The following is a 57671-nucleotide window of genomic DNA, read 5'->3' on the forward strand; positions in this document are numbered from 1 at the left end:
TGTCGTCGCCTTTCTTTATTTGAACCCCAGTCTGAAAAGACTGGGGTTCTTTTGTTTATAGATACCACGTGTTCGCCATGCGGGCTCGGTTCGTCGCCTTTCTTTGTTAATGTCCATTTCTATTATTATGGTGCAGTTTTTTTAACGAGATTTTTTTAATTAAATTAGTTTTTTAATAGTTTGAGAATTTTATTGACTTGTTTTCATGCTACTAGGATTGTAATGGTTATGTTACCGTTAAATTTATCTGTAGATTTTCCATAGTTAAGTTTTTTCGAAATCAAAAATGTACTTTTGTAACATTAAAATTTTTATTATGAAAAAAATATTTTTGTTTTGTGTCTTTATTCTTATGTCAAATTTGCAAGCGCAACAAAGACCCAAATTAGTAGTTGGTATCGTTGTGGATCAAATGAAAATGGAATATTTATATCGTTTTTCGGATGATTTTTCATCAAATGGATTTAAAAGATTAATGGATAAGGGGTACACTTTTCATAACATGCATTATAATTTTGTACCCACCTATACTGCCCCTGGTCATGCCAGTATTTTTACTGGAGCTACACCATCTACTCATGGCATTGTAGGGAATGATTGGTTTAATAAAGCGACAGGAAAGGATTTGTATTGCACTGACGATGCCTCTGTGAAAACAGTTGGGGATGGTTTAGAAAATGAGGGGGCTATGTCTCCAAAAAACCTTTTAAGCACTACTATCACTGATGAATTAAGAATGGCAACAAATTTTGAAGGCAAAGTAATCGGGTTGAGTATCAAAGATCGTGGTGCCATTTTACCAGCAGGTCACTTTGCCAATTGGGCTTTTTGGTACAGTAAAACAGGAGCCTTTATTTCAAGTACTTTTTATGGTTTAGCATTACCGGATTGGGTTACAGAATTCAATGAAGAAAAACGATATATGAATTATATCAATAGAGGCTGGGATTTATTTAAGCCGGTTGCTACTTATAATGAAAGTCTTGCAGATGATAATCCATATGAAGGAAAATTGGATAAAACTAAAAGACCTGTTTTTCCTTATGATTTGAAAGAAATTTATAAAGAAAAAGGGGCTGATATTTTACGTTCTACTCCTTTTGGCAATGATATTTTAGCTGACTTGGCGATGAAAGCTATAGAAAATGAATCCCTCGGAAAAGATGATATAACAGATTTTTTGACTGTTAGTTTCTCTTCTACTGATTATGTTGGTCACACTTTTGGGCCTCGTTCTATGGAGTTGCAAGATACTTATTTACGTTTAGATGAGACTATTGCTCAGTTTTTAACCTACTTAGATAAAACGGTTGGAAAAGACAATTATTTGCTTTTTTTGACTGCTGATCATGCAGGCGCCGAAAATCCAAATTATTTAAAAGATAATAAATACAATGTAAAAAATATACCTTCTAAAGATATTGTTGCAGCATTGAAAAAGTTTTCTAACGAAAGTTTCGGTGCTGATTTAGTTTTGGATTATTCTAATTTTAATCTGTTTTTTAATACAGAAATTATTAAGAATAAAGGATTGGATATGAATGTTGTAAAACAAAGTTTTAAGACGTTTTTGATGACACAGGAGCAAGTTAAAAGAGTGTATACTGAGGAAGAAATTTTAGCTTCTTCCGGAGATGATTATTTTTTGAGTTTTATTTCTAAGGGATATGATCCGAGACAAAATGGTGAAATTGTGGTGTTAGATAAGGCGGGTTACATGCAGTATCAAGCTACCGGAACTACGCACGGAACACTTAATAGCTATGATACTCATGTACCGTTGCTTTTTTATGGTTGGAAAGTTCCTAAAGGGGAGTTGCATGCTAAAAAGTATATTACGCAAATTGCTCCTACACTTTCACAAATGCTAAAAATTCCTTTTCCAAATGGTACGGAGTCTGAAGTGTTAGACACACTTTTAGATGACGATAAATAAACCTAAGTCGAGTTTAATAATAAAACGCCCGTCTTTACGATAAAGACGGGCGTTTTTTATTTTACAGGATTTTCAGAGTCTTGTTTAGGCTAAAATTTATTTTGTGCATTGCCTTCAAAAGGATTTAGTACAGTTGCGCCAATTGCAAATAAAGAACCATTCTTGAAAAATTTCCGTCTATTCATTGTTTCTTTTTTTTGTAAGAATTCCAAATGTAAAGAAACTACTTCACGCAGTATGTTAAGGATTGATTATTTTTTTTGGAATGAAACAGGTTTCAAATTGCTATGGGTTAATAATAAAAAAATCCCATTTGCATGGACAAATGGGATTCCTGTTTTAGACTGTCGCTGCTATGGGTAACGGAATCTGGTTTTTAAGTAAATCTTCAAAACTCTCGCGGGCACGGATTAAATGGCCTTCCCCATTTAGCCATAAAACCTCTGCTGGCTTGTATCTGGAGTTGTAATTTGATGCCATTGAGAAGCAGTAGGCTCCGGCGTTTCTAAAACATAAAATATCCCCTTCTTTGATTTCTGAAATCCTTCTGTTGTTTGCAAAAGTATCCGTTTCACAAATGTATCCTACTACGGAGTAAAAACGTTCTTTTCCTTTGGGGTTAGAGATGTTTTCGATATGATGTTGCGATCCGTACAACATTGGTCTGATAAGGTGATTAAAACCACTGTCTATTCCAGCAAAAACAGTCGAAGTGGTTTGTTTTACTACATTAACTTTAGCTAAAAAGAAGCCAGCCTCGCTAACTAAAAATTTGCCGGGCTCAAATATCAAGGTTAATTCTTTTCCATATTCAGTACAAAACGCATTGAATCTTTTGGATAGTTTTTTGCCTAATTCTTCGATGTCCGTTTCGATATCGTCTTTTTTATATGGCACTTTAAATCCACTTCCAAAGTCTAGGAATTCAAGATTTTTGAAGTTTTTAGCCGCATCAAATAATATTTCGGCAGCATATAAAAAGACTTCGATGTCTAAAATATCAGAACCAGTGTGCATGTGAATGCCTACAATATTCATTTTGGTGTTTTCTACAATACGAACAAGGTGTGGCAATTGATGAATCGAGATTCCAAATTTACTATCGATATGTCCTACAGAAATATTCGTATTTCCACCAGCCATTACGTGTGGATTGATTCGAATGCAAACAGGTACGTTAGGATGTTTAGTCCCAAATTGTTCTAATATTGATAAATTATCAATATTTATTTGAACTCCCATCGCGTTTACTTCTTCAATTTCTTCGAGAGAAACTCCGTTTGGAGTATAAAATATTTTTTCGGGTGCATAACCGGCATGAAGGCCTAATAGTACTTCTTGAATAGAAACGGTATCTAGACCAGCTCCCATATCCTTTAATAATTGGAGTATTGCAACATTTGACAATGCTTTCATGGCATAATTGATGCGTAACGTATCTACTTTAGAAAAAGCTTTAGTTAATCTATTGTATTGAGATTGTATTTTTTCGGCATCATAAACGTATATTGGACTGCCAAATTGTTCTGCTAATTGTAGTAAGTCTTTTGATTGCATGGTTATTAATTTTCAGCAAATTTATTACTCTTTATTTAGTCCTACAAGCTAATAACTGAATTCTAACAAATTACAACAAAAAGTTATAATTTGAACATCTATTGTTGATTTAAAAAAAAATAACCCTTGACAAATTTTTCTGTCAAGGGTTACAAAATGGTAGCAAGAATTATAAGTTGGGTAAATCACCATTTCCTTTGGTAGGTAAATTGGTATACCCCATCAAGTATTTATCAACTTCTCTGGCTGCCTCTCGACCTTCAGATATTGCCCATACAATTAAAGATTGTCCTCTTCGCATGTCACCTGCAGTAAATATATGAGGAACATTCGTTTGATAATTTGTTGCTTTATAATTGCTTCTCATATCAGTTTCTAATCCTAATTGATCACTTAATGTTTTTTCAGGACCCGTAAATCCCAGTGCCAATAAAGCTAAATCACATGGCCAAATTTTTTCTGAACCTTCTTTTTCTATCAATTCAGGTCTTTGTCCCGGTGTCATTTCCCAAGCCACTTCAACGGTTTTTAAACCTACAAGTTGGCCGCTTTCATTAGAAATGAATTCTTTGGTATTGATCAACCAGTTTCTATTACACCCTTCTTCATGTGAAGAGGACGTTTTTAATTGCAATGGCCAAAACGGCCAAGGGGTAGTTTCACTTCTTCCAACGGGTGGTTTAGGTAAAATCTCAAAATTAGTCACTGATTTAGCTCCGTGTCTGTTTGATGTTCCCACACAATCAGAACCAGTATCTCCGCCACCTATAACGATCACATCCTTACCGGTAGCCATTATTTGACCTGGAATTACTTCACCATATAGTGATTTAGTTTGTTGTGTCAAGAAAGTCATTGCCTGCACCACTCCTTGACTTTCTATTCCTTTGGTAGGTAAACTTCTTCTTTCTGTGGCGCCACCGCATAATACGATTGAATCAAAAGCATTCAATTCTTCAACACTATAGTTTACGCCAACATTTATATTCGTTTTAAAAGTGATTCCTTCAGCTTCTAAAACAGTAACACGTCTGTCGATAATTCCTTTTTCTAATTTGAAATTTGGAATTCCGTAACGTAGTAATCCACCAATGGCGTTGTCTCTTTCAAAAACGGTAACGGTGTGTCCTGCACGATTTAACTGTTGTGCTGCTGCTAATCCAGCAGGACCGGAGCCAATAACGGCGACTGTTTTTCCTGTTCTAACTTCTGGAGGTTGTGGTTTGATCCAACCTTCAGCAAAACCTCTTTCGATAATATTTTTTTCAATATTTTCAATTGCTACTGGCTCACTTATAATTCCTAAAACACATGACTTTTCACATGGAGCGGGGCATAAACGACCCGTAAATTCAGGAAAATTATTGGTTGATTGTAATATTTTCAAGGCACTTTCCCATTCTTCCTGATGCACCATATCGTTAAAATCAGGAATTAAATTTCCCAACGGACAGGCGCTGTGACAAAATGGAATCCCACAATCCATACACCTGGATCCTTGTTCTTTAATTTTATCTTTTTCTAACTGAATTGTAAACTCATTGTAATTTGATACACGCTCTTTAACTAGTATAGTGCTTTCATCCGTTCTAGTATATTCTTTAAATCCTCCTATCTTTCCCATAACTATAGTGCTAGTAGTTCTTCAATTTGTTTTTCTTCGGCTAATCTTTCTAATGCCTTTTTGTAATCAGTAGGCATCACTTTGACAAAATGGTTACGTTGGTTTTCCCAATCTTCTAAAATTCTTTTTGCAAGTGGACTATTGGTGTATAATGAATGATTTTTTATTAAACGTCTCAGTTTAGTAAAGTCATCATCTTCTAATGTTTCAAAAGCGACCATTTCCATATTACAAAGAGTAGCGTCAAATTTTCTATTTGGATCAAAAACATACGCAATGCCACCGCTCATTCCTGCTGCAAAATTTCTTCCTGTTTTGCCAAGGATCACCACTGTTCCACCTGTCATATACTCACATCCATGATCTCCAATTCCTTCAACAACAGCTGTTGCTCCCGAGTTTCGAACACAAAAACGTTCTCCCGCCATACCGTTAATATAGGCTTCGCCACTAATAGCGCCATACAGTGCTACATTACCAATAATGATGTTTTCTTCTGGTTTAAAAGTAGCAGTAGGAGGAACTTTAATAATTAATTTTGCACCAGAAAGTCCTTTTCCTAAATAATCATTACAGTTTCCATGTATTTTAAAGGACAAGCCATTAGTTGCAAAAGCACCAAAACTTTGACCTGCTGAACCTGTGAAATCTACCAATATGGTATCATCTGGTAATCCTTGTGCACCATATATTTTTGAAATTTCATTACTCAATATAGCTCCAACGGAACGATCTGTATTTTTAATATCAAATGTAACTCTCGTTTTCTCTTTCCTGTAAATGGATGGAATAGCGGCTTTTATGATGTCAAAGTCAAGCACGTGTTCTAGTGCGTGATCTTGTGTTGTAGTATTGTGGTTTGGAACCTCTTTTGCTTTTTCAGGTTTATACAAAATAGCCGATAAATCTAATCCGCTGGCTTTATAATGCTTGATGGCTTTATTGACATTTAATTTCTGAGATTGTCCCACCATTTCCTTTAAGGTTCTGTATCCAAGTTGCGCCATGATTTCTCTTAACTCCTCAGCAATAAAATACATAAAGTTAATAATATGTTCCGGTGTTCCTTTGAAATTTTTTCTCAGTTCTGGATCTTGTGTCGCAATACCTACGGGGCAGGTGTTCAAGTGACAGGCTCTCATCATAATACAACCGGATGCGACTAAAGGAGCAGTCGCAAATCCAAATTCTTCAGCTCCAAGTAAAGCTGCAATAGCTACATCACGTCCTGTTTTCAATTGTCCGTCACATTCTAATACGACACGGCTTCTTAAATCATTCAAGATTAAGGTCTGTTGCGCTTCGGCAAGGCCAAGTTCCCATGGAATACCGGTGTGTTGTAGTGAAGTTAATGGTGCAGCTCCAGTTCCTCCATCGTATCCTGAAATCAAAATCACATCGGCTTTTGCTTTGGCAACACCGGCAGCGATCGTTCCAACGCCCACTTCTGAAACTAATTTTACATTAATTCTGGCTTCACGATTGGCATTTTTTAGATCAAAAATTAATTGGGATAAATCTTCAATAGAGTAAATGTCATGGTGGGGTGGAGGCGAAATTAATCCAACATAAGGCGTAGAATTTCGTACTTCGGCAATCCAAGGCACTACTTTTTCGCCGGGTAATTGTCCACCTTCTCCGGGTTTTGCACCTTGAGCCATTTTTATTTGAATCTCTTTGGCATTGGTCAGATAATTAATAGAAACTCCAAATCTTCCGGAAGCGACTTGCTTGATAGCACTATTTCTTGAATCTCCATTTAAGTCTTTTTGGAATCGTTTTGGATCTTCTCCACCTTCTCCAGAGTTGCTTTTTCCACCAATTCTATTCATAGCAATTGCTAGATTTTCATGGGCTTCCTGACTGATTGAACCATAGGACATGGCTCCAGTTTTGAATTTTTTTACAATTTCGGTCCAAGGTTCGACTTCATCAATTGAAATAGGATCCAGATTATTGAACTCAAACAAACCTCTAATTGTCATTAGATTTTCACTTTGGTCATTAACCATGTCAGAGTATTCCTTATAACTTTCAGGACTATTTAAACGTACCGCTTGTTGTAATTTAGAAATCGTTGTTGGATTAAACATGTGTTTTTCTCCTGATCTTCTCCATCTGTAAATTCCGCCAATTTCCAGAGGCAGTAAATTACTCACTTTCGAATTTGGAAAAGCTTTCTGGTATCTTTTTTTGATTTCTTTTTCGATTTCCATTAGACCAATTCCTTCAATTCTGGAAGGAGTGTAGGGAAAATATTTAGAAGTGAATGTTTTATTTAATCCCAAAATTTCAAATATCTGTGCTGCTCTGTACGAATGTAGCGTAGAGATACCAATTTTATTCATGATTTTCAGGATCCCTTTTGCAATCGCTTTATTATAGTTTTTAATGGCATAATCTGCTTTAATACCAGTAATAAAACCTTCATTTACCTGGTTGTGAATAATTTCATTCACCATATAAGGATTGATTGCACTGGCACCATAACCAAATAATAAGGCAAAATGATGCGGCTCTCGTGGTTCTGCAGATTCAATGATGATTCCAAACTTAGAACGAGATTTCAGGATGTTCATCGAATGATGAATATAGGAACAAGCCAATAGCATTGGGATTGGAGCCATTTTTTCGCTTACTCCTCTATCCGAAATGATTACAATATTACAGCCTTCAGAAACGGCTTTGAAAGTAGCTTGAACTGCTCTTTCTAAAGCGCGTTCTAAACCATTTACTCCTTTTTCGATGTCGTATAAAGTTGTAATTGTTACTGATTTGAAATCAGCATGATCAATATTTTTTACTTTATCCAAATCCTCATTTGAGATTACTGGATTTTGAATTTTTAGTTTCTTACAATGTTTTGGAACAATATCAAATATGTTATAATCTCCCCCAATAGCCAGGCTAATATCAGTAATGATTTCTTCGCGAATCCCATCTAATGGTGGATTGGTAACCTGAGCAAATAACTGTTTGAAATAGTTGTACAAAAGCTGTGGCTGATCTGACAAAACCGCTAAAGGAGTATCATTTCCCATAGAACTTAATGCCTCTGCCCCTTGGATTCCCATAGGATTTATGATGGTCTTTAAGTCTTCTAGTGTATATCCAAAGAGTCTTTGTCTGGTCTCAAAATCAATATTTTCTACAGGAATTTGATTATGAGTATACGGTATTTGAGATAATTGTACTAAATTTTCATCCAGCCATTGCTGATAAGGACGTTTGGTAACAATAGCATTTTTGATCTCGTCATCTTCAATAATTCGACCTTCGTTCATGTCAACCAAAAACATTTTTCCGGGTTCTAAACGACCATGTTGCACTACATCTTCGGGTTTAATATCAAGAACACCAATTTCTGAAGACATAATTACGAAACCACTTTTAGTCAATGTATAACGAGATGGACGCAATCCATTTCTATCTAACAAAGCACCAATAACATTACCATCAGTAAAAGGAATAGAGGCTGGGCCATCCCAAGGTTCCATGATGCAAGCATTGTATTCGTAAAAAGCTTTTTTATCGGCGGACATCGTCTGGTGTTTTTCCCACGCTTCAGGGACAACCATCATCATAGCTTCCGGCAAGGAGCGGCCTGTCATCAATAACAGTTCAATTACCATATCCATTGAAGCAGAATCTGATTTTCCTTCTAAAATGATTGGAAATAATTTTTTGATATCGTCACCAAAAACATCACTTTTCATCAATTCTTCACGAGCACGCATGCGACTAATATTTCCACGTAGTGTATTGATCTCACCATTGTGGCACATGTAACGGAACGGTTGCGCTAATTCCCAAGATGGGAATGTGTTGGTAGAAAAACGTTGATGAACCAAAGCTAATCGGGTTACCAAATCGTCATCTAATAAATCCGTATAATACCTACTGATGTCTTCCGGCATCAATAATCCTTTATAGATGATTGTGGTGGTGGAACAACTGGAAAAATAGAACATGTGGCTTTCTGAAATCCTTGAATTTTGGATCGCATGTTCTGCAATTTTTCTCGCTGCAAATAATTTAGCATTAAATTGTTGTTCCGTTAGGTCTAAGCCTTTTTTACCCACAAACACTTGTTTCACGGTTGGTTCTTTCTCACCGGCAATTCGTCCTAAATTAGTGGCATCAACCGGTACGTCTCTCCATCCTAATATTTCTAAATTTTGATCGCGTATCGAAGTTTCGAAAGTCGTTTTACAAAAAACAACTTGGTTTTTACTTTTGGGCATAAAGACCATTCCTACGGCATATTGTTTTGTCTCGGGGATTTCAAAATCACAAACTTTCTTAAAAAAATCATGAGGGATATCAAATAATATTCCCGCTCCATCTCCCGTTCTGCCATCTGAACTCACCGCACCTCGATGTTCTAATTTGATTAGAATATCCAATGCTTTGTGTATGATATCATTTGATTTGATTCCATTTAGATTACAAATGAATCCTGCTCCGCAATTGTCGTGTTCAAATTCGGGCAAATAAAGGCCTTGTTCTTTAACTTTCATGCTTAATATTTTTTATACAAAATTAAAGATTTAGTAACATATAATAGGTGTAAAAGTTAAAAACGGCTTGTTTTTACAGTTATAGTAGAAAAAGGTTAAATAAAACATAATAATAGGATTTTAACGCATTCGATTTGATTTTTCTACAACGAGAAAACCAAATAGAAGCCGATGGATTGATAGTTTTGAAAGAAATATTTTACTGATCATTTTGCTTTTGAATTTATAACAAATTTGGAGTTAATCTTTATATTTTTTTATTTTGAAAGGAGTTGTAGTTTCGTTTGGACTATTGAAATTTAGACACCATTTAAATCAAAAAAAAAATAACAGTTACGTTTAATTTTGCTATTTTTGTGGCACTTTTATTCTGGAATAAATTCAGAATCCAGACAAATTCTATATTATGAACATACACGAATATCAAGGAAAAGAGATTTTAGCTAGTTACGGGGTTCGCATTCAACGCGGAATCGTTGCTAATAGTCCAGTAGAAGCGGTTGCTGCTGCTAAACAATTAACTACCGAAACTGGTACAAGTTGGTATGTTGTAAAAGCCCAAGTTCATGCAGGTGGACGCGGAAAAGGTGGTGGAGTTAAACTAGCAAAAAACTTACAACAAGTAGAAGAAATTGCAGAACAAATCATCGGGATGCAATTGATTACACCTCAAACTTCTGCGGAAGGTAAGAAAGTACATAAAGTTTTAATCGCTGAAGATGTTTATTATCCTGGTGAAAGTGAAACTTCTGAGTTTTATGTTTCTGTTTTATTGAATAGAGCTACAGGTCGTAACATGATTATGTATTCTACTGAAGGTGGAATGGATATTGAAGAAGTTGCGGAGCACACCCCACATTTAATTTTTACCGAAGAAGTGGATCCTTCTGTTGGACTGCAAGGTTTTCAAGCCAGAAGAATTGCTTTTAACTTAGGTCTTTCTGGAAATGCTTTCAAAGAAATGGTTAAATTCATCGATTCTTTGTACAATGCGTACATAGGTTCTGATGCGTCGATGTTTGAAATCAATCCGGTTTTGAAAACATCTGACAATAAAATTATGGCTGTAGATGCTAAAGTAAATATCGATGATAATGCTTTATACAGACAAAAGAAATATGCTGATATGCGTGACGTTCGTGAGGAAAACCCAATCGAAGTGGAAGCAAAAGAAGTAGGTTTGAACTATGTAGATCTTGACGGTACTGTAGGATGTATGGTTAACGGAGCTGGATTAGCAATGGCAACTATGGATCTTATTAAATATGCTGGTTTTGAGCCTGCTAATTTCCTTGATGTAGGTGGTACAGCTGATGCAAAACGTGTTGAAACTGCATTCCGTATTATATTGAAAGATCCTAATGTAAAAGCAATTTTGATTAATATTTTTGGTGGTATCGTTCGTTGTGACCGTGTTGCCCAAGGAGTTGTTGATGCTTACAAAAACATGGGTGATGCTATAAAAGTACCAATCATTGTGCGTTTACAAGGTACAAATGCAGCTATTGCAAAAGAATTAATTGATAATTCAGGAATGCCAATTTTATCTGCTGTTGAATTTCAAGAAGCAGCTGATCAAGTAAAAGCGGCTCTTTCTTAATTATAAAAATAGTACATATTCAAAATCCTGTTTGCCAACGCAAACAGGATTTTTTTTCGCAATCTACTTTTTAAATTATTTTAAAACATCTTTTAACTCTACAATTTCAAAGTTTGAATCGTATTTTATAAACTCGCGCAGCATAGCTGTATGACTTGCTCCAAGCAATATCATTATTTTCTCGTCTCTATTTTCAGTTATTTTTTGAATTAAAGAATAGATATAAAGATTTCTTCTATACCATTCTGAAACTAAATATGCACCTACAAAATTGTCTTTTTTTCCTGCTTTGTTGGCTGTTTCAAGATACCAATTTAAATCTTTGGTGTTTGATTCTTTTGTATTCAAATCTATGAGTAGCTCGGTTAAGGAATATTTAGCAATTTTTTGATTTTGAGATCTTTCATAATCTGCCATAGCTTCTTTGTTTTTTTTAATCAAATCAAATTGATTGGCTTCTTGCATACCTTTCACTAAGCTATCATACGGAAAACCTGCTTGATTGTAATCAATTGCAAATAATTTTTTATGACCTAATTTTTTAGCTGATCTAAATGCCAATTGTACCCTTTCATCGGCATCTTTACTCAATAAACTGTCTACGTTTTTCGAATAGAATATATCTAATTTCTCTTGTTTTTCATAGTTCCATTCTATGAAAATTTTGTCTGGACCAAAATTTTTAATTTTGTCTGTGATGCCTTCCAATTCTTTTTGACTTTTAGGTGTCATCACATTAAACGTATTTACCTTAGCAATATCGAGTCCTGGATTTTCAAAATGGAAAGTTCCAATTAATAAAATTTGTTTCTTTTTCGATTGTCCAAAAACAGGATTGAATACAATAATAAAAAGTAATAAAAAGGCGATTTTCTTCATGATGATTTGTTTTAAATTTAGCACAAATATATAGGAGTTTTTATAGTGATTTTTTAATTTTTGATGAACACCAAATTTCAAGATGTGAATATTGAATATTGATTGCTAAATAATTTCATGTGCTGTTTTAGATAGTTCATCCCTAAAAATGGCAGTTTTACATAAATATCGTTTTCATTTAGAGGCATAGTTGTATTTTTGAAACAATAAAGTACCAATTATGAAGCTAAGAATTCCGTTTTATCACCATATCATCCTTTTTTCAGGATTGTTTCTAACTTTTTATCTGTGGGATATTGGAGTGAATAATCGAAAAATGGAATTCATTTTCAACAGACTTTATTTTTTGTTTAATGCGAGTTTTGTTCTGGCAATTTTCATCGTTTATCTTTTTAATTTTTATACTTTTTGCGATTGGTTTTTAAATAAGAAGAAAATCATGCTGTATTTATTAAGTATCCCAATTTCCTTAGTAATCTTTGCCGGAGTACGTTATTTTTTGCAAGAAATTATTGTTTTTGAAATTACGGAAATTCATAATTACGCTGAAAAAACTAGAGGAATGAAGTTTTATATTCGGGATAATTTTTTCTTTGGATTACCAGCTGTAATTTTAAGTGCTTTGAGTTATTTGTTTTGGCAGTTTCAAGAGACACAGCAGCAAATTCAGAAATTACTTTTAGAGAATAAAAAGGCCGAATTTCAGTTGTTAAAATCACAAGTCAGTCCGCACTTTTTGTTCAATACTTTAAATTCATTCTACAGCCAATTGATTTTGAAAGATGACGAAATGGCTTCCGATATTTTAGTGCTCTCGGATTTGCTTCGTTATGTCATTACAGAAACAGATAAAGAAGAAGTATTACTTTCGAAAGAAATTCAGTTTATCCAAAACTACATTCATTTGCAGAAAAAAAGGTTTGAAGATCAGCTTTGTTTAGATTTTTTGATTGAAGGAAATTATTCAACCGAAAAAATTCTATCGTCTGTTTTAATTCATTTTACGGAAAATGTTTTTAAACATGGAAGACTAAATAATGTGGATGAAAAAGCACTTATTGTAATAAAAATAAAAGACGGGTTTCTTGAAGTTTCAACCTATAATCATAATGTGGAAGGCGAAAATTATTCTTCAACTGGAATTGGTTTTGAGAATTTAACAAAACGCTTAGAATACACCTATAAAGATAAATTTATACTTGAAAAAATAACGAAAAATAATACCTTTAAAACACACTTGAAAATTCCTTTAAAAAAATAATTTATGAAATTTAAATGTATCATTATTGATGATGAACCACCAGCGATTCGTATTCTTGAAAATTTTATAACAAAGATATCTTTTTTGGAAAAAATAGGTGTTTTTAACGACTCATTAAAAGCATTGGAGTTTATGAATATTCAAAGTGTTGATGTGATTTTTTTGGATATTCAAATGCCTCAATTAACTGGATTGCAAATCTCCAAAATTATTTCTAAAGATATAAAAGTCATTTTTACAACAGCTTATCCTGATTATGCTTTAGAAGGCTTTGAGCTAAATGCGATTGATTATTTACTAAAACCGATTTCTTTTGAGCGGTTTTATCAAGCGGCTTCAAAAGTGAATATTGTTCCAAAACGGGAGATTAATAGCAACAAGGAACTTGAATTTACTTTTATTAAAACGGATGGTAAAAATAAATTTTCTAAAATATTTTTAAATGACGTTTTGTATGCAGAAAGTCTTCAGAATTATGTATGTATACATACTGCTTTTCAAAAAATCATCACGCATTCTTCGTTGAAAAACGTAATTGAATCATTGCCACAAAATGATTTTGTTCAGATTCATAAATCATATGTTATTGCTTTAAAACAAATTGAAGCAACCGATAGTTTTTCTGTTTTTATCAACAATAAGGAATTGCCAATTGGTGCCACTTTTAAAAATGCTTTTTTTGAACGAATTGACAAAAATAAGATATAAAAAAATCGGGAGCGAAAGCTCAATTTTTTAATGCATTTGTTACCAGGCAAATGGAATCTTTTGAGTTTGCCTTTTTATAAATAAAATGACTTTAGTTATATAATAAAGTTATCATAACAGTTCAATTATGTCCTAGCTATCGAATACCTTTGTATTAGACTGGATTATTCCTAGTTTATATAAATCTGTTGCCAAATGAAACTCCACATAAAAAATAATTTCACTTCTGAATTGCCTGCTGACCCCATTGAAATCAATACACCAAGACAGGTTCAGCAATCGGCATATTCGTATGTGTTGCCCAAAAAACCATCCAACCCATCACTAATTCATGCTTCTAATGAAGTGGCTCATGCCATTGGCATTTCTGATGAAGACCTACTTTCAGCTGATTTTTTGGACATTTTTTCAGGAAGCACCGTTTATCCGGAAACAAATCCTTTTGCCTTGTGTTATGCCGGACATCAATTTGGGAATTGGGCCGGACAATTGGGAGATGGTCGCGCCATCAATCTCACCGAAGTTATTCATGAAAATAAGATATATACTTTACAACTAAAAGGAGCAGGTCCAACTCCATATTCCAGAACTGCAGATGGTTTTGCGGTATTGCGTTCTTCCATACGGGAACATTTATGCGCTGAAGCCATGCATTATTTAGGTGTTCCCACAACACGTTCGCTATCGCTTATGCTTTCTGGTGATCAGGTATTGCGCGATGTAATGTATAATGGAAATCCTGCCTATGAAAAAGGCGCTATCGTTTGCAGAGTGGCTCCGTCATTTACCCGTTTTGGTAGTTTCGAAATGTTTGCTTCTCGAGAAGATTATGTTAATCTCAAATTACTGGCTGATTTTACGATCAAACATCATTTTCCTCACATTCAAGGAGAAGGTATCGAAAAATATCTCGCCTTTTTTCAGGAAGTAACCCGAACTACACTTAAAATGATTGTACACTGGCAACGCGTTGGTTTCGTTCATGGCGTTATGAATACTGATAATATGTCTATTCACGGGATCACGATTGATTATGGGCCTTACGGTTGGTTGGAAGATTATAATTCCGGCTGGACACCTAATACAACGGACAGTCAACATAAAAGATACCGTTTTGGCAATCAACCTGAAATTGCACTCTGGAATTTGTATCAATTGGCGAATGCGTTGTATCCTTTAATTCATGAGGCCAAACCACTTGAAACTATTTTGGACGCTTTTAGTACGGAATACGAAAAGGAGTATTTGGATATGATGCGAAATAAACTCGGTTTCCAAATTAAAAAAGAATCCGATATTGTTTTGATTCAGAGTTTGACCCAATTGCTGGAACGGGTAGAAACAGATATGACGATTTTCTTTAGAAATCTGAGTGATGTTACTAAAGCTGATCTTGCAATTACCGCTTTCGATTCAATAAAAGACGCTTTTTACAATGAAAAGGATTTGGATGAAACGGTGTTGAAAGATTGGTACGATTGGTTGGAGAAATACAGCATTCGAATCAATGAAGAAATACTTTTGGATACAGAAAGAAAAAATCAAATGAATGCCGTGAACCCAAAATATGTATTGCGGAATTATATGGCACAATTGTGTATTGATGACGCGGATAAAGGAGATTATTCGTTGCTAAACGAATTATTCGAAATGCTTAAAAAGCCGTATGATGAACAACCAAATTTTCAAAAGTGGTTTGCCAAAAGACCCGATTGGGCCAGAGATAAAGTGGGGTGTTCTATGTTAAGCTGTAGTTCTTAAAAAGGGATTTGAAAAATATTAAATAGGTGTCCGTTCGTTGCATCAAGCTACATTTTATGAATAAAATTAATTACATTGGTATTCACAAAGCACAGTCATTTAATATTTTTTTTTAAAATCTATTTAACACCAATTATCTCTTGACCTCTTATTAAAATATTATTTTTATTATCTAAATTTTCTTTGGTTTTTCCCAAAATGTTTATAATGTCAAATTTGGTGTCACTTTTTCTTAGATTGTAATGTGCTTCTGTATTGGTGACTTCAACTTCTAAAATATAGTTTCGGTCTAATTTGAAAGTATCAGTATTGTCTTTTATTAGTGTTCCGTTTACCATATAAATGACATCATTACTTTTGATTTTTGTGAATTCAGATTTAATTTGGTCTAAACCTATAAAATCATATTTCTTGGGGTTTTTAGAAGCAATATAAAGTTGGCCATGATACAAAACAGCATTTATTGTAGTGTCTTTTTTGATTACATTCACAGATTCAATTTCATTTGGGTCAAAATATTCCATCATATTTACAGGCATTAAAATTGAATCAAAAAACATAGCTGCATCTGAATTTTTAGTGTTTTGTCCAAAAAATAATGTTGTAATAAATAATATAGAAAAGGTTAGGAGCTGTTTCATTTTGATGACGTAAATTCATTAAGATGAACTAAATATACAAAAAATCCTGAATTCTCGTTCAGGATTTTATAATTTAATATAGTAGAGGATATAAATCTTTACTACTTATGATTTTTTATTTTTTCCGAAATTAAATTTCACTTTCTCCACTATTTGGACTTTTGAATTTCCTTTTGGATACTGTTTTTTAGAAGTATTTTTTGTAGCAGGTCTTGATTTTGATGGTGCTTCGTCGCCTCTTGATTTTTCTTCGTCTCTTGGTTTTGCCTTAAACTCGGGTCTATCTTTAGCTCCTTCTTTTGCAGGAATTTGAGCTTTGTGCTTGGCTAAAACATCATTTGGGTTTTTTGGATTTTCTTTGGTTCCACGCAAGTGAATAACCAATGCATTTAGAAAATTACGCAACACCTGATCACCACATTCTATGTAATTTTCATGTTTTTCATCGCGAAAAAATGCACCCAATTCGGATTTAGTGATTCTAAAATCTACCAATTCCAATATTTCAACTATTTGATCGTCACGCAGCATTAAAGCGACGCGAAGTTTTTTAAAGATATCGTTGTTTGTCATCATATTCTAATTTTTTACAAAGGTACGGTTTAAAAGCAATTGCAACACAATTTTAGATTTAGAATTGGTTGCAATTCAAAATCTGAATTAGAGTATCTAAATCTTCTTTCCTATGATTGGCAGTAATTACAATTCTATTTAAATTTTGAGTATCTGTTGAGTATTTAAAATTGGTTACTATGATCTTATTTGCGGTTAAAATTTCAGTAAGTCCAATGATTTTCGGATAAATAAGCGGATACTTGGGGTCAAAATGAATGGTTTTGTTTTTAATTAAATGAGCATCTATATACTGAATGTTTTCTTTTAGTTTTTGATGCTGTTGCAAATAAATTGCTGCTGCATCTGCCATAGTTTGTACAAATGCGGCATTCATTCCGGCACTGGAAATATAAGTATCGTAAGTTTTTATCTGATTAATAAATTCAGAATCACTGGCAATTACGCCACCCGTTAATCCAAAGGCTTTCCCTAAAGAGGCCACCATGATTTTTCTTTTGATGTTAGGAAGATTTATGGTCGAATAAATTCCGCAACCATTTGTTCCCAAAATTCCAAGCGAATGCGATTCGTCAATAACCAAAGTGATTTCTTTATTGGACGGAATCGAATTTAAAATCGAAAGATCGATTGGTCTTATCTGAAAGGATGGAACAGAATCCGTTAGAATCGTAATTTTTTCAGTTGCGGTATCCAGCAAACGAGGATTTAATTCATTTTCAATAAAAACCGGTAAGCTGTTAGGAGCTTTGATGGCGCTGTGTGTGCCTGGAAAATGAAAAAAACAATCGGTTTGCGACTCGAGTATTTCAACAACTATTTTCCCTGCCAGCATACCGGATGAAAGAGTAAGTGCAGCATCTGCTTTGATAAAATGGGCTATAAAGCGTTCTCCGTTTTCGTAGGCAGTCAGTTGAATATTGGCACTTCTAGAACTTCCGTACGCCGTTCCCCATTGCAAAATATTTTTGATAATTAAGTTTTGAAATTCGGAATGTGTAGGCAAACCCAAATAAGCTGTTCCGCCAAAATAAAGATATTCTTCATTTTCTACTTCAATTATTCGATCTGGAAATTGATTGACTTTCATTTAAAACTACATTAAAGTTACACCGGTTCCGTTCAAGTCAGAATAGCTTATTTTGCCGAAATCAATGGTAATACCTGTGGCAATATCCTCGGATAATAATAGTGCGCCATCCATATCTACATAATCCAGTTGCGGTAATAAATGCGCAATTGCGGATATTCCAACTGTTGATTCGGTCATGCAGCCCACCATGGTTTTTAACCCTAATTTCTTGGCTTCCTGAATCATTCGTCTTCCGGGAGTTAGTCCGCCACATTTTACTAATTTGACATTTATCCCATGAAAATGATTGTGACATTTGGCTACATCTTCTTCTATAATACAACTTTCGTCGGCTATAATTGGTAAAACAGAATGTTTGAAAACTTCCTTGTGTTCTTCCCAATTGTTTGCCTTCATGGGTTGTTCCAAAAACTCGACACCTAATTTTTTTAGTTCAACGGCATTGTTTATGGTTTCTGCTACACCCCAGCCGCAGTTGGCATCAATTCTAAAAACAGCGTCAGTATGTTTCCTAAGTTCAGTAACAATGGCAATATCTTCCTTTGTACCTAATTTTATTTTATAAATTGGCCAAGGTAATTCTTTCATTTTAGCCACCATTTTTTCTATCGATGCAATTCCTATTGTGTAATCTGTCAATGGATTTTTATCGGTAGTGTAATTCCACAATTGGTACAGTTTTTTTTCTTTTTTACGAGCATACAAATCCGTAAAGGCCATATCCAAAGCGCATAAGGCAAACATATTGTTTTTTAAATACGGATGAATCGCAGCCCAAAATTCTTCAGGGGTTTCATTTGTTGTAGTTTCAATTACAGATCGAATTTTTTCCAAGTCCTGCATCATCACCGGAACAGTTGTCTTGTAGTACGGATTAGAAGTTGCCTCGCCAAAACCTGAATAACCATCACTTTGTAATTCCACAATCAAAGAAGGCTGAAAGTCTATAGATTCTCTCGAAATCGTGAATGTATGTTTCAGTTTAAGGTTGTATGCTCTTAAGATTAGTTCCATAAGGAATGTGATTTTAATGTTTGTTGTGTTTACTTGCAGCAGAATAATTTAGTAACCAAGCCATAAAACAGCTTTTACAAAACCATCACGCCATAATTTTTCATTGTGTTGTCCGCCTTTTACAATTTTCTTTTCATTCAAATTAAGGCAGGAACATCTATTGGAATTCAGTAAATATTCCATTTTATTCAAATCGGTCACCATATCTTCACTTTCATTGTCTCCACATAGAAAATAGATTTTAGACTTTATTTTTTTAGACTTTTCAGTCAGATCATAAATATCTTTGGTAAACCAAAAGGAAGGGGAAAATACTCCCGCTTTTCCAAATATCTCTGGGTATTTTAAAACAGCGTAATACGAAGTAAGACCGCCAAGGGAACTTCCCATGATGATAGTGTTTTTCTTGTCGGTTTTGGTTCTGAACGTTTTATCGATGTGCGGTTTTAAGGTTTTTACGATAAATTCTAAATAACGGTCTGCTTTTCCTCCTCCATATTTCTCGTTTTTAAAAGGCGTCAGTTCATCAATGCGTTTTTCATTTCCATGTTCAACTCCTATAACAATAACGGGTGCTTTTAGGCTATCCAATTTTTCGTCTATATTCCATTCACCTGAATAAGAAGTTGTAGCGTCAAATAAATTTTGAGCATCATGGATGTAAATTACGGATAATTTTCTTTTGGATGTGGCATAATTTTGGGGTAAATACACCCAAATTTTCTTTGTCGATTGAAGCTGTGGAGCCTCGATAGTAAAAGTGGAAACTTGTTTTGATGCCGTACGCTGCTTCGAAGTTCTAACTGAAGGTCTTGGCTCTTGAGCGTTGATTTCTGGTATCAAAAAAAGGATAAACAGCAATAATAGGTATCGTTGAATCATTAGTTCGTTTTGTAATTCAATTTAAAAACAATATTTTAGCTAAAAATAATAATTTGATGGATACATTCGAAGAAAAGAGAAGTTTACTTTTGGAGATGATTGCTTTTTCTACAGTTGATGGTCATTTACACAAGAAAGAATATGATTTTTTGTTTATTATAGCCAATGAATTGAATATAGAAAAAGGAGGTTTCAATGATTTGTTTCATTTAGAATTGCCACAGTTGCCCATTAAATCCGAATTTCAGCGGATACAGCAATTTTATAGATTGGCTTTACTGATGCATAGCGACGGAATTTTGCACAAGAAAGAAGCTGTTAACATCCAACAAATAGCAATTGAAATGGGACTTAATCCTGCTGCAACAAAACGAATTCTGAAGCTGATGGATGAAGCGCCAAACGCAATTATTAATTCTGAAGTCTTATTGACTGTTTTTCAAGAGCAACATAATTAAGTTAATTGTTGCTGCAATCTCTTGATGTCATCCCGTAATTTTGCCGCCTGCATAAAGTCCAGATCTTTTGCGGCTTTTTCCATCGATTTCCGTTTTTCCCGGATAAGTTTCTCGATTTCCGTTTTTGATAGATATGTAGTTTCCGGTTCTGCTGCGGCATTCAAAGTGAGACCCAATTCATAGTCTACCAAAGGATTTTTGGTAAATGCACTTTCTATTTTTTTGTTTAATGCCTGTGGTGTCTGATTGTTTTCAGTGTTATAATTGATTTGTTTGGTTCTGCGATAATTTGTTTCATCAATGGTTTTTTGCATGCTGGCGGTTATTTTATCCGCATACATAATTGCTTTACCGTTCAGGTTTCTTGCTGCGCGACCAATTGTTTGCGTAAGTGAGCGGTGACTTCGTAAAAAACCTTCTTTGTCTGCATCTAAAATGGCCACCAAAGAAACTTCCGGTAAATCCAGACCTTCACGAAGTAAATTGACACCAATTAATACATCAAAAATTCCTTTTCGTAAATCTTGCATGATTTCTATTCGTTCCAAAGTGTCGACTTCAGAATGAATATAGCGACAGCGAATATTGACTTTCGTTAAATATTTTGCGAGTTCTTCTGCCATTCTTTTGGTTAAAGTTGTCACTAAAACGCGTTCGTCAATTTCTGCCCGAACCTGAATTTCTTCGATTAAATCATCAATCTGGTTTAAACTTGGTCGGATTTCGATAATGGGATCCAATAATCCTGTCGGACGAATTACCTGTTCCACAACGACACCTTCCGTTTTTTGCAATTCATAATCAGCAGGTGTTGCTGAAACATAAATTACCTGATTTTGCATGGCTTCAAATTCTTCAAACTTCAAAGGGCGATTGTCCATTGCTGCAGGAAGTCGGAAACCATATTCCACTAAGTTCTCTTTTCGGCTTCTATCCCCGCCATACATAGCACTGACTTGTGAAAGTGTTACGTGACTTTCATCAACAACCATTAAGAAGTCACTTGGAAAATAATCCAGCAGGCAAAAAGGTCTTGTTCCAGGTAAACGACCATCCAGATAACGAGAATAATTTTCAATTCCGGAGCAATAACCCAGTTCCCGAATCATTTCCAAATCAAAATTGGTACGTTCTTCCAGTCGTTTAGCTTCCAGATGTTTTCCAATTTCCTTAAAATAATCGACTTGTTTTACTAAATCCTGTTGGATTTCCCATATCGCACCTTGTAAAACATCCGGCGAAGTCACGAACATATTGGCCGGATAAATCGTCAGTTTATCAAATTTTTCAAGTACTTGAGAGTTCTTGGTGTCAAAACTTTCGATTTCCTCGATTTCATCACCAAAGAAATGGATTCGGTAGGCTTCGTCAGCATAACTAGGATACACATCAACGGTGTCTCCTTTTATTCTAAAACTTCCAGGATTAAAATCGGCTTCCGTTCTGGAATATAAACTTTGCACCAGTTGATGTAATAATTTGGTGCGGGAAATAATTTGTCCTTTCTCAATTGGTATCAAGTTTTTCTGAAATTCGACAGGATTTCCAATACCGTACAAACACGAAACGGAGGCCACAACTAAAATGTCTCTTCGTCCAGAAAGCAAGGATGCAGTGGTTGACATTCGCATTTTTTCCAGTTCTTCATTGATGGATAAATCCTTTTCGATGAAAACGCCGGTTACAGGCATAAAAGCTTCGGGTTGGTAATAATCGTAATAGGAAACGAAATATTCCACGGCATTGTTCGGGAAGAATTGCTTGAATTCCGAGTATAATTGTGCCGCCAACGTTTTGTTGTGTGCCAAAACCAAAGTGGGTCTTTGTACTTCCTGAATTACATTGGCTACCGTAAATGTTTTTCCGGATCCGGTAACACCTAATAAAGTTTGGAATTTATCACCATCAATAATCCCCTGAACTAATTTGTCAATCGCTTGTGGTTGGTCGCCTTTGGGCTGGTAATCGGATACTACTTGAAAATTCATTGGTGTTAAGTGGCAAAGTTTTAGAGCTGTAAAGATACAAGTTTGGATTCTTTTTTTTACCAAAGGGTGAGCCAAAAAAAAACCATTCGCGTGGGCGAATGGTTTTTAGTGTAAAACAGGGAGTTCTAGAAACTCAAGCTTAATCGAGCGAAAAGAAATCTTCCGTTTTGACCAAATTGAGAGGTGTTTCTTGAATATGCAAATTGATTTGCATTTGACAAGTCAATTGTTGTTGCATTGGCAGCATAAGTTACATTGCCATTTGTGTCAACACCATTTGCTCTTTTTGCAGTTTGTGTACCAAGATTTACATCAGGATAGATATCAAAAATATTGTTAGCCCCAATTACAACTTTTGCAGTTTCCGTAATTTTGAAACCAACAGATAAATCAGTGATTATTTTTGCGCCCCAGATTGGATGCTCAATTTCGACTGCTTGACCATTTATTATTGCTCCTTCAACTCTTCCATCTCCATTTACATCAGCCGTATTTGGATCAGTAACCTGGCCGAAGTAAACATTTCTCAAAAAGAAATCGAATTTTTTATAAGTAAATGAGTTGGTTAAATTTCCTTTAACTCTTGGAATGGCTTCTTCTAGATAGACTCTGCTCATTTCAGAAAAATAGCGGTTGATTTGACCATTAGCAACTAAAGTAGGTGAACCTTTAATCGCGCCCACTTGTCTTGTTTGAGAAAAAGTAGTAGCTAAATCAGATTTGATTACTATAGCTCCTAAATTTAGCTTATGTGTTATAATGATATCAATTCCTTTAGACTCTGTACTAATAGCATTGGCAAAAAAGGTTGCCGCATTTGCTCCAGCGAGATCAAATTGTAATTGAAGCTCTCTCTGTGGCGTTCCGTCAGCAAACGTTCCCGATGGACGAGAAAATTGATCCGTCAAAGTTACTCTGTCATCTATTCTTACAATATAAGCATCGGCAGTCAAAGTAATGTTTCCTTCTGGAATCTTAGCGGTAAAACCAATACTGGCACTTTTAGATTCTTCTTGTTTCAATTGTGGGATTCCAAGGGCTTGTGCTGCCGGGGAATTATTACTAAATGTGCTTACTTCAAATGGTACACCACCAACAAATTGAGTCGCTGTAGCATTAAAATTGATTTGATGTAAAGAAGGAGCGCGAAAACCTGTGGAAACAGCACCACGCAAATTAATGTTGTCTGTTAGTTTATAACGACTGGCAACTTTAAAATTAGTAGTGTTTCCGAAATCAGAATAGTTTTCAAAACGAACGGCTCCGTTCAATAACCATTTTTCTGTAACATCATATTCAAGATCTCCATAAATAGCGGTACTGTTACGACCTTTGTCAATAGCATTTGTTGGCCTGAAACCCGGAAATACTTGGGAGCCATTCCCTCTAATAGATCCAAAGAAATCAGTTACGATCAGATTAGCGGGGGTTACTCCTGGTAAAGCGACATCACCATTTATATCATATAAATTATATGATTCTGGTTGTCCTGCACTAATACTATAGTTTTCATTTCGGTATTCAGCTCCAAAAGCAACGTTCAAATCACCAAATTTTCGGTTCATGTCGAAATTGGTTGTGTTTTGGCTAAAGGCTAATCCACCAGCGTCAAATTCAGTAGGAGAGTTTTCTCTCATGGAAGAATTGACGGTATTTTCAACGCCATAATCAAATGCATTTCTTCCAAAAGTATTGCTTAAGTCAAAATTCCAATTTTCGAAAATTATACCTCTAAGACCCGCTGCTGCTGAGATATCGTTGATTGTTGAATGTATTTCTGGTAAAAAACCATTTGGATACAAACCGGTATACGATCTAGATTGATTTGGTCTTCTGTAAAAACCGGCGGCTTCACCAGTTCTGTTGCTGTTTCCTCCAAAAGCATACAATTCTAATTTATCAGTTAAAGGATAGGCAGCATTTACAAAGAATTGTGAGCTTTGAAGTGATGATTGACCTACTCGCATATTAAAATCATTTCGTACTAAACCTCTAGCACCAAGTTCCTCCGAAGTTACGTCAACTCCTAATAAAGCTCTCATCCCGGATAAATTTCCATTCGATGCGGCAGTTTGAATAGCAGTTTTTGTTGTTGCATCAAAATAACTTACTTGTTGCGCATACGTATTAATTGTGTTCAGCAAACCGTTATAAAAACCAGGGGTAGTGTTTAACGTATTCGCATACAAACTATTAATGTTAATACCTGCTATTCTAGCTCTTTCTTCAACAGCATTGTATCGGTTAAATAAATTTCCTTTAACTTCTTTAGCACGACTTGTTTGACCTCGCAATTGAGCACTTGCCGTAATATTAATGAAACTTTTTTCCTTTCCTAAATTTGTTCCGTAGTTCAAGTCAATTTGAATGTTGTTTCCATCATTTCCACCGGTATGGTCGTTAGCATTTTTAGAAAAATGACTTCCTCCAAAAAGGTTTATTTCTAATTTTTTAGTATCTTTTTTCATGTTGATGTTGATTACACCAGCAATAGCATCTGAGCCATATTGAGCTGAAGCTCCATCTCTTAATACCTCAATTTTTTCGATAGCAAAAGCGGGAATGGAATTCAAGTCGGTACCTACAGCTCCTCTACCAGGTGATCCATTAATATTTACCAAAGAAGAAGTGTGTCTTCTTTTTCCGTTTATTAAAACCAATACTTGGTCTGGTCCTAAACCTCTTAATTGTGCAGGGTCAATGTGATCCGTTCCATCAGCTACAGTGGTTGTATTTGAGGTAAATGATGGCGCAACCATATTTAAAATCTGATTCAAATTCGTTTGAGCACCTTGTGAAGCGATCTCTTTCATAGAAATAACATCAATAGGTACTGCAGATTCCGTTACGGTTCTTGTAGGATTACGGGAGCCCATTATAACTATATTTTGTAATGTTTCGCCACTTCCCGTTAAAGTAATGTTTAGTGTACTTCCTGTGATTTTAACTGATTTTGTTTCTAAACCTACATAGGAGAATTGTAAAATATCTCCAATTTTTGCAGTAATGGTGTATTTACCATCTATATCTGAAGTAGTGCCCTTTGCAATTCCTTTGATCATAATGGTTGTTCCAGGTAAGGTGGCGTTGGAGTCGTCAGTAACAACACCGGAGACTCTAATTTCTTGGGCAGTTATTACTGCTGAAAAAATTAAAGTTAGAATAAAGAAAAGTTTTTTCATTTTTGGTAATTTAATGTTAGAACCGTAAAAATACTACTTAAATGGCGTTAATTAGAATAAAAACAATCAAGATATTTGTTAAATGGCAAATAATTATTATTTACATTTTTTTTATGAAAAAACTAGTTTGAGTTCTTCTTATTGAACATGTACTATTTTTATTGATAAAGATCTTTCATTTCTAACCAGAATGAGGAGTAATTAGGCTGATTTTTTAAAATTTCCAAGCTTTTTGTTGTGCTTCACTGAGGAAAGTCCAAGCAATAATTCGGCTAGTTTTTTGGCCTTGAGCCATATCGATGGTTTTAATTTCGACCACACTTACTTTGTTTAATGTTTTGTAAAGACTGGAAAGATTCTCTTTTTTAGATACCAAAGTTGTAAACCACAAGCACTGCATCGGATATTTTGCACTTTCGTAAATCATCTGGGTTACAAAACCTAATTCACCGCCTTCACACCACAATTCTGCATTGTGACCACCAAAATTTAAAACAGGTTTAGCGTCACTTCGTTCGGCTGTACCTCGGGTTGTAGTTTTAGCATTTTCTAAATTGTTGATTTTTCGAATCGTGCTTTTCGTGGCTTCATCTTGCGAGGCATGAAAAGGTGGGTTACAAATGGTAAACGTAAATTTGTCTTCGGGAGTGATTATATTTTTAAAAATAAAGCGCGATTCCGTTTGTTGTTGTAAGCTGATAGCGTCAATCAATTTTGGATTTTCTTCAATAATGGCACTGCAATTTTCAATTGCTTTTAAATCGGTATCTGTACCTACAAAACTCCATCCGTACGCTGAATTACCAATTATAGGATAAATGCAATTCGCACCTACGCCTATATCTAAGCCTTGAACGGTTTCTCCTTCAGGAATGATTCCGTTGTTGCTTGAAGCTAATAAATCTGCTATATAATGGATGTAATCCGCTCTTCCGGGAATGGGCGGACAAAGATAATTTTTAGGAATATCCCAGTTTTGAATGTCGTAATGGGACAACAATAATGCTTTGTTAAGCGACTTTACCGCATCGGGATTACTAAAATCAATTGTTTCTTCCAAAGCGTCTGGATTGTGCTTATTGGCGGAAACAAAAGGCTTTAATTCAGGGGATTTTTGAATTAGTTCCTCAAAATCATATCCAAATCTATCCAGATTTCTGGGATGTAAATTAGTCTTTTCGGTAATCGTTTTCGCTTTCATTTTTTTTATTTCGATGCAAATATAGGCATAACTATTTTGTAAAAGTACAAAGACGACTTTGACTCATTAAACAGATGAAAAAATGAACCACATAGAAACATAGAATTTAATTTAATTTTTGATTTAAATCTGTTCCGAACAGTCAAAATTTAGGTGACATAGAAAAAAAGCCAATGCTTTTTTTTCTATTGTGAACTCTTATCACTGTCAAAATTTATTTTTACAGGAATAAACACTATGTTTCTATGTGGTTTAAACTTCAATTTGTTTTAATGCGTTTGATCTGACTATGACCCATTAAACAGATCGAAAATAAATCATAAAATTAGAATATTGCCGTTTTTTAGAACCATAAAAACGGTTACTTTTATAAAACACACAAATAGTATGACTTTTATACCCGCTACTTTTCATTTCAAAAAGAGATACATAGTTTACAGTTTAATTTTTTTGTATATCGTAATGTGTCAGTCTTGTATGACGATGCGATTTTCGAATAAAGAGACATCAAAATTTTTTGCTCCATCAAAAATAGAATTTCAGGATAAAACAATTGCTTTTGAAGGCTATAAAATACATTATGTAGAAACGGGTAATGCGCAAAATCCGACATTGTTTTTTGTACACGGTTCGCCCGGAAGCTGGAATGCCTTCAAAGAATATCTTAAAGATACTTTATTGCTGAAAAAATACCGAATGATTGCGATTGATCGACCGGGTTTTGGATACAGTGATTTTGGTGATGCTCAAAATTTAAGGGAGCAATCTCAAAGAATATCTGAGTTTATAAAAAAAACCGATAATAAAAAGCCGCTAATTTTGGTTGGGCATTCTGTAGGCGGACCAGTTGTGGCTCAATTGGCTGCGGATAATCCTTCTTGGTACAAAAGATTGGTGATACTGGCAGGATCATTGGACCCGAAAGCTGAAAACCCAGAGAAATGGAGAACGGTTATCAAGGCAAAGCCTTTGCGGTATTTGATTCCCGGAGCATTGCGTCCTTCTAATGATGAGTTGTGGTGGCTGAAACAGGATTTGGTAGCTTTAGAGCCAGAACTAAAAAAAATTACTTGTGCGGTTACGATTATTCATGGAACAAAAGATGTTTTGGTGCCGTACAGCAATGTTGCCTTTATGCAAAAAAAGTTTACCAATGCTAAATCAATCGATGCAATAACGATCAAAAAAGCGAATCATTTTATTCCTTGGAGTTACTATGAAATTATAAGAAATATATTGTTAAAAATGTAATAAAACTAATCCAGGCATTCCATCATTAATAGATCACCTTCATTATGTTCTATTGTTACGATTCCGTCTTTGAGGACGTGGTTGCTGCTGCCGGTTCTGTAACCAATAGTCAAACTATCATCTTTCAGCGGATAAAATAAATTATCAGAATGAATTCCAGTGACGTGACCTACAGGGATTAATGAAATAGGAGTGTTTGCCGTATACCATTTTTCGAATTTTTTAGGCAAAAGGAATACTTTTGAGTGATCGTCCAGAATGACAATTTTCAATAAATTTCTATATCTCGTAATGTTGGTAATATTGGTTATGGTATGATCAGCTCTTCGTCCGGTGGCCCAAACGACGTTTACAGCAGGAATTTTTCTTTCGATTAAATAGTCAAAAGCTTTTTCTAAATCGGTTTTATTCTGATCCGGAGTATGAATAATTTCGATGGGATATTGAGACGTTTTATAAATTTCTGGGTCAAATCCTCGGTCAAAATCTCCTAAAAGCACATCGACTTTGATGTCTAGTTCCATAACGCGAACCATAGCCGAATCTAATACGACCACGAGTGGTGACCATTCCAGTAATTGACCCAATAGTTCCGGGTTACAGGAAGCGCCATTGGCAATGATTAAAGCAGGTTCTTGGTCGTCGCGAACGATATGGTGTGAAGACATTGTGAATTATGAATTATGAATTATGGTGTAAAAGTAAATAAAAGTTCTCGTTTTATCTCTCACGTACTAGCCCGGATGGCAATGAAAACCAAAACAGGTTGTAAACTTTAGTTTTCCGGCAGTAGAAGAGCGACCAAAGGAAGCTCCTTATACGGTCTGGAAAACTGTTTAGAGCCTGTTTTTGGTTGTAATGAACAGCCGGATTAGCTCCTGATTATTCAATCGTGTAACTTCTAACATCAACTTCGCTAAGGGAGAAATAACCCAAAGGATAATTAACCGAATCCGTGGTGTTGATGATGTTTCCTCTTACGGTAGCAGGCGGAGATTGAAACGGTCCGCCACCATTATTTCCTGCAATACTCACTAATACACTCATGTAATTGTAGTATGCTTTTGAAATTCCGAAGTGGATTATTTCAATTTTATCGTCTTTTTTTAAATCATCATTTTGTGACATACTGAAAAATTCGTTTCCGTTGAAAAACTCATCTTGGTCAACATAAAAATTTGATTTTGCTTGGTTTGAATACACATATTTGTATAGGTAATAATTGGTTTCACCCGCTGGATCTTGGTAGAATGTTTTAATTTCAATGTCAGTCCCTGTAAAACCGCCTTGATTGTTTTGAACAATTTTTGTGATTGGCGTAACGGGTTTTAGTGTATCGGTTGCGGTATACGTATTGCCATTGCTGATAACTGTCAGTGTATAGGTTTCGTTGATTACCGGTATAAAAGTAGCGCAAGTATATTCGCCGGTATTTGCAATTTCCGAAAAAGTAAAAACCACATTAGCACTATTTTTTATAGACACTGTTGCTCCGGAAACTTTTGGAATAGTTGTACCGTAAAATCCAGTTGTTGTAGTCAGTTTTATTTTTTGTTGATTTCCCGAAGTTCTTTTTTTCCAATTAATTGCTGCTTCAATTACCAGTTTTGGTGGAGCATTATCTAAATCTACTTCGACAACATCTTCGCAACTTGCCGAAAAAATAGCGATGAGAAGTACCAGATATAGTGTTATTTTTTTCATGATTTTATTTTTTATTTAGTTGCCTTGTAGAATGCTAAGCTTAAAATTTAAAGTTATAGCTCACCGCTGGAACTACACCAAATATCGAAGTTTTTACAGCTTCATTGATTCCTGTATCTGTATTTTGTCTAAAATTAATAGAAGCGGCATTTTTCCGATTGTACAAATTGTAAATGCTAAAAACCCATTCGCCTTTCCATTGGCGGTCTTTATTGCTTTTAGGAGTCAAAGTAGCGGCAATATCCAGGTGGTGGTAAGCGGGGAGCCGATTTCTATTTCTCAATCCATAACTGGGTAGATTGATGCCTAAGTATTCATATTGTCCAACAGGATATGTTACCGGTTGCCCAGTTTGCAGGGCAAAATTAGCTCCAAAAGACCATTTTTCATTTAGATTGTAGGAACTGGTTATTGCAATATTGTGCAGTTTGTCATATACGGAATTGTACCATTGGCCGTTGTTGATTCCGGTTTCGATTGAGGTTCTTCCAGGAGTTTGTTGCTCGGATTTGGATAATGTATACGATATCCAGCCATTAAATTTCCCTTCGTTTTTTCGGAACATGATTTCTAAACCGTATGATCGTAATTGCCCGTTCAGGATTATTTGTTCAATGGCTTTATTGGCAATCAAATTAGCACCATCAATATAATCCAAGCGGTTTTGCACTTCTTTATAATACGTTTCTACTTCAAGGGAATACATTCCTTCTTGAAAGTTTTTAAAATAACCCAAAGCCACCTGATCTGCAATTTGGGGTTTAATGAAATTATCGCTTGGCGTCCAGACATCAAGTGGAGTTGGCGATGTGGTGTTCGAAATTAATTGTAAATACTGCACCATCCTGTTGTAACTTGCTTTTATGGATTGGTTGTCATTGATTTTGTACGCCAATGAAAAACGAGGTTCCAGATAATTATAGCTTTGGATGACTTTATTTTTGTCGTAAAATTCAGTGTTAATTGGAGTTGCTTTTTCATAAATCTGTAATTCCGAATTGAAGAGAACCGGATTGTCATTTTCATAAATATTCACGGTAGATTGCCCTAAACGGTAAAATATACTGTATCGAAGTCCGTAGGAAAGGGCTATTCTGTCGGATATTTCGTGATCAGCGTTGATGTAAACTGCGGGTTCAAAAGCATATTTTTTATCCAATTGAGCAAAATTTATTCCGGAGTCCGTATCAGATGGCTTGATGGTTCCCGGATTGAATTCGTAATAAATTCCGTTTACTCCGTAATTCAATTTGAATATATCTGAAATATAATTCTTGAAATCGTATTTGATATTGTAATTTTTGATGCCGGAATCCCATTTGAACCCTACAAAATCCAAATCCAAACCGTAATAATAATCGCTGTAAATGAGCGATAAATTAGAAAATAATTTTTCAGAAAACAAGTGATTCCAGCGCAAGTTTAAAGTGGTGTTTCCATAAATATTGGTAAAACTTTTGTTCAGGCTGAAGACATCTCGGCCAAAATAACCCGATAAATACAGACTGTTATTTGCATCTAATTTATAACTCAACTTGGTATTTAGGTCATAAAAATAAGCGGAGTTGTTTTTTTGTTTTTCGGATAGCTTCAGGAATAAATGCGCATAGGAACTTCTGCCACCAATCAGGAAGGAACCTTTGTCTTTTACCAATGGTCCTTCGGCCAAAATGCGACTGGAAATCAATCCGATTCCTCCATTGACATGAAAATTTTTGCTGTTGCCGTCTTTTTGATAAATATCCAACACAGAAGAGGCTCTTCCACCATAACGAGCTGGAATTCCGCCTTTGTACAACTTCAAATCTTTGATGGCATCCGGATTAAAAACAGAGAAAAAACCAAAAACGTGTGAAGAATTGAATATGGTAGCTTCATCGAGCAGAATTAAATTCTGGTCGGCACCGCCACCACGAACATTAAATCCTGAAGCGCCTTCACCAGCATTTGTAACACCGGGCAGTAATAAAATAGATTTTAAAACATCGACTTCGCCCAGCACAACGGGCATTTTCTTGATCGCTGAAATGGAGAGTTTATTGACGCTCATTTCGGGTTTTTTGATGTCTATTTTGGTTTCATTATCCGTAATAACAACTTCTTTCAAGGCGGTTTCATCACTGAATAAATTAAAATTATTTTTTAGGTTTTGACTCAAGTCGATTAGCTCTTCCTTGGTTTGAAATCCCAAATAACTGATTTGGACGTTATAGATTCCTTTTGGAACTGTGATGGAGTAAAATCCATATTCATTGGTAGTTACTCCGGTTTTGAGTTCAAGGATTACAATGTTGACGCCTATTAAAGTTTCGTTGCTGTTGGCGTCAATAATAGTTCCGCTTAGCGTAAATTTCTCTTGAGCGAAGCATGAAAAGGAGCATAGTAATACCACTAAAAAGGGAATAATTTTCTTTGGAGTCATTGTTTAAATTTTTCTAAATACAAAAATGCAAATTACATTAAATAGAACAGTATTTGACATATAACAACCGTTAAGGTATTGCTAAGGTAAAAAAAAAGACAACTGTTTCCAGTTGTCTTTTTAATATTATGTAGTAAAAAAATTAAGCTAGTTTAGCATCTAAATTTTCTTGTATCGCTGCTAAGAAAGCCTCGGTAGTCAAGTAATCTGCAGCAGTCAACCCTTCTGGTTTTACTAACATTGCTAAGTCTTTAGTCATTTTTCCGCTTTCAACAGTATCAATGCATACTTGTTCTAGAGTATGACAAAAATCAATTAAAGCTTGATTTTCGTCCAGTTTACCTCTGTGTTCCAATCCTCTTGTCCATGCAAAAATAGAGGCGATTGGGTTTGTTGATGTTGCTTTTCCTTGTTGGTGTTGTCTGTAGTGACGTGTAACTGTTCCGTGAGCCGCTTCTGCTTCTAGAGTTTTTCCATCAGGAGTAACTAATACTGAAGTCATTAATCCTAACGAACCAAAACCTTGTGCAACAGTGTCAGATTGAACATCACCGTCATAGTTTTTACACGCCCAAACAAAACCACCACTCCATTTCATTGCAGAGGCAACCATGTCATCGATCAAACGGTGTTCGTAAGCAATTCCTGCTTCAACGAATTGTGCTTTGTAGGTAGATTGATATACTTCTTCAAAAATATCTTTGAAACGTCCGTCATAGGCTTTCAAAATAGTATTTTTTGTAGAAAGATACAAAGGCCATTTTTTTGTCAAAGCCATTTGGAAAGAGGAATGTGCAAAACCGTAAATACTTTCATCCGTATTGTACATTGCCATTGCGACTCCGTCTCCTTTATAATCGTATACTTCCCAAGTTTGAGTTTCTCCTTCTTCAGGAACAAAAGTCATTGTTAGTTTCCCTTTTCCTTTGATAACAGTATCTGTAGCTTTGTATTGGTCTCCAAAAGCATGACGACCAATAACGATAGGCTGTGTCCAACCCGGTACTAAACGAGGTACGTTTTTCATGATAATTGGTTCACGGAAAACGGTTCCGCCTACAATATTACGGATGGTTCCGTTTGGAGATTTCCACATTTTTTTTAAACCAAATTCGGTAACACGGTCTTCATCAGGAGTAATTGTGGCACATTTAATACCAACATTGTATTTTTTTATTGCCTCAGCAGAGTCAATAGTGATTTGGTCATTACTAGCATCTCTGCTTTCCATTCCTAAATCGTAATATTTAATATCTAAATCTAAATAAGGAAGAATTAATTTTTCCTTGATAAAGGACCAAATAATTCGTGTCATTTCGTCACCATCCAATTCAACTACCGGATTAGCTACTTTAATTTTTGTCATAATGTATTGATATATGTAATTCTTATTTTTTAAATTTAGCTACAAATGTAATAAAACGTTATCGTAAAAGAAAATGCGTTTTCATTTGTTTAAAATGAATTGTCAAATTATTACTTTAGGATGGTCAAAATAAGAATATGGAAAATATATTCCTTATTTCTTGTCAAAAAATAAGTGCTTCAAATGCATTCAATTTTAATAAAATTGGTAGAATAGTATTGAATAGCTTGACTTTAAACCAAAAAAAAATCCTGACAACGTCAGGACTTTTATAATAAAGAGATATTTGACTATCTTCTTTTGTCTTTAATTTTAGCTTTTTTACCAGTAAGTTCTCTGAAGTAGAAAATTCTAGCTCTACGAACTGCACCTTTTTTGTTGATTTCCACTTTTTGTAAAGCTGGTAAGTTTACTGGGAAGATACGCTCTACACCAATAGCACCTGACATTTTGCGAATCGTGAACGTTTCTGTATTAGCAGAACCTCTTCTTTGAATAACAACTCCTTTAAAAAACTGAGTTCTTGTTTTTTCACCCTCTCTAATCTCGTAGTAAACAGTGATAGTATCTCCAGCTGCAAAAACTGGGAAATCTTTTCTTGTTACAAATTCGTCTTGAACGAATTTCATTAAATCTGCCATGATATTTTTTAATTATGGTTTGTATTAAGTCAACATTCACGGATCTCGCCAGAGGTTGAGCTAATGTGGGTGCAAAAGTAAATAAAAAAGTTTAAAGTTTAAAGTTTTTCTTGTTTAAAGTTTAGAAGTTCTTGAATGCCACCTTTAAACCTTAAACTTCAAACAAATTTTAATCTTCCAACAAATCCGGTCGTCTGTTCTTCGTGTGTTCGTAGGCCATATCCTCGCGCCATTTGTCAATTTTGGCAAAATTCCCGCTGGTCAAAACCTCCGGAACTTTCCATCCGTTGTAATCTGCCGGACGAGTGTATATAGGACCTGATAATAATCCGTCCTGAAAACTATCCGTCAATGCGGAGGTTTCATCACTCAAAACACCAGGAATCAATCGGATCAATGCATCTGATAATACTAATGCGCCTAATTCACCACCACTCAAAACGTAATCACCAATAGAGATTTCCTTGGTAATAAAATGATCGCGTACCCGCTGATCTACTCCTTTATAATGTCCGCAAAGGATAATAATATTTTCATACATTGACATCGTATTGGCCATTTTCTGGTTTAGGGTTTCCCCGTCCGGCGACATGTAAATGATTTCATCGTAGGCTCTCTCGCTTTTCAAATGCGTAATACAGGCGTCGATAGGCTGTACGGTCATCACCATTCCGGCGCCACCGCCATAGGGATAATCATCTACGCTTTTTTGTCTGTTGGTCGTGTAATCCCGCAGATTATGAAAATGAACTTCCACCAGACCTTTGTCAATAGCTCGTTTCATGATCGAAGCCTCAAACGGACTTCGCAATAATTCTGGCAGAACAGTAACAATATCAATGCGCATAATTTTAAATCTTAGTTTGAAAAGGGTAAAGGTACAAAGATGCCAAGGTTTTCAAATAACCATTTAACCAATTCAGCGATTAAACTTTTCTTCAGGAGCTATTTCCAGCTTTACACTGTATCTTTCCTTGCTTAAAGAAAGCAAGAAAAGGATGCCGTTTCAATCTGGGCTAGGCTTTTGTGAAAGGAGGGGTTTTTAATTCATAGTTGTGTCAAACATGGCAACAGTATTTTTTTATGGTGCTTTCTAAACGCTATCATAAAGGAAATATTTGTTAAACATTGCATTTAAAAGTTTGAAAATGAACGTTTGAAAATGAACGTTTGAATTCGGGTGTTGTAAGCTCTATTTGAAGGGGGTTATTATGCTTTGAATTAGTAAACCCAACGAGTTACTTTTTTGTATCAAATGCTAGCAATTTTAAAACCTGTTATAAAACCAAACTTTATCTTTCAACGTATATAAACTAATATTTAATTATACAGTTTGCGGCGATGGGTAAAAAAATAGATAAATGGATTTATGTTTCTTTAGTTGTATTGTTTTTTACTAAATCATTTTCTCAATATGAATTCAGTAATGGAACTATACCCAAAGAAGTTTCATTGCACAATTACACTACAGTTGCAGATGTTGGTCAAAGAAATCTAGATATTCACTATGTTCTTGCCAACTTTAATTCATTTAATCCTAAAAAACTTCAAACTGAAAATGATGATTTAGGTTTTTCTCAAAATAATTTTTGGTCAAAAACGGAGCTTATAAACGCTAGTGATCGGACTTTGAATTATTATTTAGAAACGGCCAGACCTATAACGGATTTAGTAGAATTGTATTTTATTGATAGCACTTCGGGGAAAATTACCAAAATGGTAAGCGGTGATAATATGCCCTTTTCTGAGCGAAGTTTTGATAATCGTAAAACTATTTTTAAGATTAAAATTTTGCCAAATTCGAGGCAGCAATTATTTTTGCATCTAAAAAGTGATGGTGAAGTTGTCAACATGCCGGTCATGTTGTACTCTTCAGAAAACTTTATAAAGTTGATTTCAAACGAGCAGTTGTTTTTTGGTATATTCTATGGTATTCTGGCCATTGTTTCTATTATTTATTTATTCTTCTATTTTGCCTTACGCCAAAAAGCATTTTTATATTATAGTTTATATGTTGTTTTTATCGGCTTAATGCAGTTCTCTTTAGATGGTTATTTTTATGAGTTAATTACCCCTAAAGGCGGTTGGTTTTCGCTTCGTGCAGTGTTGCTTTTTGCGATGATTGCAGGTTTTTTGCTGGGCAAATACAGTGAAGTTTTTTTGAATATCAAAAAACATAATAAAATACTTTACTTTTTGTTTACTGTTCTTTATTTTTTAGCTTTTGTTTTAATTGTATGTATTTTATTTGTTCCTAAGGCTTTAGCTTTGTGTTATCCATTGGCAAACGTGCTGGGATTGCTGATTCTTATCTTGATTATAAGTTCTGTCGTGTATCTGTATTGTAAAAAAATACATGTAGATGGTTTTTTTACAATGGGTATTTTCTTTTTGGTGCTCGGCTTTGGCATTTTTATTCTCAATAACTTCAGTCAAATTCCCAATTCGTTTCTAACAGATAACAGCTCTAAATTAGGTACTGGTTTGGAAGTTATTTTTCTTTCCCTTTCTATGGCTAATTTGATTCGGAATCTTAAAAATGAAAAAGACAACCTCAATCGTCTTGCTTTGATTCGTTCTGAAGAAATGAATGATTTGAAATCTTATTTTTTATCCAATATTAGTCATGAATTACGTACTCCATTGAATGCTATTATGAATTTGATTGAGTCAATTTCTAATGAAGTTGAAGATGATACGATCAAACATAAATGCAAAATCATAAAGTATTCTTCGTATAGTTTATTGAGTTCGGTCAATGATATTCTTGATTTTTCTAAAATTGAAAAAGGGGAATTAAAACTGGAAAACAATCCATTTGATCCCGTACAGGTTTTAGAGTATTTAAATAATAATGCGATCAATATAGCGAATGAAAAGGGACTTGAGTTTCAATTTTCGAAATCAAAGAATATTCCTGATTTTTTGATTGGAGATGCTAATCGATTGGTTCAGATCGTTAATAATGTATTAAGTAATGCCATTAAATTCACCTTAAAAGGGTGTGTGAAGTTTACTATTGATGCGGAATTATTGCCCGGCAACAGGGCGAGCTTGATATTGACCATTTCAGATTCCGGGGTGGGGATTTCTCCTGATAAAAGGGAACGTATTTTTGATTCTTTTTATCAAAAGAGTAGTGATAATAAGAAAAAATTCAGCGGACTTGGATTAGGACTTTATATCGTGAAAACATTGGTAGATATGCAAAACGGAAGTATTAAAATGGATAGCGTGATTAATGTGGGAACCACCTGTGTCATGACGATTGATTTTGAGGTCTCTGAACAAAAAAAAGGCATAGGAACAACTGCTAAAATGGGAATTGAAAATGATTTAGAAGGGAAATCCATTTTAGTAGTTGAAGACAATCCTATAAACCAGATGGTGATCAAAATGATTACTAAAAAATGGTTGAATACCACAGTTATGTTTGCTAATAATGGTCAGGAAGGGATAATGGCATTGATTAAAAATCAATTTGATATTGTACTGATGGACCTTCAAATGCCAGTGATGGATGGTTATGAAGCTACAATTGCAATAAGAAATGGAGCAGCAGGTATACACAATAGTCATATTCCTATTATTGCTGTAACAGCGGATGTCATGGAGGCCACAAAACAGCGGGTTAAGGAAATAGGAATGAATGATTATTTGTCTAAACCAATCAAAAAAGAAGTGCTATATGAGGCAATCAAAAAATTAGTTAACTAAATCGCAATCGTACATAAACGTGTTTGATTCCTTTTTTATCGGAGTCTCTTTCGTCAATTTCCAGAATATCGGTCAATGATTTCAACATTGGAGTTAATTTAGAAAAGCCATAATTTCTAGGATCAAACTCTGGTTTTTTCTTCACAATAAGATTTCCTACGTCACCGAGAAATGCCCATCCACTGTCATCACCTATGTCTTCAATGGTTGATTCTATTAATTCAATGGTGTGCAAATCAATTTTGTTCAACGTTTTTGGGGCAATTTTTTTAGGATCAGTGGCCGTTGGTTTTTTTGTTTTTTTCTTGATTGCGCCATCCAGAACCTCAATATAGATGAAGCGATCACAGGCGACAATAAATGAATTGGGTGTTTTTTGCTCTCCAATACCAATCACTTTCATACCGGATTCTCTAAGCCTAATTGCTAAACGGGTAAAATCAGAATCACTGGATACAATACAAAAACCATCCACTTTGTCAGAATATAATAGATCCATTGCGTCAATAATCATCGCTGAATCTGAGGAGTTTTTTCCTACAGTATAGCTGTATTGTTGAATAGGCGTAATGGCATGCTCTAATAAAACACTTTTCCATCCACCAGCATTAGGTTTCGTCCAATCAGCATAAATACGTTTGGTGGTTGGTGTGCCAAATTTAGCAATTTCTTCCATCATTCCTTTTACATTGCTGTAGGGAACATTATCAGCATCAATTAGAACCGCTAATTTTAACTCTTTTGTGTCCTGTGCCATAAACTTTAGTATTGAAATATTTATTCAAAGATACAATGTTTATTGATAAAACGATTTTGAATCAAAATCGTTTCAAAGTTTTGTGAGATATACTTTTTGTTGTGTTATTAGCAGGAATGAAGCATTTTTTTTTAGATAATGTAACAGATATCGCATATAGTAGGAAATTGTCAGGAATTATCGTTGTAATAAACTAAAAATAAATTTGTTTTCAAGTCCTTTATAAAATATAAATAATTATTTTTGCAACTTCTTAAAAATTAAAATTATTACTTAATATATTATGGTAAAAGATTTATTCGAAAGGATTCAAAACAATAAAGGACCATTAGGAAAATGGGCTTCACAAGCGGAAGGTTATTTTGTTTTTCCTAAATTAGAAGGTGAGTTAGGTCCAAGAATGCAGTTTGATGGGAAAGATATTTTGAATTGGAGTTTAAATGACTACTTGGGTCTTGCTAATCACCCGGAAGTACGGAAGGCAGATGCTGATGCGGCTGCACAATATGGAGCAGCTTACCCTATGGGAGCCCGAATGATGAGTGGACATACCAAATATCATGAGCAATTAGAAAATGAATTAGCTGCTTTTGTAAGCAAAGAGTCAGCATATTTATTGAATTTTGGCTACCAAGGAATTATGTCTACAATTGATGCATTAGTAACTAAAAATGATGTAATTGTGTATGATGTTGATGCACATGCTTGTATTATTGATGGTGTTCGTTTGCACATGGGAAAACGTTTTACATACCGTCATAACGATCTTGCAAGTATGGAAAAAAACCTGCAACGCGCCACAAAATTAGCTAAAGTAACTGGAGGAGGAATCCTTTTTATAACGGAAGGCGTTTTTGGAATGCGTGGACAGCAAGGAAAATTGAGAGAGATTGTGGACATGAAACAAAAATATAATTTCCGTTTGCTTGTTGATGATGCACATGGATTTGGAACACTTGGAAAAACAGGTGCCGGAGCAGGTGAAGAGCAAGGAGTTCAGGATGATATTGATGTTTATTTTTCCACTTTTGCTAAATCAATGGCTAATATTGGTGCTTTTGTAGCTGCGGATAAAGACATTATCGATTATCTTAAATACAACATGCGTTCTCAAATGTTCGCTAAGTCCTTGCCAATGATTCAAACAATTGGTTCTTTGAAACGATTGGAATTGTTGCGTAATCACCCAGAATTGAAAGACAAACTTTGGGAGAATGTTAATGCATTACAAAACGGATTACGAACCAGAAACTTTAATATTGGAGACACAAACACATGTGTTACTCCTGTTTATTTAGAAGGCAGTGTTCCGGAAGCTATGGTTATGGTGAACGATTTGAGAGAGAATTACGGAATTTTCCTTTCGATTGTAATTTATCCTGTTATTCCAAAAGGAATTATCTTATTGAGAATGATACCTACAACCTCACATGAATTATCAGATATTGAGGAAACACTAGTTGCTTTTGAAGCCATTCGTGAAAAATTAGAAAATGGAACCTATAAAGAGATTGCAAGTAAAACAAAAGTTGATTTAGACGCTTAGTCTTATAAAATAAGTTATTCTAATCCATCCTGCTTTCTTTAGCAGGATGGATTTTTTTTTATACTTAAAAAGAAGTGATATCTTTATACAACAAAAAACAAAGGGTATGAAAAAAGGGATTGTATTGGGTGTTATTTTTTTTAGTTTTTTAATTTCATGTCATAAAAGTAAACAGCTGGAAGAAGCCGCAAGTCCAAATGTTTCTATAGAAAAGGATGTTAAAGAGTCTATTCTGGAAGAATGTTACACCGGCGTTATAAAGAATGATACCATTTCTATGATTTTGAAAATAGAAAATGAGCAATATGTTTCAGGAAAATTAAGGTATAATTTCTATGAAAAAGATAAAAATAATGGGACATTAGTAGGAGAAATAAAAGGAGATACGCTTTATGCAGCGTATACCTTCATGTCCGAAGGGCTTGTGACTGTGCGGCAAGTTGTTTTCTTAAAAAAAGGGAATACTTATGTGGAAGGTTATGGTGATGTGGTTGATAATAAAGGGAAAGTAACGTTTAAAGATAGAAAGCAATTAAAATTTAATGTAAGTGTGGTGTTGTCAAAAGTAAATTGTATCCTTTGATTTATAATTTCCTTTTAAGAATTTAGCATGCAGGCATTTAAAACTAAAAATTCATCAGCAAAACTGATGAATTTTTTTAATTCAATACTTGTCAAATACTACAATTCTAACCGATACGTGCATCTTCGTTTGTGAATTAATGGATTAAAATGTTTCCACAAGTTTAGACTGGGAGCATTATCAGCTAATTCAGGGGTTCTAAAACAATTAACAATCCCTTTTTTTTGGAAAGTTTCATAGTATTCTTTAAAAATAATTGCGGTAACGGCTTTGTTTTGATATTCCGGCAATACGCCTATCAGATAGAAAATGACATCTTTGCTGTATTTTTTTGCCAATAGTAAATGTAGAAATCCAAACGGGAATAATTTCCCTTTGGATTTTTGTACTGCCTTTGCAAAAGAAGGCATCACAATGCTAAAGGCCACGATGTTATGATCTTTGTCTTCTACAAATTTTATAAATTCAGGATTGATAAAGCTGATGTATTTTTTCTTGAAATACTCTTTTTGAGTGTCGGAAATAGCCACAAATGACGATAGGGAAGCGTAGGATTTATTAAATAAATCAAACATTTTATCCACATGAGGCATGACCTCTTTAGTTGTTTTGAAATTAAGCGGACTTAACTGGTATCTTTTTTTGACTAAATCATTTGCTTTTTCAAAAAATTGTAGTTTTACGTTTTCAAAAGGAAATTTACTCTCAATATATTCTTTCTCTTTTACATAGCCCAATTGCTCAAAATGACGTGCATAATATTCATGGTTGTACCAAGTAATCATGGTTCCTATTTGGTCAAAACCTTCGGTCAGAATACCTACTTTGTCTAGATTTGAAAATCCCATCGGGCCTTCAACATGTTCTAAATTGTTTTTCCGTCCTAATTCATATACTTTTTCTAAAAGGGCTTTAGTTACCTCGATGTCATCAATGACGTCAAACCAGCCAAAACGCACTTTCTTTTTTTGCTGATCATTTACCTCACTCCAATTGATAATTGCCGTAATTCTGCCTACTATTTTGGTATTTCTTTTAGCAACATAAAAATAGGCTTCGGCAGTTTCAAAAGCGGGATTTTTTGTTTTATCAAATCCTTCCAGTTCTTCAGCAATTAATGGCGGAACCCAGTTTTTATTGTTTTTGTATAAAGAAAAAGGGAATTTGATAAAATCAGTTAATTCGCTTTTTGTTTTTGCTTCTTGTATGGTGATCATTGCGTAGGATTGATTCAATGTATAGTTACTGTTTTATTGAGGCACAAAACTACGAATATAATTAACTTATACATGAAAAAGTAAAAAAAGGCCATATTATTCCTTTGTGTGAAGGACTCGTATTTTAGGTTTTTATTGGTAAGGAATATGTCACGGATATTTCTATCACTATTGCTGTATTTGAGTTTGTCGATGAAGAGCTGGTTTTTCCTTGCGGATTGGCGTTGTATAAATAGTTAAAATAGTATATTTATAACTCAAAACTAAAACTAAGATTTTATGGAATTATCCTGGACTGAATTCGAAAAAGTAGAGATGCGTATAGGAACAATTCTGGCAGTGAATGATTTCCCCGAAGCGAGAAAACCAGCGTATCAGCTCACAATAGATTTTGGTTCCGAAATTGGAATCCGAAAAACATCCGCACAAATAACGAAACGGTACCGGAAAGAGGATTTGCTAGACCGACAGATTGTTGCCGTAGTCAATTTTCCTAAAAAACAAATTGGAAAATTTAGTAGTGAATGTTTAATTTTAGGAGCAGTTGGTCAGGAAGGGGACGTGATTTTACTGGCGCCGGATTTCAAAATTCAAAACGGATTGCGAATTGGCTAATTTGTGAAAGGAATTCTTGTAATCAACTGTAAATTAATTTTCTATAGCAAAAAAGTCTAAAAATCAGATGATTTTTGGACTTTTTTATTGGTAAGTAAGGAACTAAATATTAAATATCATCAAATTCTATATCGGTAAAAGTTGATGTTTGCGGTATGATTTCATCTTCTGATTTCTCAGAGGCATATTCTTTTTTGAAATCTTTTTGGTGTCTTTCTGATATTACTTCGTCGCCTTTGTGGTTCAAAACATAAGAAGTCATTTCGCCAAGAATTTCTGCAAAAGCAGCAAAATCTTCTTTGTATAAATAGATTTTATGTTTTTTGAAATGGAAAGATCCATCTTCTTCCGTAAATTTCTTGCTCTCAGTAATGGTAATGTAATAATCATCTGCTTTTGTCGCTCTCACATCAAAGAAATACGTTCTTCTTCCAGCTCTTAAAACTTTAGAAAATATCTCTTCTTTTTCTAACATGTCATGTTCTCTCATAATCCTTTCTGTCAATTTATGGTTGTTAACTAGTATCCAAAAATCTATAAAAAATATGTATTATACAACAATTATAGCATTTCTTTTTCTGAAAGTTGTTTCAAATACAAAGCAGCATAATACCCTTCTTGATTTATCAATTGATTATGAGAGCCTTGTTGGATAATTTGTCCTTTTTCGATAATGATAATTCGATCGGCATTTTTAGCTGATGATACGCGGTGACTCACTATAATAGTTGTTTTGTCCTTGCAGATTTCTTGCAAATTGTTTAATATCGCTTCTTCGGTCTCAGTATCCACTGCTGACAAGCAATCGTCCAAAAGTAAAATAGGGGGATTCTTAATAATTGCTCTGGCAATGGAAACTCTTTGTTTTTGACCTCCGGAAAGTGTAATTCCTCTTTCGCCCAGAACCGTTTCGTATTGTTTTTTGAAGCCCATAATGTTGTCATGTACCACAGCACTTTTGGCAGCAGATTTCACTTCCTCTTCTGAAGCATTTTCTTTCCCAAACATAATATTATTCTTGATACTGTCCGAAAACAAAAAGGCATCTTGTGGCACAATACCAATGCTGTTGCGTAAATCAAACAGATTAATGGTGCTTATTTCATTTCCGTCAATATTTATTTTCCCGGCTGTAACATCATACATTCTGGAAATCAACGATAAAATAGTCGATTTTCCGGAACCTGTTTTTCCTAAAATGGCTAAGGTTTCTCCTTTTTTTACTGTGAACGAAATATTTTGTAACGCTTTGATGTTAGTGTCCTCGTAGGTATAACTTACGTTTTCAAAAGAAATAGAACCTTCAATTATGGATTTGTTTTCGTTTTTGTTTTTTATCTCGGGTTCAATTTTCAAAAATTCATTTAACCTTTTTTGAGAGGCTTCGGCCTCCTGAACCATTGACGAAACCCAACCTAGTGAAGCCACGGGCCAGGTCAGCATGTTGACATATAGGATGAATTCAGCGATGGTTCCAATGCTTTTGATCGTTCCATCAATGTACATCAGACCACCAAAATAGATGACCACTAAGTTACTGATTCCTATAAGGGCAAGCATTAATGGTCCAAATAAAGATTGTACTTTGGCTAAATTCAAGCTTTTGCTTTTGCTCTCATGGGCTAAATTCACCATGTTTTTTTGGTGTTGATCTTCTAATGAATATGCTTTGATCACTCGGATTCCTGAAAATATCTCCTGTGAAAAACTAGAAACTTTAGATAAATATTGTTGAAAAATAGTGCTTCTTACGTTGATTTCGGAACTAAGTTTAAAAATGGCATAGGACAATAGCGGCAAAGGCAGCAAGGTATACAGAGTCAATCTTGGCGATACGTTATACATATACACAATTACAATAGCAAAACGAATTACGGTATTTATAGTATACATCACCGCAGGACCTACATACATTCTGACCTTGGATACATCTTCGCTGATTCGGTTCATCAAATCGCCGGTACGATTTTGTTTGTAAAAATTTTGAGATAAATTCTCATATTGCCGAAACACTTCGTTTTTTAGATCAAATTCGATGTGGCGCGACATCACGATTAGGGTTTGTCTCATCAAAAAAGTAAGAAAACCAGCAATGATTGTTGTGGCAATAATTAGTAAAATATTCGCAACTAATTCCTCGTGAATGACTGATTTGGCTACGGTTTTATCTTTGGCGAAAGCCTCAATTACCTTAAAAGACTTGCTGATCAGCTTGGGTGTAAAAAGCATAAAGATCTGTGCAATAATGGTAAAAACAATCCCCAGTAAAAAACTGTATTTGTATTTGACGAAATATTTATTTAAATAACGTAATTCTTTCATTTTTATGATATTCTATGTTGAAATAGTTTTATTGATGGTATAAAATTTTTCTTTTAGTAATTTTAATAATAATTTTTCGATTGTGTAAATTGCTGAATAAACAATTTTTATATAAGATGTTACCGCATATTTATTTTTTGTGTAATTTTGGATCGTCTTTTTGACAAATTCATAATTTTATCATTATAAAAATTTCACACTATGAATGCAGCTTTCACTACTGTAAAGGAACTTCAAAAAATGGATCCCGTTTTTGGTCAATTATCATTTGATGATCATGAACAAATTGTATTTTGCAACGACAAAGATACAGGTTTAAAAGCAATTATTGGTATTCATAATTCGGTTATGGGTCCTGCTTTGGGTGGTACGCGGATGTATAATTACGCGAATGAATGGGAAGCCCTAAACGACGTACTGCGACTTTCACGCGGAATGACTTTTAAAGCAGCAATTACAGGATTGAATATTGGTGGCGGTAAAGCGGTGATTATTGGCGATGCCAAAACACAAAAAACCCCGGAGTTGATGCGTAAATTTGGTGAATTCGTACATTCTTTAAGCGGACGATATATTACTGCTGAAGATGTGGGAATGGAAACTAAAGATATGGATACCGTAAGAGATGTAACGCCGTATGTTACTGGAATTTCTGAATCAAGAGGTGGTTCCGGAAACCCATCACCTGTTACGGCTTACGGAGTATATTTAGGCATGAAAGCGGCTGCAAAACAACAATTTGGGTCGGATGTTTTGAGTGGTAAGAAAGTATTGGTACAAGGAATTGGTCACGTTGGCGAAACATTAGTTGATTACTTGACTAAAGAAGGAGCTATTGTCACCATTGCTGATATCAATGAAGAAAAACTGAATGAAGTAGGAGCGAAGTACCATGCAGCAATTTTCAGAGGAGACGATTTGTACAGTGCTGATGTTGATATTTACGCGCCTTGTGCCATGGGAGCAACTTTAAATGACAATACTGTTTATAAAATTAAAGCCAAAGTTATTGCTGGAGCTGCTAATAATCAATTAGCGGATGAGAATGTTCACGGAGCAATTCTGCAAGAAAGAGGCATTTTATATGCGCCTGATTTTTTGATTAATGCCGGAGGAATTATCAATGTGTATGCTGAATTAGCACATTATGACAAAGCGGAGATCATGCGTAAAACAGAAAATATTTACAACACAACCTTAGAAATATTTGATTTTGCCCTTGCAAACAACATGACAACGCATCATGCGGCTTTGACGATTGCTCAAAATCGCATCTATCAAAGAAAAATAGAAAACAATAAAAAGTAGTTTTCAAGGCTCAGTTTTCAGTATTCAGCGAACATTTTTGTACCATTCACTGAATACTGTTGATTGAATGCAATAAAATAACCGATTATATATTTTATTTTAAAAAATGAAATACTTATTTTTGCACCCTAATTAATAAAAGTTCTTACAAGGTGGTAAATAGAAGACACATTCGCGTCAAGGTTATGCAATCCATTTATGCGATGCATCAAAGCGGTTCAGATAATCTGGAAAAAGAAGAAAAATTCCTTTTTTACAGTATCGACAATATTCAAGATTTATATCTTATAATGCTTTCTTCGCTGATTGAAATTTGCAAAACAGAAACTATTTTTTTGCATAAATCCAGTTTGAAACATCTTGCAACTCCTGAGGAACGTAAACCAAACGAAAAATTCATCAAAAATAGAATTTTTCAAATTCTTTCCGAAAATAATTCATTAAGTATCGCGCTGGAAAACCGTAAAATCAATAATTGGACGTTAAACGACGATTATATTTTATTGCTTTTGAATGATATTAAAGCCAGCACGTTGTATGCACAATACATGAATAATGCGGTGAGCACCTTTGAGGAAGATCGACAGTTTATTGTTGATTTATTCATGGATGTAATTGTGCCTAACGAGAAATTGTATGAGTATCTGGAAGATGACAAATTGACTTGGGTGGATGATATTCCGTTAGTAAACACACATATTATCAAGCAATTGAAGGTAATCAAATCTGGTGAAGATGATAATTTCAGAGTGCCAAAGTTATATAAAGACAATGAAGATAAGGATTTCGTGAAAGACTTGTTCCGAAAAACAGTCTTGAATGAAACGGAATTAGCCAAGGAATACGTGGATAAAACGCCCAACTGGGACAGTGATAGGATTGCCGAAATAGATACTATCATTCTAAAAATGGCAATTTGTGAGTTCTTGAAATTCCCGTCTATTCCCGTAAAAGTAACTCTTAACGAATATTTAGAGGTTGCCAAAGAATATTCTACTCCAAAAAGTAGTATTTTTATCAACGGAATTTTAGACAATTTAGTAAAAGAGCTTCAGACCAGCAAAAGAATTATTAAAGCCGGTCGTGGTTTAATGTAATAATTAAAAAATAAAAGTATTATGCAAGAATTTTTGAAGTATTCTCCTTATCTGCTAATGTTTGTGGTGATCTATTTCTTTATGATCAGACCACAACAAAAAAGAGCAAAAAACGAAAAAGAATTTGAAAGCACACTGAAAGTAGGGGATAAAATCATCACCAAAAGTGGTCTTCACGGAAAAGTTTCTGAACTAGCGGATACAACGGTTGTTGTAGAGACGATGTCAGGAAAATTAAAAATGGAGCGTTCTGCTATTTCTATGGAAATGAGTGCAGTATTGAACAAAAAATAATTTTTGGTTTAAGAAATTAAAAAAGTCCCATCCAGTTTCGGATTGGGACTTTTTTGGATAAAAAATAATCGGATTATTTTTTGCTTTTCTTTGCTTTCTTTGCTTTTTTAGATTTTGCTTTGGCTTTCTTGGCTTTTATCTTGGCTTTTACTTTTGCTTTTTTTGCTTTATCCTTTTTTGCTTTTTTTGCCTTTTTTGCTTTCGCTTTCGCTTTTTGCTTTGCTTTCTCTTTTGCGTCAGCTTTTTTAGCCTTTTTCTTGTCTTTGTCTTTCATGTCTTTGTCTTTTATTTTTAACTTCTTTTTAAGATCTTTTGTATCGTCCTTTTTATTTAGAACTTCCACAGTTGTATCGTCTTTGTCTTCTACTGAAATTTCTATGGTTTCTTCTATTGTTTCAGTTATTACTACTTCATTAAGTGGGACTATAGTTTCTTCAGAAGGTTGGATAACTTTGTTTTTGGGTGCCCTTACGGGTTTATCAATTTCAGGTTTTACGGAAGTAGGTACTGTAGGATTTTCTTTTTTTTGTATCATAGTGTGTATTATTAGTGTCGTTTTTGATTTTATTAAAAACTTAAAAAAAATGGCTCAATGTTAATAAATGGTTAAGTAATTGTTAGCAAATATAATGATTTAATTTATTTTCGAATGTTAAGCTTTTCAATATTCTAAATTGGAAGTTTCAAGTATACCAGAAATAGAGGTAGGAGACAATTGTTGATGAAAGACTATAAGTAAGATTTTAGGGAGATTTACTCTGAATGATTTGTAGTGAATGTTCTTTTCTTAGTGTTTTTTAAATTAAAAAGTCCCACTCTGAGTTCTTAGAAATGGGACTTAATGTCATCCATATTTGTCATTAAGACTAATATTTTCTGATAGTATTCGTATTCTTTTTTCAATACCGGAACGTTTAATTTCGTCTCGTTTTGCTGTTTCAAGATATGCTAAGAATTCGTATTGTTTGCAAGGATAGAATTTCTGAAATACTGCTGCTAATTCTGTTGTGGCAATAATTAATTTGAGAAATTATAATTAGGCATACCAATTATTATTTTTATCCCAAGAATAGGTATTGATTTTTGAATATTCTAAATTAGGCTTATTTTATAATTGAATCTCCTAATGCTGTTAGCTCAGCAATTTTCACGATTACTTCAACTGCTTTTTGCATGCTTTCAGCAGGAACGTATTCGTATTTTCCGTGAAAGTTGTGTCCTCCTGCAAATATATTAGGACATGGTAATCCTTTATAGGATAATTGTGAACCGTCTGTTCCACCACGAATAGGCTTAATAAGCGGTTTGATTCCTATTTCTTTCATTGCTTTTTCAGCAATATCTACAATGTGTTTTACAGGCAGAACCTTTTCTTTCATATTGTAATATTGATCTTTAATCTCAGTGATAACTATGTCTTCACCAAATTGTTTTGCAAATTTCTTATTGATTTTTCGAACAATTTTCTCGATTAATTCTTTACGCCTTTCGAACTTTTTCTTGTTATGATCCCGAATAATAAGTTCTAAAACGGTTTCTTCGATGCTTCCTGTTATGTGATGTACGTGAAAGAAACCTTCGTATCCTTTAGTTTCTTCAGGTGTTTCTCCGGAGGGGAGTTCATTGATAAAATCATTGGCAATCAGCATAGAGTTGATCATTTTCCCTTTGGCATAACCAGGATGTACGCTTTTGCCTTTGAAAGTGATTTTGGCACCAGCTGCATTAAAATTTTCATACTCTAATTCGCCTACCTGGCTACCATCCATAGTATACGCCCATTCAGCTCCAAATTTATCTACATCAAAATGGTGGGCACCACGACCAATTTCTTCGTCTGGTGTGAAGCCAATTCGTATTTTTCCGTGTTTGATTTCCGGGTTATTGATCAGAAACTCCATTGCGGTAACAATCTCTGTAATTCCGGCTTTGTCATCAGCTCCTAGTAATGTTGTGCCATCTGTAGTGATTAGTGTTTGTCCTTTATACTGCAGTAAATCTTTGAAATAACTCGGGGATAATACAATGTTTTTATCTGCATTTAATACAATATCTTTTCCATCATAATTGCGCACAATTTGAGGTTTTACATTGGCTCCACAAAAATCCGGAGAAGTGTCAAAATGAGAAATAAATCCTATGATTGGCACTTCATGAGCCACATTACTGGGCAAAGTAGCCATAATATATGATTTGTCATCTATTGTTACGTCTTGCATTCCTATAGCTTTTAATTCGTCAACCAGTTTATGGGCTAAAGTCCATTGTTTTGTGGTACTTGGAGTAGTTTCTGAGTTTGAATCAGATTCGGTATCAATAATTACATAACTGATAAAACGGTCTATGATATGTTGCATTTTTCTTTGTTTTATGCAAATATAATCATTTTTTAAGGAGCATTTTTAAGTAAATGTTGGTGTGAATTTTGTTTATTTTAATCTTTTGAAATAACAATGCCTGCACTATTATTTTTGTGTCGGTATAGGCAAATAATTAACGATTACATTTTTGCCATTGGTATATCAGCGTTAAAACAATCGCGGAAAAGTTTCCATTTTCCATTTTTTTTGTCCAAAGTCCCAGTGATTTTCCTCTATCAATATAGGTACTATTTTTATATAAAAGTTGGTGATTCCGTCTTTTATTAAACCACTAAAAATAGGAATTAGATTTTTTCGGACTACTATTGCTTTACTGTTGGGCATCATGAATTAAAAGCATTACAATTTGTAATTCCTGCCGAGTCACCATTTTTACGGATCAGTAACTCTAATACGCGTTGTACTCCCGGATATTTTTAGTAATCAAAATGATTTATATAAATTATTTTCTAAATATTTATTTATCGGTTAGATAATTCTATTTTTGTACTCCATAACAACGCACCCATGTACAAATTACTTTTACGTCCCATACTTTTTTGGTTTGATCCTGAAAAAGTGCACTATTTTACTTTTTCATTAATTCACTTTTTGTCTAAAATCCCAGGGTTTTCTTCTCTTTTTAAATTGCTTTATGAAGTCAAGGATCCCCGATTAGAAACAGAAGTTTTTGGACTAAAATTTAAAAATCCCGTAGGACTTGCGGCTGGGTTTGATAAAGACGCCAAGTTGTATAAAGAATTGTCCAGCTTTGGTTTTGGTTTTATCGAAATAGGAACACTTACCCCAAAAGGGCAGGAAGGAAACCCTAAAAAACGCTTGTTTCGTTTGAAAGAAGACAGCGCCATTATTAACCGAATGGGTTTCAACAACAGTGGAGTTCAAGAAGCGGTGGAACGATTAAAAAAAAATAAAGGTATTTTGATAGGTGGAAACATTGGAAAAAATAAGTTGACACCAAACGAAGAAGCGACTTCAGATTATGAAATATGTTTTGACGCTTTATATGATTATGTGGACTATTTTGTAGTGAATGTGAGTTCGCCAAACACGCCAAATCTCCGTGCTTTGCAAGACAAAGAGCCATTGGCGCAACTGTTGCAAACGTTGCAGAATAAGAATTTGGCAAAGCCAAAGCAAAAGCCAATTCTGCTGAAAATTGCTCCTGATTTGACAGATGAGCAGTTACTTGACATTATTGCTATTATAAAGGAAACTAAAATCGCGGGCGTTATTGCTACTAATACTACAATTTCCCGTGAAGGATTGCAATCCGAAAATAAAGCCGAATTAGGGGGTTTGTCAGGAAAACCATTATCAAAACGGTCTACTGAAGTAATCCGTTTTTTAGCTGAGAAAAGCAATAAAGCCTTCCCGATTATTGGAGTAGGGGGAATTCATTCTGCCGAAGATGCAATAGAAAAATTAGACGCTGGTGCAAGTTTAATTCAGTTGTATACCGGTTTTATTTATGAAGGACCAGCTTTAGTGAAAGCCATAAATATGAAAATTTTAGAAAAATTCTAATATCCCATATTGTATTAAAAGCCCTGTCAATAAAGCAATTCCAAAACTTAATAAGGTTCCGATAAGAACATATTCAGTAAGTTTTCGGTCCTTGGCTTCTTTTAAATCTCCAAAACAGAAGATAGATTTTGCAGCCAATAGAAAACCGATGGCTTCAAAATGGGTACTAATTACAAAGTAAAAGACAAATAAGCGTTCTAATATTCCGATGTAATTTCCAGCATTGGTTAGAGAATCATCGTTTTTTTTGTTTTCTGGAGTCCAAATCGAAATGATATTTTTTATCAGTATCGATGTAGGTTGTGTCAGTAAAAGTATTCCGGTTGCAAAGATCCAAAATTGATTGTCAAATGATGCAAAATCGATACGGTCGTTATTGTAAAATAGTGTAATTGCTATGAGTACGATAAGATGTAAAAGTTGGTCAATTAGGAACCAATTGCGTTTTGTTTTGTCTTTTTGAACGTGTAATGTCATAAAATCAATTCCTCCATGTGTTACCGCTAGTACAGTCGCAAACTAAACAAAATTAGTCTTACCAATTAAAATCCAAGCCAGAAAAAAGTGAATAAACGTGTGGATATAAAGATAAATACTTTTATGTTTCCTGTTTTCTTAATCTAAAACCCAAGATGTGAGTTGCAACAAAAAATCACCAAGTAAATGGGCCAATAGTAGTTTTACAAAAATAATCATACACGGAGGTTTTTAATTTTTTTCCGAAAATGATTGTCTAATTCTAATACCAAATCAAATTGTGCTCGTTTTCGTCTCCGACTTACAGCGGCTTGATTGATACCTAATTTTGTGCCTATTTCTTCTTGAGAAAGCATTTTGTTTGCCATAGAAACCACAATAAATTCAGCCGATTGCGCCAGCCAATTGTCCATAAAGGTCAATCCTAAACGCAGCATTAAATTTATTTCAGTATCTAAATCGCTAGTGCCGGAATTAATGGCTAAGGTCGTTTTTAGTTTTTTTAAAGTTTCAAAAAGTTCCCCCGATCGAACGAATGCAGTTCCGTTACTTTCGGAAATTGTTGCTCCAGAATAGGTTTTATCACCAAAACCAATACTCATTCTCGCATCGAGTTTCAGCGTTTTTAGATACGCCTTAATTTGTAAAGCTGTGAGTAGTGCTTCTTCAGGATTTGTAATTTCTATTTGAAATTCGTCACCCCGATAAATTTCCCATTCACTCGGATTTTTACCTTTGGTATTCAATAGCTCTTTCAAGCCGTCAATCCATATTGCAGAAGGTAGTTGTTTCGAATTAATAATGTCTCCTGTGATTATACTTATCATATTTCAACTGTAATTAAAAAATCAAATTCAATTTCAAAAGATTAGAATCAAATTATTACCAAATTACGTAATAATATTTGTTATTACCAAATTACGTAATATTTTAATTTATTACCAAAATAGGTAATAATGTCAAATTTAGAAATTTTAAAAATCATAATTTAATAATCTTAATTGTTTTTCTATCTTTGGCTTTCTATGGAACCAATAAAAATTATAGAATGTCCACGGGATGCCATGCAAGGCATCAAGCCCTTTATTCCTACGTCAAGAAAAGTGACTTATATTCAGTCTTTGTTGCGTGTGGGTTTTGATACTATAGATTTTGGAAGCTTTGTTTCACCAAAAGCAATTCCGCAAATGCAGGATACAGCAGAAGTTCTGGCACAACTTGATTTATCTCAAACCAAAAGCAAATTATTGGCTATTATTGCCAATACACAAGGAGCAACTCTTGCGGCTGTTCATCCTGAAATACGCTATTTGGGCTTCCCATTTTCGATTTCTGAGAATTTCCAAATGCGGAATACCCACAAAACCATAGCTGAATCGTTAATTACCTTACAGGAAATTCTTGAAATTGCAGCTAAAAGCAACAAAGAAGTCGTGGCGTATTTATCAATGGGTTTTGGAAATCCTTATGGTGATCCATGGAACGTTGAAATTGTTGGTGAATGGACTCAAAAATTGGCCAGTATGGGAGTCAAAATCCTGTCGCTTTCGGACACAGTAGGAAGTTCTGCCCCTGATGTAATCTCGTATTTGTTTTCAAATTTAATTCCACAATATCCAGAAATAGAATTTGGTGCACACCTCCATACCACACCTGATAAATGGTTTGAGAAAATTGATGCCGCTTATAAAGCAGGATGCCGTCGTTTTGATGGTGCCATTCAGGGTTTTGGAGGTTGTCCGATGGCTACTGATGATCTGACTGGGAACATGCCCACGGAGAAATTATTATCATATTTTACTGCCCAAAAAGAATATACGAATATGAGTCCAATGAGTTTTGAAAGTACTTATAATGAGGCTTCTAAGTTGTTTGGAGAGTTTCACTAGAAATAAAAGAAAGGAAACCGTGTGGAACTCTTTTATTTTGGCAATAATAAGTTTATCATTGATGCGTTAAGTATACGAATCAAATTTTTTTCTTTAACGTATCATACCATGAGACTACTGGCTTTCAATAGAGTTATAGGAATACTAATATTGTTGTTGTTCTCTTTTTCATGCGCGAGTGATTTAGATTATGATCAGGTGAACACTTTAAAGTTAGAGCCTATTTTTGTATCTAATTTAGCATATTTTGATATTCTGGCAAAAGATTTTGTCACCAATGGAGTAGAGCAAAGCGTGATCTATGATGCACCCGTATTGGATGTGTTTAATGATGATTTTTTTAGACAGCGATTAAAAAAAGTGGAACTTTCATTTGAAATGGAAAACACCATTAGTAGAGCATATTCAGTGGATCTAGTGTTTTTGGACAAAAATTACCAACGCGTTCACGCTATAAATTTTACTGTTCCGGCTTATACCGGTCTGGAAAACAAAATGACTAAGACAGAAACTTTTGAAAATGCCCAGCTTGATTTATTAAAAAGAACTACCAGAATTGCTTTTACACTGACAATGTCGCCTGGTGCACTATTGAACGAGGATAGTGCTGGGAGTTTGAAACTGCGTTCAGGTGCAACCGCTTATTTAGTGCTGGAATGAGAAAAGTAATCTTAATTTTTATTTTATTTCTAGCTGTAGATTGCTTTTCGCAAAACAAACAAATTTTATATAATTTCACTTCAGTTCCTCAGTCTTTGATGACTAATCCGGGAGCAGATTTCAAATATAATTGGTATTTTGGAGTTCCTTTATTGTCTGGAATTTCTGCAAATGTAGGCTCAAGCGGATTTTCGGCGTATGATTTATTTGCGGATAACGGAGTCGATTTTAATGTAAAATTACGCAATGCAGTATTCTCATCTTCTAGAAAAGACAGAGTAGCGATCAATGAACAAATAGAAATTTTTAACGGAGGTTTTAAAATCAAAGGAGAACAAAATGATTCTTATATTTCGTTTGGGATGTATCAGGAATTTGATATGTTGAGTTATGTTCCTAAAGACATTGCCATTTTAGCTTTAGACGGAAATAGTGCTTATCTGGGAAAAGTTTTTAATTTAGGTGATTTGAGTGTCAAAGCAGAATTGCTAACGGTATTTCATGTTGGATTTCATAAAAACATCAATGAAAAGTTTATTTTAGGAGTACGAGGGAAAATTTATTCGAGTATTTACAATGCTAATTCTACCAATAACTCAGGCTACATTTACACTATTCCTTCCACTACAGGAGTCTATGAACAGATAATTTATTCACAATTACAACTCAATACGTCTGGAATTGCTCAATATGATGATGAGAATTACGAGCCTAATGTGGCGAAAGACATTACTAAAAGAGCTTTTTTAGGAGGTAATTTAGGTTTGGGATTTGATGCTGGTTTTACCTATTATCCAAAGAAAAACATACAGCTTACGGCCAGTGTTATTGATGTGGGTTTTATTAAACACAGCAAAGAAGTAGAGAGTTTAACATACAAAGGAACCTATAAGTATGAAGGTGTGATTCCAAATTTCAGTTCCGGTAATTCAGCAGGAAACGGATACAAGGAATTCAATGATGCCATTCCTTTGGACACCTTATATGCGGATTATACAACTTGGCGACCAGCAAAATTTAATACTTCGGTTCAGTATTCGTTTGACGAAGAAAGACCAGAAGATTGCAATTGTCTTAATTATGATCCGGAAACTATTTATAAAAGTGCAGTTGGCGCCCAATTATTTGTTATGTCTACACCACGAACTCCACTAGTCGCTTTTACCACCTATTACAGGCGAAAACTCTTCAAGGCATTGCAAATGAAAGCCACGTACACCATAGATTCGTATTCGTACAAGAATATAGGATTGGGATTGTCCAGTCATTTTGGACCAGTAAATTTCTATATTCTTGCTGATAATCTTTTGGAATACCGCGATGTTACCAAGGCAAATAGTCTTTCTTTTCAACTGGGGTTAAATGTTATTTTCAAAAACAGTAAAAGATAAAGTACTATCTAACAATACTTCGTTAGTTTTTAAGCTGCTATTTTTCCATGATTCAAGAGTTCCCGAATGATTGCCCTATTTTTATGCCTAGTTGAGTTTTGTTGCCAACAACTATTTCCTCGCTTGAAATTTCAATGATTTAGCCGTTGCAGATGACTTTGCTTTTGGATCGGGATAATTTTTTAAGGCTTCAATTACTGTTCTGCTTTTGGATTCCGGATACAGTGAAATAGCGGAAACCAATACAATTGCTACACTCATCAAAATTCAGTTTCCATAATCACTAATAATGAAATAAGCACTAGTTGCGGAGAGTAATAGTAAGAACATTAGTTCCTTTACCATTTCGAATAGGGATTTCAAGAACTGATTTTTATCCTGATTGACTATTGCATTCGAGCCAAATTTTGTTCTCGAAAGAAAAACGGCTTCATTAGAAAGTCCTTTTAATTGGTGTGGGTTTCTGTCATAGCAAAATAAATTAAACCGATTTTCTGGATTGGAAACCAAGGTGTATTTTAGAACCAAAGAATTGACTTTGAACGGCAATTTAATTATTTATTGGAAAATGATAGCGATTTTTTGCTTAAAATTATCTATATTTGCACGCAATTAAACTCCAACTACAATTGCAATGATCGCACACAACTCTAAGATTATCGGTGAAGGATTAACTTACGATGATGTTCTATTAGTTCCCAACTACTCAAATGTGCTTCCTCGCGAAGTGAGTATTCAATCCAAATTTTCAAGAAATATAACGTTAAATGTTCCTATTGTATCCGCTGCTATGGATACCGTAACCGAAAGCGCGATGGCAATTGCGATGGCTCAAGAAGGCGGAATAGGCGTTTTGCATAAAAATATGACCATCGAACAGCAAGCTGCGAAAGTTAGAAAAGTAAAACGAGCCGAATCCGGTATGATTATCGATCCCGTTACTTTGCCATTAACTTCAACAGTAGCAGATGCCAAAAATGCCATGAAAGAATTTGGTATTGGAGGTATTCCAATTGTAGATGAAAATCAAATATTAAAAGGAATCGTTACCAATAGAGATTTACGTTTTGAAAAAAATAGTTCAAGACCTATTGTTGAGGTTATGACCAGTGAAAACTTAGTAACTGTTGCCGAAGGTACCTCTCTGGAACAAGCAGAAGTAGTTTTGCAAGGTCATAAAATTGAAAAACTTCCAGTAGTAAATGCTGATTATAAATTAGTGGGTCTGATTACCTTTAGAGACATCACTAAATTGACTCAAAAACCAAATGCAAACAAAGACAAATACGGACGTTTACGTGTAGCTGCAGCGTTAGGTGTAACTGCCGATGCTGTTGAAAGGGCTACTGCTTTGGTTAATGCCGGAGTAGATGCAGTTATTATCGATACTGCTCATGGACATACGAAAGGAGTTGTCGATGTACTAAAATTAGTTAAAGCGAAATTCCCTAACTTAGACGTTATTGTTGGTAATATTGCCACTGCTGAAGCAGCTAAATATCTAGTTGAGAATGGTGCAGATGGAGTAAAAGTAGGGATTGGTCCAGGGTCTATTTGTACGACTCGTATTGTAGCAGGCGTTGGTTTTCCTCAGTTTTCAGCTGTTCTTGAAGTAGCTGCGGCGATCA

At 34.6% G+C, this 57671-nt stretch carries 47 protein-coding genes and 1 pseudogene (1 of these 48 running past the window's edge); 19 read left to right on the plus strand and 29 right to left on the minus strand.

Going from position 1 to position 57671, the window contains the following annotated elements; genetic code table 11:
• The first annotated feature begins 316 nt into the window (after window positions 1-316).
• A complete protein-coding gene (pafA, locus tag EKM03_RS12285; RefSeq protein WP_126460157.1) occupies window positions 317-1936 on the plus strand; it encodes an alkaline phosphatase PafA in 1620 nt (539 codons plus the stop codon).
• 339 nt (window positions 1937-2275) lie between these two features.
• Here pafA and lysA read toward each other — a convergent pair whose 3' ends face one another.
• The 3 genes from lysA to gltB form a co-directional block, all read right to left on the minus strand.
• Window positions 2276-3493, minus strand: a complete 1218-nt coding sequence (gene lysA / locus EKM03_RS12290) for a diaminopimelate decarboxylase (protein ID WP_126460160.1) — start codon at window positions 3491-3493, stop codon at window positions 2276-2278.
• 169 nt (window positions 3494-3662) lie between these two features.
• The gene (locus EKM03_RS12295; protein ID WP_126740497.1) at window positions 3663-5117 is read right to left on the minus strand and encodes a glutamate synthase subunit beta; all 1455 of its coding nucleotides are present in this window, start codon (window positions 5115-5117) and stop codon (window positions 3663-3665) included.
• Window positions 5118-5119: 2 nt separating this feature from the next.
• Window positions 5120-9637 carry a glutamate synthase large subunit gene (gene gltB / locus EKM03_RS12300; protein WP_126740498.1) on the minus strand — a complete coding sequence of 1506 codons (4518 nt, stop codon included), beginning with the start codon at window positions 9635-9637 and terminating at the stop codon, window positions 5120-5122.
• A gap of 406 nt (window positions 9638-10043) precedes the next feature.
• Between gltB and sucC the strand changes: the two genes are divergently transcribed.
• The gene (gene sucC / locus EKM03_RS12305; protein ID WP_126460171.1) at window positions 10044-11237 is read left to right on the plus strand and encodes an ADP-forming succinate--CoA ligase subunit beta; all 1194 of its coding nucleotides are present in this window, start codon (window positions 10044-10046) and stop codon (window positions 11235-11237) included.
• Between the two features lie 75 nt (window positions 11238-11312).
• Here sucC and EKM03_RS12310 read toward each other — a convergent pair whose 3' ends face one another.
• On the minus strand, window positions 11313-12116 hold the full coding sequence (locus tag EKM03_RS12310) for a DUF5694 domain-containing protein (protein ID WP_126740499.1): 804 nt from the start codon (window positions 12114-12116) through the stop codon (window positions 11313-11315).
• A 220-nt stretch (window positions 12117-12336) separates the two neighbouring features.
• Here EKM03_RS12310 and EKM03_RS12315 point away from each other — a divergent pair, with 220 nt between their 5' ends.
• From EKM03_RS12315 to EKM03_RS12325, 3 genes are all read left to right on the plus strand, one after another.
• Window positions 12337-13377 (plus strand): sensor histidine kinase, encoded by a 1041-nt coding sequence (locus EKM03_RS12315; RefSeq protein WP_126740500.1) that lies wholly within the window; start codon window positions 12337-12339, stop codon window positions 13375-13377.
• A 3-nt stretch (window positions 13378-13380) separates the two neighbouring features.
• The gene (locus tag EKM03_RS12320; RefSeq protein WP_126740501.1) at window positions 13381-14085 is read left to right on the plus strand and encodes a LytTR family DNA-binding domain-containing protein; all 705 of its coding nucleotides are present in this window, start codon (window positions 13381-13383) and stop codon (window positions 14083-14085) included.
• A gap of 195 nt (window positions 14086-14280) precedes the next feature.
• Window positions 14281-15846, plus strand: a complete 1566-nt coding sequence (locus tag EKM03_RS12325) for a YdiU family protein (RefSeq protein WP_126740502.1) — start codon at window positions 14281-14283, stop codon at window positions 15844-15846.
• A gap of 119 nt (window positions 15847-15965) precedes the next feature.
• Here the strand turns inward: EKM03_RS12325 and EKM03_RS12330 are convergent, their stop codons facing one another.
• The 5 genes from EKM03_RS12330 to EKM03_RS12350 form a co-directional block, all read right to left on the minus strand.
• Window positions 15966-16487 (minus strand): hypothetical protein, encoded by a 522-nt coding sequence (locus EKM03_RS12330; RefSeq protein ID WP_126740503.1) that lies wholly within the window; start codon window positions 16485-16487, stop codon window positions 15966-15968.
• Window positions 16488-16592: 105 nt separating this feature from the next.
• Window positions 16593-17060, minus strand: a complete 468-nt coding sequence (locus tag EKM03_RS12335; protein WP_126454659.1) for a DUF1456 family protein — start codon at window positions 17058-17060, stop codon at window positions 16593-16595.
• Between the two features lie 58 nt (window positions 17061-17118).
• Entirely contained in the window at window positions 17119-18150 is a 1032-nt protein-coding gene (locus EKM03_RS12340) for an aminotransferase class I/II-fold pyridoxal phosphate-dependent enzyme (RefSeq protein WP_126740504.1), read from the minus strand.
• Between the two features lie 6 nt (window positions 18151-18156).
• A complete protein-coding gene (locus tag EKM03_RS12345) occupies window positions 18157-19167 on the minus strand; it encodes a dipeptide epimerase (RefSeq protein ID WP_126460184.1) in 1011 nt (336 codons plus the stop codon).
• A 48-nt stretch (window positions 19168-19215) separates the two neighbouring features.
• On the minus strand, window positions 19216-20049 hold the full coding sequence (locus EKM03_RS12350) for an alpha/beta hydrolase (RefSeq protein ID WP_126460187.1): 834 nt from the start codon (window positions 20047-20049) through the stop codon (window positions 19216-19218).
• Between the two features lie 56 nt (window positions 20050-20105).
• Here EKM03_RS12350 and EKM03_RS12355 point away from each other — a divergent pair, with 56 nt between their 5' ends.
• Window positions 20106-20507 (plus strand): excinuclease ABC subunit B, encoded by a 402-nt coding sequence (locus EKM03_RS12355; protein ID WP_126561956.1) that lies wholly within the window; start codon window positions 20106-20108, stop codon window positions 20505-20507.
• On the opposite strand, the gene uvrB is transcribed toward EKM03_RS12355, so the two are convergent.
• The 3 genes from uvrB to rlmF all read right to left on the minus strand — a co-directional run bounded on the left by uvrB (window position 20504) and on the right by rlmF (window position 26878).
• Entirely contained in the window at window positions 20504-22495 is a 1992-nt protein-coding gene (gene uvrB, locus EKM03_RS12360) for an excinuclease ABC subunit UvrB (protein WP_126460190.1), read from the minus strand. The genes EKM03_RS12355 and uvrB overlap by 4 nt on opposite strands.
• A 125-nt stretch (window positions 22496-22620) precedes the next feature.
• A complete protein-coding gene (locus tag EKM03_RS12365; protein ID WP_126740505.1) occupies window positions 22621-25677 on the minus strand; it encodes a TonB-dependent receptor domain-containing protein in 3057 nt (1018 codons plus the stop codon).
• 214 nt (window positions 25678-25891) lie between these two features.
• Window positions 25892-26878 (minus strand): 23S rRNA (adenine(1618)-N(6))-methyltransferase RlmF, encoded by a 987-nt coding sequence (gene rlmF / locus EKM03_RS12370; RefSeq protein WP_126460196.1) that lies wholly within the window; start codon window positions 26876-26878, stop codon window positions 25892-25894.
• 387 nt (window positions 26879-27265) lie between these two features.
• Here rlmF and EKM03_RS12375 point away from each other — a divergent pair, with 387 nt between their 5' ends.
• Window positions 27266-28129: an alpha/beta fold hydrolase gene (locus EKM03_RS12375; RefSeq protein ID WP_126460200.1), complete on the plus strand. Its 864-nt coding sequence runs from the start codon at window positions 27266-27268 to the stop codon at window positions 28127-28129.
• 5 nt (window positions 28130-28134) lie between these two features.
• Here the strand turns inward: EKM03_RS12375 and EKM03_RS12380 are convergent, their stop codons facing one another.
• From EKM03_RS12380 to trmD, 6 genes are all read right to left on the minus strand, one after another.
• On the minus strand, window positions 28135-28797 hold the full coding sequence (locus tag EKM03_RS12380; RefSeq protein WP_126460203.1) for a thiamine diphosphokinase: 663 nt from the start codon (window positions 28795-28797) through the stop codon (window positions 28135-28137).
• Between the two features lie 214 nt (window positions 28798-29011).
• A complete protein-coding gene (locus EKM03_RS12385) occupies window positions 29012-29833 on the minus strand; it encodes a DUF4249 domain-containing protein (protein WP_126460206.1) in 822 nt (273 codons plus the stop codon).
• Window positions 29834-29873: 40 nt separating this feature from the next.
• A complete protein-coding gene (locus EKM03_RS12390) occupies window positions 29874-32255 on the minus strand; it encodes a TonB-dependent receptor (RefSeq protein ID WP_126460209.1) in 2382 nt (793 codons plus the stop codon).
• A 142-nt stretch (window positions 32256-32397) separates the two neighbouring features.
• On the minus strand, window positions 32398-33621 hold the full coding sequence (locus EKM03_RS12395) for an isocitrate dehydrogenase (NADP(+)) (protein WP_126460212.1): 1224 nt from the start codon (window positions 33619-33621) through the stop codon (window positions 32398-32400).
• A 290-nt stretch (window positions 33622-33911) separates the two neighbouring features.
• The gene (gene rplS / locus EKM03_RS12400) at window positions 33912-34262 is read right to left on the minus strand and encodes a 50S ribosomal protein L19 (protein ID WP_126454599.1); all 351 of its coding nucleotides are present in this window, start codon (window positions 34260-34262) and stop codon (window positions 33912-33914) included.
• Window positions 34263-34431: 169 nt separating this feature from the next.
• A complete protein-coding gene (gene trmD, locus EKM03_RS12405; RefSeq protein WP_126460215.1) occupies window positions 34432-35109 on the minus strand; it encodes a tRNA (guanosine(37)-N1)-methyltransferase TrmD in 678 nt (225 codons plus the stop codon).
• Window positions 35110-35603: 494 nt separating this feature from the next.
• On the opposite strand from trmD, the gene EKM03_RS12410 reads away from it, so the two are divergent.
• A complete protein-coding gene (locus EKM03_RS12410; protein ID WP_126740506.1) occupies window positions 35604-37979 on the plus strand; it encodes a hybrid sensor histidine kinase/response regulator in 2376 nt (791 codons plus the stop codon).
• On the opposite strand, the gene EKM03_RS12415 is transcribed toward EKM03_RS12410, so the two are convergent.
• Window positions 37972-38736 (minus strand): NYN domain-containing protein, encoded by a 765-nt coding sequence (locus tag EKM03_RS12415; RefSeq protein ID WP_126740507.1) that lies wholly within the window; start codon window positions 38734-38736, stop codon window positions 37972-37974. The two genes, EKM03_RS12410 and EKM03_RS12415, sit on opposite strands and share 8 nt — an antisense overlap.
• A gap of 283 nt (window positions 38737-39019) precedes the next feature.
• On the opposite strand from EKM03_RS12415, the gene EKM03_RS12420 reads away from it, so the two are divergent.
• Together EKM03_RS12420 and EKM03_RS12425 are read left to right on the plus strand one after the other, a co-directional pair.
• Window positions 39020-40282: a pyridoxal phosphate-dependent aminotransferase family protein gene (locus EKM03_RS12420; protein WP_126740508.1), complete on the plus strand. Its 1263-nt coding sequence runs from the start codon at window positions 39020-39022 to the stop codon at window positions 40280-40282.
• Between the two features lie 106 nt (window positions 40283-40388).
• On the plus strand, window positions 40389-40865 hold the full coding sequence (locus EKM03_RS12425; protein ID WP_126561947.1) for a hypothetical protein: 477 nt from the start codon (window positions 40389-40391) through the stop codon (window positions 40863-40865).
• Between the two features lie 98 nt (window positions 40866-40963).
• On the opposite strand, the gene EKM03_RS12430 is transcribed toward EKM03_RS12425, so the two are convergent.
• Entirely contained in the window at window positions 40964-42082 is a 1119-nt protein-coding gene (locus tag EKM03_RS12430; protein ID WP_126740509.1) for a GTP cyclohydrolase, read from the minus strand.
• 279 nt (window positions 42083-42361) lie between these two features.
• On the opposite strand from EKM03_RS12430, the gene EKM03_RS12435 reads away from it, so the two are divergent.
• Complete coding sequence (locus EKM03_RS12435) at window positions 42362-42697, plus strand: tRNA-binding protein (RefSeq protein WP_126460231.1); 336 nt, start codon at window positions 42362-42364, stop codon at window positions 42695-42697.
• Window positions 42698-42806: 109 nt separating this feature from the next.
• On the opposite strand, the gene EKM03_RS12440 is transcribed toward EKM03_RS12435, so the two are convergent.
• Together EKM03_RS12440 and EKM03_RS12445 are read right to left on the minus strand one after the other, a co-directional pair.
• Window positions 42807-43187, minus strand: coding sequence for a PUR family DNA/RNA-binding protein (locus tag EKM03_RS12440; RefSeq protein ID WP_126460233.1), 381 nt, complete (start codon window positions 43185-43187; stop codon window positions 42807-42809).
• A gap of 71 nt (window positions 43188-43258) precedes the next feature.
• Complete coding sequence (locus tag EKM03_RS12445; RefSeq protein ID WP_126740511.1) at window positions 43259-45019, minus strand: ABC transporter ATP-binding protein; 1761 nt, start codon at window positions 45017-45019, stop codon at window positions 43259-43261.
• A 201-nt stretch (window positions 45020-45220) separates the two neighbouring features.
• Between EKM03_RS12445 and EKM03_RS12450 the strand changes: the two genes are divergently transcribed.
• From EKM03_RS12450 to yajC, 3 genes are all read left to right on the plus strand, one after another.
• Entirely contained in the window at window positions 45221-46327 is a 1107-nt protein-coding gene (locus EKM03_RS12450) for a Glu/Leu/Phe/Val dehydrogenase (protein WP_126460240.1), read from the plus strand.
• A gap of 185 nt (window positions 46328-46512) precedes the next feature.
• Window positions 46513-47424, plus strand: a complete 912-nt coding sequence (gene nusB, locus EKM03_RS12455; protein WP_126740517.1) for a transcription antitermination factor NusB — start codon at window positions 46513-46515, stop codon at window positions 47422-47424.
• 21 nt (window positions 47425-47445) lie between these two features.
• Entirely contained in the window at window positions 47446-47718 is a 273-nt protein-coding gene (yajC, locus tag EKM03_RS12460; RefSeq protein WP_126740512.1) for a preprotein translocase subunit YajC, read from the plus strand.
• Window positions 47719-47791: 73 nt separating this feature from the next.
• Here the strand turns inward: yajC and EKM03_RS15110 are convergent, their stop codons facing one another.
• From EKM03_RS15110 to pepT, 3 genes are all read right to left on the minus strand, one after another.
• Entirely contained in the window at window positions 47792-48253 is a 462-nt protein-coding gene (locus EKM03_RS15110; protein WP_199739575.1) for a hypothetical protein, read from the minus strand.
• A gap of 309 nt (window positions 48254-48562) precedes the next feature.
• Window positions 48563-48736: a YdeI/OmpD-associated family protein gene (locus tag EKM03_RS15510; protein ID WP_126460868.1), complete on the minus strand. Its 174-nt coding sequence runs from the start codon at window positions 48734-48736 to the stop codon at window positions 48563-48565.
• Between the two features lie 85 nt (window positions 48737-48821).
• The gene (pepT, locus tag EKM03_RS12475; RefSeq protein ID WP_126460243.1) at window positions 48822-50075 is read right to left on the minus strand and encodes a peptidase T; all 1254 of its coding nucleotides are present in this window, start codon (window positions 50073-50075) and stop codon (window positions 48822-48824) included.
• A 531-nt stretch (window positions 50076-50606) separates the two neighbouring features.
• Between pepT and EKM03_RS12480 the strand changes: the two genes are divergently transcribed.
• Entirely contained in the window at window positions 50607-51626 is a 1020-nt protein-coding gene (locus tag EKM03_RS12480; protein WP_126460246.1) for a quinone-dependent dihydroorotate dehydrogenase, read from the plus strand.
• Here the strand turns inward: EKM03_RS12480 and EKM03_RS12485 are convergent.
• Window positions 51612-52322: pseudogene (locus EKM03_RS12485) on the minus strand (DUF3307 domain-containing protein). The gene EKM03_RS12480 and the pseudogene EKM03_RS12485 overlap by 15 nt on opposite strands.
• Complete coding sequence (locus EKM03_RS12490) at window positions 52319-52930, minus strand: hypothetical protein (protein WP_126460249.1); 612 nt, start codon at window positions 52928-52930, stop codon at window positions 52319-52321. The pseudogene EKM03_RS12485 and the gene EKM03_RS12490 overlap by 4 nt, the downstream one beginning before the upstream one ends.
• Window positions 52931-53128: 198 nt before the next feature.
• Here EKM03_RS12490 and EKM03_RS12495 point away from each other — a divergent pair, with 198 nt between their 5' ends.
• From EKM03_RS12495 to EKM03_RS12505, 3 genes are all read left to right on the plus strand, one after another.
• Window positions 53129-53992, plus strand: a complete 864-nt coding sequence (locus EKM03_RS12495; protein ID WP_126561942.1) for a hydroxymethylglutaryl-CoA lyase — start codon at window positions 53129-53131, stop codon at window positions 53990-53992.
• A 108-nt stretch (window positions 53993-54100) separates the two neighbouring features.
• Window positions 54101-54652 carry a hypothetical protein gene (locus tag EKM03_RS12500; RefSeq protein ID WP_126740513.1) on the plus strand — a complete coding sequence of 184 codons (552 nt, stop codon included), beginning with the start codon at window positions 54101-54103 and terminating at the stop codon, window positions 54650-54652.
• Entirely contained in the window at window positions 54649-56043 is a 1395-nt protein-coding gene (locus EKM03_RS12505; RefSeq protein WP_126740514.1) for a DUF5723 family protein, read from the plus strand. The genes EKM03_RS12500 and EKM03_RS12505 overlap by 4 nt, the downstream gene beginning before the upstream one ends.
• A gap of 111 nt (window positions 56044-56154) precedes the next feature.
• Here EKM03_RS12505 and EKM03_RS15005 read toward each other — a convergent pair whose 3' ends face one another.
• Entirely contained in the window at window positions 56155-56304 is a 150-nt protein-coding gene (locus EKM03_RS15005; protein ID WP_158614926.1) for a hypothetical protein, read from the minus strand.
• 6 nt (window positions 56305-56310) lie between these two features.
• The gene (locus EKM03_RS12510; RefSeq protein WP_158614925.1) at window positions 56311-56592 is read right to left on the minus strand and encodes a cation-transporting P-type ATPase; all 282 of its coding nucleotides are present in this window, start codon (window positions 56590-56592) and stop codon (window positions 56311-56313) included.
• 85 nt (window positions 56593-56677) lie between these two features.
• Between EKM03_RS12510 and guaB the strand changes: the two genes are divergently transcribed.
• Window positions 56678-57671 carry the 5' portion of an IMP dehydrogenase gene (gene guaB, locus EKM03_RS12515; protein WP_126454571.1) on the plus strand. It continues 479 nt past the right edge of the window, so the window shows 994 of its 1473 coding nt (coding positions 1-994); its start codon is at window positions 56678-56680; its stop codon lies off the right edge, out of view.

The sequence above is a fragment of the Flavobacterium sp. GSP6 genome (genome assembly GCF_003984855.1).
Lineage (GTDB): Bacteria > Bacteroidota > Bacteroidia > Flavobacteriales > Flavobacteriaceae > Flavobacterium.

Coding starts and splice junctions, on each gene's coding strand:
- pafA (WP_126460157.1), top strand. CDS start 317: ATGAAAAAAATATTTTTGTTTTGTGTCTTTATTCTTATGTCAAATTTG.
- lysA (WP_126460160.1), bottom strand. CDS start 3,493: ATGCAATCAAAAGACTTACTACAATTAGCAGAACAATTTGGCAGTCCA.
- EKM03_RS12295 (WP_126740497.1), bottom strand. CDS start 5,117: ATGGGAAAGATAGGAGGATTTAAAGAATATACTAGAACGGATGAAAGC.
- gltB (WP_126740498.1), bottom strand. CDS start 9,637: ATGAAAGTTAAAGAACAAGGCCTTTATTTGCCCGAATTTGAACACGAC.
- sucC (WP_126460171.1), top strand. CDS start 10,044: ATGAACATACACGAATATCAAGGAAAAGAGATTTTAGCTAGTTACGGG.
- EKM03_RS12310 (WP_126740499.1), bottom strand. CDS start 12,116: ATGAAGAAAATCGCCTTTTTATTACTTTTTATTATTGTATTCAATCCT.
- EKM03_RS12315 (WP_126740500.1), top strand. CDS start 12,337: ATGAAGCTAAGAATTCCGTTTTATCACCATATCATCCTTTTTTCAGGA.
- EKM03_RS12320 (WP_126740501.1), top strand. CDS start 13,381: ATGAAATTTAAATGTATCATTATTGATGATGAACCACCAGCGATTCGT.
- EKM03_RS12325 (WP_126740502.1), top strand. CDS start 14,281: ATGAAACTCCACATAAAAAATAATTTCACTTCTGAATTGCCTGCTGAC.
- EKM03_RS12330 (WP_126740503.1), bottom strand. CDS start 16,487: ATGAAACAGCTCCTAACCTTTTCTATATTATTTATTACAACATTATTT.
- EKM03_RS12335 (WP_126454659.1), bottom strand. CDS start 17,060: ATGACAAACAACGATATCTTTAAAAAACTTCGCGTCGCTTTAATGCTG.
- EKM03_RS12340 (WP_126740504.1), bottom strand. CDS start 18,150: ATGAAAGTCAATCAATTTCCAGATCGAATAATTGAAGTAGAAAATGAA.
- EKM03_RS12345 (WP_126460184.1), bottom strand. CDS start 19,167: ATGGAACTAATCTTAAGAGCATACAACCTTAAACTGAAACATACATTC.
- EKM03_RS12350 (WP_126460187.1), bottom strand. CDS start 20,049: ATGATTCAACGATACCTATTATTGCTGTTTATCCTTTTTTTGATACCA.
- EKM03_RS12355 (WP_126561956.1), top strand. CDS start 20,106: ATGGATACATTCGAAGAAAAGAGAAGTTTACTTTTGGAGATGATTGCT.
- uvrB (WP_126460190.1), bottom strand. CDS start 22,495: ATGAATTTTCAAGTAGTATCCGATTACCAGCCCAAAGGCGACCAACCA.
- EKM03_RS12365 (WP_126740505.1), bottom strand. CDS start 25,677: ATGAAAAAACTTTTCTTTATTCTAACTTTAATTTTTTCAGCAGTAATA.
- rlmF (WP_126460196.1), bottom strand. CDS start 26,878: ATGAAAGCGAAAACGATTACCGAAAAGACTAATTTACATCCCAGAAAT.
- EKM03_RS12375 (WP_126460200.1), top strand. CDS start 27,266: ATGACTTTTATACCCGCTACTTTTCATTTCAAAAAGAGATACATAGTT.
- EKM03_RS12380 (WP_126460203.1), bottom strand. CDS start 28,797: ATGTCTTCACACCATATCGTTCGCGACGACCAAGAACCTGCTTTAATC.
- EKM03_RS12385 (WP_126460206.1), bottom strand. CDS start 29,833: ATGAAAAAAATAACACTATATCTGGTACTTCTCATCGCTATTTTTTCG.
- EKM03_RS12390 (WP_126460209.1), bottom strand. CDS start 32,255: ATGACTCCAAAGAAAATTATTCCCTTTTTAGTGGTATTACTATGCTCC.
- EKM03_RS12395 (WP_126460212.1), bottom strand. CDS start 33,621: ATGACAAAAATTAAAGTAGCTAATCCGGTAGTTGAATTGGATGGTGAC.
- rplS (WP_126454599.1), bottom strand. CDS start 34,262: ATGGCAGATTTAATGAAATTCGTTCAAGACGAATTTGTAACAAGAAAA.
- trmD (WP_126460215.1), bottom strand. CDS start 35,109: ATGCGCATTGATATTGTTACTGTTCTGCCAGAATTATTGCGAAGTCCG.
- EKM03_RS12410 (WP_126740506.1), top strand. CDS start 35,604: ATGGGTAAAAAAATAGATAAATGGATTTATGTTTCTTTAGTTGTATTG.
- EKM03_RS12415 (WP_126740507.1), bottom strand. CDS start 38,736: ATGGCACAGGACACAAAAGAGTTAAAATTAGCGGTTCTAATTGATGCT.
- EKM03_RS12420 (WP_126740508.1), top strand. CDS start 39,020: ATGGTAAAAGATTTATTCGAAAGGATTCAAAACAATAAAGGACCATTA.
- EKM03_RS12425 (WP_126561947.1), top strand. CDS start 40,389: ATGAAAAAAGGGATTGTATTGGGTGTTATTTTTTTTAGTTTTTTAATT.
- EKM03_RS12430 (WP_126740509.1), bottom strand. CDS start 42,082: ATGATCACCATACAAGAAGCAAAAACAAAAAGCGAATTAACTGATTTT.
- EKM03_RS12435 (WP_126460231.1), top strand. CDS start 42,362: ATGGAATTATCCTGGACTGAATTCGAAAAAGTAGAGATGCGTATAGGA.
- EKM03_RS12440 (WP_126460233.1), bottom strand. CDS start 43,187: ATGAGAGAACATGACATGTTAGAAAAAGAAGAGATATTTTCTAAAGTT.
- EKM03_RS12445 (WP_126740511.1), bottom strand. CDS start 45,019: ATGAAAGAATTACGTTATTTAAATAAATATTTCGTCAAATACAAATAC.
- EKM03_RS12450 (WP_126460240.1), top strand. CDS start 45,221: ATGAATGCAGCTTTCACTACTGTAAAGGAACTTCAAAAAATGGATCCC.
- nusB (WP_126740517.1), top strand. CDS start 46,513: ATGCAATCCATTTATGCGATGCATCAAAGCGGTTCAGATAATCTGGAA.
- yajC (WP_126740512.1), top strand. CDS start 47,446: ATGCAAGAATTTTTGAAGTATTCTCCTTATCTGCTAATGTTTGTGGTG.
- EKM03_RS15110 (WP_199739575.1), bottom strand. CDS start 48,253: ATGATACAAAAAAAAGAAAATCCTACAGTACCTACTTCCGTAAAACCT.
- pepT (WP_126460243.1), bottom strand. CDS start 50,075: ATGCAACATATCATAGACCGTTTTATCAGTTATGTAATTATTGATACC.
- EKM03_RS12480 (WP_126460246.1), top strand. CDS start 50,607: ATGTACAAATTACTTTTACGTCCCATACTTTTTTGGTTTGATCCTGAA.
- EKM03_RS12490 (WP_126460249.1), bottom strand. CDS start 52,930: ATGATAAGTATAATCACAGGAGACATTATTAATTCGAAACAACTACCT.
- EKM03_RS12495 (WP_126561942.1), top strand. CDS start 53,129: ATGGAACCAATAAAAATTATAGAATGTCCACGGGATGCCATGCAAGGC.
- EKM03_RS12500 (WP_126740513.1), top strand. CDS start 54,101: ATGAGACTACTGGCTTTCAATAGAGTTATAGGAATACTAATATTGTTG.
- EKM03_RS12505 (WP_126740514.1), top strand. CDS start 54,649: ATGAGAAAAGTAATCTTAATTTTTATTTTATTTCTAGCTGTAGATTGC.
- EKM03_RS15005 (WP_158614926.1), bottom strand. CDS start 56,304: ATGAGTGTAGCAATTGTATTGGTTTCCGCTATTTCACTGTATCCGGAA.